Consider the following 57,671-nt stretch of genomic DNA (forward strand, 5'->3'; position numbering starts at 1 on the left):
AGGGTTTCCCGAACCTGCTTAAGCTGGTCACTTATTTCTGCCAATATGGTCTAGTGCAGTGTGGCGGAAATAACTTTCCAGTTGAAAAAGCTTAAAAAGCTTACCTTACAAGCAATATTCCTTCTGCCCTCTGCCTTCTTGCACTAGTCCCAAGAATCTGACTCGTCTATTTCCTGTTGCTTATCGTTATCGAGATGAATCAAAGAAGACTTCTTAAGTCTCTTCACTCCACTGAGAACGACTAGCGCCATTAGGGTGCCAATTAGACTCATTTGCCATAAACCACAGCCTGCTGCTGCTCCCAAGCCACCAGCTAACCAAATTGTTGCGGCAGAAGTTAGCCCTTTCACTTCTACCCTACCAAGTCCCTGACGAGATTCTTGCAGAATCATTCCAGCTCCCAGGAAGCCAACACCTGTTGCAACGCCTTGAGCAATTCGAGCCATCGCATTAAGAGCTGTCGAACGAGCCATAACCTCAGCATCATTTGCAGAGGTAGATGAGAGAGTATCACCAATCTCAGTCTGTAAGGGAAGCATCACGAATAGAGCTGCCCCTAAGCTCACAATCATAAACGTTCTCATGCCAGCGGGTCTCCCCGTCCGCTCGCGGTTGATACCAAGCGTGCAACCAACGAGTAGTGCCAAAGTAAGCCTGAAGGTCATACTTTGCCAATCACTGGGGCTAAAAAACATCGAACTCATTACTGCACTCCCTGTAGAACATACCAATTTGTCAATCAGTCAGTTAGAAACAGGGTAGGGTAGCCTTAGAGCGGGTTGCTAGCTATTCCAAGAATTTAACCTCAGATTATCTAAAGATTAACCTGAAATTAATCACAGTAACTTGAGGCGTTTATCGTAGATTCAACGAGCCGACTAGACAGGGATCAACCTTGGTTTTAGGGAAGAAACAGGCTTAGTTATCTACGGTTCATTCCGCATTCAAAAACTCCAAATAGGAATTACTCAAGTCCTTCACTGCCAACTCGTAAAATTGCTTTCCATGTTCAGGAGTAGCTAGCGCTGGATTAGAACCCATTCGCCCATCAGGATACCGTCGCCGAAAGTCTGCTGCTCCATAAATCGGGTGTCCAGAGGCAACGTCTGGTGATAAAGGGGCTTGCTTAATCGCCTCAGGATAGACGTATTGAGTAAGAGCAACTTCACTTGGTGTCGCGTGGGAACCTTCTTGATTCCCATACAGCTCTTTCGCTAGTTTATAAACAGAACCGCACATGAACCAGTTACCAAGGCGGCATTGTACGCGATCAGCATTAGGAATATTCAAATCACTGAGGTGAGCGTAACTTTCGGAAAACGCTGCTTTGAGCGTAGCGATATTACCCCCATGACCATTGATAAAGAAAAACTTCGTGAATCCTGATCTCGTTAAGCTAGTAATATAGTCTTGGATTAGCTGAATCAAGGTACTTGGTTTCAAGCTAATCGAGCCAGGGAATCCGGTGTGATGCAGTGCCATTCCAACATTGATTGTTGGACCGACAAAGGCACTCGCTGCCTCGCCCACTCCCTTTGCGATCGCTTCTGCACAAATAGCATCGGTACCAATCAATCCTGTCGGCCCATGTTGCTCTGTTGAACCAATCGGCAGAATAATTCCTTGGGATTGCTTCAGGTAAGATTCAACTTCTGTCCAGGTACTTAAATGTAGCAGCATTATCATTAGTCCCTTGTCGATATGTGTATGCTTTGGAGGTAAGTACTAAGGTTGCACAAGTTTATGTTGATCACCATGGAGAACCTCATCCACTGTTAGGCGGCTGATATTAGTTCTTCAAATGTTGCTTGGTACAGACTTGTGCAAAGCTGTAGTAGGGTGTGTCCTGCTTAAGCATTCTTGATCTTTCTCCATCCAAGGGAATAATTTTTGTGTATACCTTGGCTTAGAACTGCAAAACTCCTCTCTTTAAATTTTTTATGCTGTCTCTCGACCTCCCGCCGAGTCCGTCCAGCCCAGAACTAGCGCAAGCCAATCGCATCTTGGTTGTGGAAGACGAAGATTTAATTCGGGAAATGCTTGTCTTGGCTCTAGAAGAAGAAGGTTATGAAGTGGTTACTGCCATAGACGGGCGTACAGCCTTATCACTTCTTCAAGATGCCGAACCTAACGACGGGGAGTTCCCTTTTAACTTACTCATCCTTGACTTAATGTTGCCTCAGATCAACGGTTTAGATCTGTGTCGTCTGCTACGATATCGAGGGAATCCTGTCCCCATATTGATTCTCAGTGCCAAAGCCAGTGAAACAGACCGAGTTCTGGGGCTAGAAGTTGGTGCAGATGACTACCTCACCAAGCCTTTCAGTATGCGGGAGTTAGTTGCTCGTTGCCGTGCGCTTTTGCGTCGTCAACGCTTTAGTTGCTTGCCCCCAACACCTACACCTGTGTTGCAACTACGGGATATTATTCTCTATCCCCAAGAGTGCCGTGTAACTGTGCGTGGGGAAGAAGTTAATTTTTCGCCCAAGGAATTCCGGCTTTTAGAGCTATTTATGAGTCATCCTCGCCGCGTTTGGTCGCGTGATCAGTTGATTGATCAAGTCTGGGGAGCCGATTTTCTGGGAGATACGAAAACAGTTGATGTTCACATTCGTTGGTTGCGAGAAAAATTAGAGCGAGACCCTAGTCAGCCAGACTACCTGATTACAGTTCGCGGTTTTGGCTACCGCTTTGGGTAAACAAGGTGGCAGGTTTTAGGGATTAGGCGGTAGGTTTAATGGCAATGCACAAGGAACCCAAAACCCTAATTTTTCTAATTCTTAATCTAAGTTGTGCGCCACAACCTACGACCTAACACCTTGAGAGCCAGTAGGTTAGAATCCCCAACGGAATTGCCTCCTGAACTCCTTTCAAGGTAGAACATCTCGTCATTCACACCCTTGGATGAGGCTTAAGGCGCTATTTTTGTGTAACCTTAAGCCTCAGTTGTCCTACAATTTTTGAGAAGGTTCATACAAGCGAAGGCGAAAGCCAGGAAGTTAAAGCGTTTAAACTTTTAACTAACAGTCTTTCCTTTAACAGGCAAAGTTCTTTTGAAGGAACAACTGATAAATCTTCTGAGTGCGAGAATGAATGACCCTTCTAGCATTTTTACTCGGTTTGGCTCTGGGTATTGGGGTTTGGTTTTGGCAAAAGCGCCGACTCCAAAGGCAATTAGGGCAAATGTTGGGAACATTGCAGCGAGATGCAACTAGTCCTGCCTTGCCTGTAGTTTCTCGCTTGCGGCGAGAGATAGCCATAGCCAATCAACAGCGGGAAATGCTAGAGGCAGAACTGCAAATCAAGCAGTGGTTGCTTCAGATAGCACCGTTAGGCTATTTGCAAGTCGATGAAGAGAACCAACTGGTTTGGTGCAACGAACAAGCCCGTCAGTTGTTGCAGATTGACCGCTGGGAACCTGGACAACTACGTTTATTGCTGGAACTGGTACGTTCCTATGAACTCGATCAGCTTATTGAAAAAACCCGTCACCAGCAACAACCCAACATCCGAGAGTGGGTATTTCACCCATCCTGCTTGGATGGTTCAGCAATGGGTGATGTGCAAGCATTAACATTGCGAGCCTCTAGTTGGCCTCTCCCTGAAGGAGAAATTGGTGTATTTCTAGAAAATCGTCAACCATTAGTTGAACTTTCCCAATCTCGCAACCAGTGGTTTTCCGACTTAGCTCACGAACTTAGAACCCCTCTCACCTCAATTCGCTTGGTTGCAGAAGCGTTGCAAGGTCGTCTAGAACCTCCCGCAAGTCGCTGGGTGGAAAAACTGCTGCACGAAACGAATAGGTTGATTAATCTCGTACAAGATTGGCTAGAACTGAGCAATCTGGAAAAAAATCCCAGCAAAAGTCTCAGCTATCAACCTGTAGAACTGCGGGCTTTAATTCACTCAGCTTGGCAAACCTTTGAACTGTTGGCACAGACCCATCAGCTCACACTTACCTACAAGGGACTGGATACAATTTGGATTAGAGCCGATCAAGCACGCCTTACCCAAGTCTTTCTCAATTTATTCGATAACGCTATTAAACATAGCCACCCTCAGCAAGCGATTCAAGTTGAGGTAACTCGGCTAGCAGAAGACATCAATACTCTGACAACGAGCAATCTTGCTACACCCACACTAGATGATCGATCTTCTTTTATACAAATCGATATCATTGACTCAGGGACTGGCTTCTCAGAAACAGACATGCCTCATGTATTCGAGCGCCTCTATCGCGGAGATGCCTCGCGTCATAAGGAACAAGCAACTTCTGAGCATCCAGAGAGGTCAAGCGTAACCAAGGGGAGTGGCTTAGGGCTTGCGATCGTACAGCAAATTATTCAAGCTCACGGTGGCAGCATCAAAGCGACAAATCATCCAAAAACAGGAGGGGCATGGTTGCAAATTAAACTACCTCAGGGCAAAGCTTCACTGTAATTTAATGTTGTTTTGCTATTACTATAGTTGTTCTTGTTCTCACTAAAGTTAAGGCATTTGAGGTGAGCGTATCTTCTTCAAACAGTAATTCTGAGCGTACCCATTTTGAACGATCCCTTAGGCGCTTAGAGCAAGATGTATTGCGAATGGGAGCTTTGGTAGAAAATTCCTTTCGCCTGAGTCACCAAGCGATGTTTTCCCAGAACCTAGAGGCAGCTAGAACAATTCCCTTACTTGATAAGAAAATTGATCGCTACTATCGCCACATAGAGTTGGAGTGTGCCACACTGATGACGCTGCAAGCGCCTGTAGCCCAGGACTTGCGCTGCCTTAGTGCTTTTATGCAGTTAGTGCGAGATTTGGAGCGAATTGGAGATTACGCTGAAGATTTAGCCGAGATTGCCGTTAAACTTATTCCTTACCCGCCTCATGCTTGTATGCCACAGATTGAGGTGATGGCTCATCATGCCCAGGCAATGCTGGCGGCAAGTTTAGAGGCACTAGCAGATTTAGATGCAACGGCTGGGCAGGCGGTGAAAGTACTGGATGATCAAGTAGACACGGCTTACGATACGCTTTACGAAATCCTTGCCTATCAACGGGATATTAAAGGAGTTGTTGAGCCAATTCTTTTACTGGTGTTGGCGATTCGCCATATAGAGCGGATGGCAGACCATGCGACTAATATTGGTCAACGAGTGACCTATATCGTTACGGGTCACCGCTCTTAGCTATAAGCTGAAACATTCTTTAGCCGATGTGCATTTTAAGTTTCATCTTGAATCTTTTGGGTTGATGGTTGCCATTAAACAGTAAACAGTCAACAAAGAAATAATTGCCTAAAACAACTTAAATGCCGCTGCCGCCTAGTAAATATTAACTTTTTAAAACCCTTTAACATTTCAACCCTAAGCTAGATGGCAGCTTAACCTTATGATTACCTAGCAATTACTAATCCCTAAACTAAAAGCCGTAGTATCAGTACAAAAGTTCTAGGGTTTTTCTAACCTAGTGAAGCCGATCCTATAGCAAATAAGACTAAACATGGCTCTCAAACGTCGAGACTTCCTACTATTTCTGGGAGCTAGTGCTGGTACCGTTGCGCTGGGTTCTTTGCCCTCTTCTGAGAAAAAGTTCTCAATGCCGTTTAGCAACTCGGTTTCGGCTTCTAGCCCAGCAGGACGTGGTCTCAGTTTTAAACCCTTAAAAAGTCCAATGCCTTTGCCAACTGAAGGCATGGAATTGACTAAACAAACACAAGATTACAGCACCTATGAAGTAGTAGATGACTTGGTGCTGCCTGAGGGCTTTACCTATGATGTCATTGCAGCTTGGGGTGACAAGGTAGGCGATTCCCGCTTCGGGTATAACAATGACTACCTTTCCTTTGTCGAAACGGGCAACGAGGAGGGATTGTTGACGGTTAACCACGAGTACATCAGTTCTGTCACTTGGACTCAGACATTTGACAAGGTAATCGGAAAATCTCTACCTTTTGCCGACCTCAAAGAACCGCTCGACGCTGCGGCTAAGGACGGCATTAATGCCTATGCTCTACCAGACAATGACCCCCTCAAGGCAAAAATCCGAGAAATTTCCAAAGAAGCCTTGATTGACCAAGGATTGTCCGTTATCTCAATTCGTAAAGATTCCAACGGACAATGGGTGCGGACAAATTCTCAAGTAGATCGCCGAATTACCGGGGCTTCCGGTTTAGATGATGGGCGGTATCTCAAATCAACGGGGCCTGCGATAGCAGTATTTCGCAAAAAGCAGGGTCAAGGCTATGTCGATACAATTGGCGATCGCATTATTGGGAGCTTTGGCAACTGTGCAGGTGGCACGACCCCTTGGGGAACCGTCCTATCAGCAGAAGAAAACTTCCAAGTGCAAGTACCGGAACCTGTTTATGCAGACGGTACATCGTTTAGCCCGGAAGAACGCACCTTTATCATTGACAAAGAAGAAGTCGGTGGTCAAGGTAACGTAATTGGACTAGCAGGCAACAAATACGGCTGGATTGTTGAAGTTGACCCTGCTAATCCTAGTGACTACGGCACAAAGCACACTTGGTTGGGGCGCTACCGCCACGAAGCGGTTGGGGTTCGTGCCGAAGCGGATAAGAAACTTGCCTTCTACTCAGGAGACGATCGCCGTGGGGGTCACTTGTATAAATTTGTCAGCAATGATAGTGTTCGTAACCCTAAAGACAAAGCCAATTCTAAGCTTCTATCACAGGGTATGCTCTACACTGCCAAATTTAACCCCGATGGCACAGGTAGCTGGATTGCCCTACAACCCAGTACACCTGTCAATCCAGATATGCCTAGTGTGGTGGCAGGCGGGATGATTCCCCTACCCAAGCGTCCCGAAGGCGGCATTGTTAAAGTCGAGAAAGACGAAGACATGACAGCCTTCAAGCAGCAGTTCAAAACCTTGGGCGACCTCTACACTGGCAATGCTCAGGAGAAGCAAGGCGCAATCTTGATTGATGCTCATTTTGCTGCTAATGCGGCTGGCGCAACCGCTACCGCTCGTCCAGAAGACACAGATGTTGCTCCAGACGGCTCTTTGTACATTACCTTCACCTCCGGTTCTTCCGGTAGTGATGGTGGTCTAGATAACCGCATCTTCCAAGGACCAAAAGGAGAGACACCCTATGAATATGGTTGGATTACCCACCTGATTGAAGATGGTAATGATCCTGCTGCCATGACATTCCGTTGGAAGATGCTGTCTTTAGGTGGAGAACCTGCCGATGGAGGATTGGGTTTTGCTAATCCTGACAACCTCCTACTCGACAAAAACGGTAACGTCTGGATGGTGACGGATATGTCTAGCGACAAACACAACAAAGCCGTGCCTAAAGGCCGACTTGACAAGGAAGGGAAACCCATTAGCCAGTCTGACTTACGGGGCTTATTTGGTAACAACTCCATGTGGTTTATCCCTACATCTGGGTCAGATGCTGGCAAAGCGTATCTCTTTGCTATGGGACCAATGGATTGTGAAACAACGGGACCCTTCTTCACGAGTGATGAGCAAACTCTATTCCTCGCGGTGCAACATCCAGGAGAAGTCAATGGGATTCGCCTGGATAATAAGGCAGAAACTCGTGAGTACTCCATGAGAACCACAGATGGACAAGAGTTTATTCAAACTCGTCAAGTCCCAATTGGTTCCAACTGGCCTGACAAAACCGTTAACGCCCCACCAAAACCAGCGGTTGTAGCGATTCGGCGGTTAGATGCTAAGCCAATTTCTACAGCTCAACTGAGCTAACAACTTTTACTTAGTTGACGCACTCCGGGCGCGTGAACGCACGAGAATTCTGGCTTCAAACAATAATTGCAGGCATAACCCGTCTTACATTATCTCGTCCAATGGACAGCGCCCTGCCCTTGTCTCTACTGTACAATCCTTACGCCCTTAAGGGCGGGGCTTTAGACCCGTGATTTTTTGGTAACCGATATTCCAGGGGTAGAATGGGTTACCGAAGTGATTGGGGAAAAGGAACTCTCATATTGAGAGTTTATACGGCAGTTCATGAAGTCTCTTGCATAAGTACCAAAGCTCTAGGAGATAAGCACTACTGCAATGTCATAAGAATTGACTGCTGCAACAGGTCTATTCTCCTTCTGACAAGTTTAAATTTTTCTCAAAGTCCTAAATCTAGCTACAGAAAGATGATAAAAGTTAACAGTAGTGCTTTCGATAGCGTTTAGTGAAATCGAGAACACTGTTGCTGATTAGATCAAGTTCCCTGTTTTTACATAGTCCATCGGTGTGAGGATTATTATCATGTCAACAATGTTCTGGAATGCTTTAAAACTGAGTCCCGCTCTGCTAGGTGCTTCCCTACTGTTTGTCAGCAGCACTCAGGCGCAAGGAAGTGTTCCCTCCCAAGCCGCAGCGCTCAACAATAGCCAAGTGGCAGTAACTGTAGAACCGATAGCTGAAGCCTTAACTCAGTTGCCTCAGTCTACAGTCGCTCTTTCCAATAGTGATCAGGTAACAACGACGACTAGCCAAACCGTAACAACAGAGGAAACCACTTCCGCACTGACAGCCACAGAGACTAGCTCAAGCTTGAACCCAACTAACAATCTTTTGGCTCAACAGGTTCCAGCAGCTAACACGACCGAAGTTCTAGAGCAAATCAACCAATATAACAACCCAGGTGGTGAATCCCTAGATCAAGTCACCAACGTTTCGCAGTTAAGCGATGTCTCACCCGGAGACTGGGCTTATGAAGCGCTGCGCTCTCTGGTCGAACGCTATGGTTGTATCGCGGGTTATCCCGATGGCACCTTCCGAGGCAACCGCGCCACGACTCGTTATGAATTTGCCGCTGGTTTGAATGCTTGTTTACAGCAGGTAGAACGCTTGATAGCGGCTTCGGTTGAGGGTTTTGTTACCCGTGAAGACCTAGAAACGCTGCAACGGCTGGTACAAGAGTTTGAAGTGGAACTGGCGACGTTGGGAACGCGGGTGGATGATTTGGAAGGACGTGTGGCGTTCTTGGAAGATCATCAGTTCTCTACTACTACTAAGCTCAATGGGGAAGTTATCTTCGCCATTAGTGATCTGTTTGGTGAAGAAGACAATGTTCTGAATGCTGATTTTGATGACAACACCGTCTTCCAAGACCGAGTGCGCTTGAATTTCGATACCAGCTTCACAGGGAAAGACCGCTTGCGTACTCGTCTTCAGGCAAGGAACGTCGCGACATTCGAGGCTCTATCGGGTAATGGACTCACAAGAGAGGGCAGATTAGGATTTGAGGGTGATGAGGGCAATGATGTCCAACTTGATATCTTGGGTTATCGCTTCCCTGTCGGTCCAGCCGTAGTCCAGATATATGCTAATGGTGCAGGTCTGGATGACTTGGCGACCACCGTTAACCCGCTTGACTCCAGTGGTAGTGGTTCCATCTCCCGCTTTGGGCAACGAAATCCTATTTATCGCATTGGCGGTAATGGTGCAGGAGCAGGAATTACATTTACTCCAAGCGGTCCCTTCCGAGTGGACTTGGGTTACTTAAGTAATGAAGCGCCAAACCCTTCTGATGCTCAAGGTGGTGGAGGTTCTGGGATTTTCAATGGCAATTACAGCGCTATTGCTCAGGTAACGTTCCAACCATTTAAGGCACTTCGCCTTGCTGCTACCTATGTCCATTCCTACGATGAAACCAGTTTGGGTCATGGTACTGGTAGTCTGGCTTCTCAGATCAATCCAGATGGTGATATTGGTGTTGTGGGTAACTCCTACGGCGTTGAAGCCTCCATTGCCTTCAGCCCCCAGTTGGTTCTCAGTGGTTGGGCTGGCTACACTGATGCCATTGTCCTGGGAACAGGTGGGGCTGATGTCTGGAATTATGGTGCAACCCTTGCCATCAACGATTTTGGTACGGAAGGCAGCACACTTGGTTTCGTAGTAGGTATGGAACCTAAGCTGACGGGTTCTAGTGTAGCTGTGGGTAATCTCCTTCCTGGTGATCGTAGAAGAGATCCAGACACAGGCTTGCACGTTGAAGGCTTCTACAAGCTAAAAGTTTCGGATAATATTGCCATCACTCCTGGCGTTATCTGGTTGACTGCACCAGGTCATGATGAAGATAACGACGATATCTTTGTCGGGACAATCCGAACAACGTTCACGTTCTAGTCAATCGTTCTCTGAAACTAGTGGTTAGGAATGCCTTCAAATGAGTGGAGGCATTTTCTTTAACTATTGTCGTTCTATCCGCTTAGTGTGGGAGGCAGGCAAGTTAAACAACCATCAAAAGAACAGAGAAATCTCTCACCTGACGTAAAGTTGTTGCATTTGACAAATTAGTTACTGTGTTGTCGTAGAGCGATCGCATATTATCCCAGAGTATTCAAGAAAAAGCGATCGCTCCCTCAACTCTTGCTAGCTCAACATAAATTGAGTAGCAATTTTGTCAAAGTGAAAACTTTACTGAATTTTGATGTAGGGTATGATACTGAAATTCCTTTGGAATCCTTAGCCGACAAGACTTATGTTTTCTCGGAATCATTCCACTAGAATTATCGATTCAGGTGTGAGGATTATTAAACGATGTTCAAACTGCTTGGTAACGCTCTCAAAGTAAGCCCAGTTCTTCTCGGTCTATCTCTACTCGTTGCTAGCGGTGCCTACGCGGCACAAGCTACTGCAACTCAAAGCACCTCTGAGCAAACAAAAACAGCAGCTACGACTCCCGACATAGATACTGTCAGTAACGAGTCTCCTGTTGAATCCTCTACCTCTGTCTCTCAGGCAGTACCTTCAGGCGCTAGTACTCCCTTAAATCTTGCTGCAAATACATTGCCTGAAGCTAGCCAGACTCCTGTAGAACAACTTTCTGTTTCTCAACCAACAGGTTCTGAGATCAGTCCAATTGCTAATCCCGCAGACACTACCTTAGCGCAATCAACCCCAGCGACTGGAGTGGCAACCCCTAGCTCAACCAGTGAAGTTTTAGAACAAATTAACCAATACAGCCACGAAGGAATAAATAGCTCCCAAGGCCAAGTGACCAACGTTTCGCAGTTAAGCGATGTCTCACCCGGAGACTGGGCTTATGAAGCGCTGCGCTCTCTGGTCGAACGCTATGGTTGTATCGCGGGTTATCCCGATGGCACCTTCCGAGGCAACCGCGCCACGACTCGTTATGAATTTGCCGCTGGTTTGAATGCTTGTTTACAGCAGGTAGAACGCTTGATAGCGGCTTCGGTTGAGGGTTTTGTTACCCGTGAAGACCTAGAAACGCTGCAACGGCTGGTACAAGAGTTTGAAGTGGAACTGGCGACGTTGGGAACGCGGGTGGATGATTTGGAAGGACGTGTGGCGTTCTTGGAAGATCATCAGTTCTCCACGACTACCAAGCTTAATGCGGAAGTTGTCTTTTTACTTTCCGATGCCTTTGGAGATGAAGTAGCTGTTCCTTCGGGCTTTGCTCCTTCTACTGACGACTTAGATGTCAATACAACTTTCGCTGACAGAGTGCGTCTGAATTTTGATACGAGTTTCACTGGACGAGACCGTTTACGCACCCGTTTGCAGGCTCGAAACATCCAACCACTAACTGAGCGAACGGGTACTGTCATGACCGAGTTTTATACTCAAGGGGGTGACAACGACGTAATTTTAGATGAATTGAGCTACCGAGGTACGCTAACCGATGCTTTCACGTTCTGGTTAGGAACCACAGGGCTTGACCTTGATGATGTTGCTCTTGCTGTGATCGGAACACCAAGTGCCCCCTCAGACTTTGGCTCACTACAGCCAATCTACAAGCTGGCTTCTGGTGCAGGTGCAGGACTCACCTTTGGTGGTGATGGTCCCTTCCGTATTGATGCTGCCTATATTGCAAATGAGGCGGCAGATCCAAGTGAGGGTAGTGGCTTATTTGCTGGTTCTTACGCCGCCCTCGGTCAGATAACCTTCCAAGCAACTGACTTTCTGCAAATCTCTGGTACCTACGTCCATGGTTACGATGTCAGCCCTGGAGGAGGTGATGGTAGTCGTTATGCCAATGCTCCCTTTGGCGGTAATCCTTTTTCGACTAACGCTGACGGAGACCCCAACGTTTTCGACCCTGACTTGCCTGATTTCCTTAGCTCCAGAACCTCAGTTAATGCCTATCAAATAGCCGCAAACTTCCAGCTTGGTGCTATTAATATTGGGGGTTGGGTAGGTTATAGCAACGCGATCGATGAACTCAACCGTGGCGCTGGAAGAGTAGATGTGTGGAACTATGCAGCGACTCTAGCCTTCAACGATTTCGGCGGTGAAGGGAACCAGTTAGGCTTTATCTTTGGAATGCCACCCCGTAATCGGACTAACAACCTCACGGGTCGTCGTGATTTGGACACCTCTTACCACATAGAGGCGTACTACAGATACCAACTCAATGACAACATTGCAATTATTCCTGGTGCTTTTGTCCTTCTTAACCCCGAACATAATGATGCCAACGAAGACATCTATGTGGGGACGCTCCAGACTGTCTTTACCTTCTAGACGATTTAGAGAGCAAAGGTGGGGATTGAACATCCCTTAACTTGCCCAAAAGACGCTTCTCGTTGCTGCTTTTCTCAGCTTGAAACCGCTGATGTGTACCAGTGGATGCCCTTAGTCCGGTGTCGCTCAAGTATTCATCAGTGGTTTTTTAGTAAGTCTGAATAAAATGTGAAGAGGTTTGCCAGCCTAATGATGGATGTATAGCTTTGTTTTCTTTAGATAAGAAGCGGATTAGAGAGTTTTTGAGCAATTGCTCAGTATCTTAACAGTTTTATACTTCACAAATTCTTCACATTGATCTATTAACTTCAAGCTAAGCCAGACAAATTAGCAGTTAAACCGCAGTTATAGGTTTAGCTTTCGCTTTTCAAGGGCAATAGTCAAAGCACTTTGTTGCCGCGACTCGCTCTCGCCATCCTCGAAGGTAGCGTCGCTCACTCGCGAAGGTTAATCATACTTGTAGTCCACATCACGTATCGGTTTAAACGTCAAAACTGGTTGTATTGTCTGTCAAGAGTTTCCTTGGCATAAGGAAGAAACAGTGAGCATGTGTTTACCTAACACCCGTGAGCCACATATTGAATTAGCGATCGATGTTTTCAAATCGCAAAATCCGATACTGCTAATCTCTCTTAAAGACTTTCTCACGGTTTTGCCGAATCCGAAATGTGTTGAGGAAGTCTTAACAGCAGCGCTGTATCAACTAGCAGAGACTGATTCTGACGCTTGCCGTTGGATCTTGCGTAATTCTCATTATTTAGAGCCTGAACTTGATATCGCTGCTGTGGCAATCCAGTTGGCATCTACAAAGCTTCAAAAACAGGGATTTGTGCTAGGTATAGATTTTCAGGTTGAACTGAACCATCGGCTACAGGTTACTGAGCAGGCAAAGGCAAGGTTGATGATTGAAAACTCACCTGGCGATCGCCTCCTGATTGAAAAGATTTTACAGGCTAGTGATTAAGCTCAATGGTTATGTGCCGCTAGGTATTGGGTTTAATTGATAATCTAATTTAAGTCTGTTTTGTTGCCGGCTTCAGGCTTGTAAGCTTATTGTCATTGCTGCCATGAATTGTAAAATCGTCAGCACTGCCATCCTCCTCGTTCCTCTCTGGCTACAATCGCCAGCCAAAGCTTGGAATCCAGAGCATTTAGAGCAATTGCGCCAAACTGGTAGTTGTGTGGGATGTGATCTTAGTAGTGCTCAATTACCAGATGCACTTCTGAGTAATACTGACTTGAGAGAAGCAAATCTCACCGGAGCAAATCTCCTCCGTGCTGATTTAAGGCGTGCTAATCTCACTGGGGCAAATCTTGCAGGGGCGAGTTTGATTAATGCTAATTTATCAGAGGCAAACTTGGCTGGCTCAAATCTCAGTGTTGCAAGTCTTATTAGAGCAAATCTCACGGGGGCTAACCTTGCGGGTGCAGGATTAAGTTTGGCAAAGCTACCGAGGGCTAATCTCAGCGCTGCCAACTTAAGACAAGCTGATTTCCGAGCCGCTGATTTAAGGAATGCGAACCTGAACTCAGCAGATTTGACGGGGGCTGACTTACGACAGGCTGACTTGGAAAATACGCTTCTACAGAATGCTAATCTAACGGGTGTGTTTATGCCTGATAGTAGTTTCCATCCCTAGGCTGATAAGAACTGAGGAACATTCATCAATAAGGAAACGTAATTATAATTGTCCCTCAGCACCTTAGACGGTGAAATTAATTAAATGAGAAAGATGTCTCGCTATACACTACTTTCGCGCCGCTTTATCTTAAGTTTGGTGGCGTTTATTGGTATGCTTTCCTATACCGCTCGTGCAGAGGCGGCTGACTCGGTAGTACTGAAGTATAGTTTTCTCCGAGAGACGATATCAGTTCCTGAACTCTCCACTTTTGCCGAAACCGGTGAGCTTTCAACCAAGCTACGAGTTTATCTCAAGCTAGCTGGACGAGAGCCAGAGCAACTGCGGAGTCTTCTGACTCAAGAGGTCAAAGTTAATGGAGTGATTCTGTCTCGGATGTTGAACAATCCTGTTGGCGAAACGATGCTTGACCAAGTCAGTCAGGTGATTCATACTCCCACAAATCGAGCTAGCCGAGAGTCTTTACGTGCTGCCCTTGTCAGTTCTGCGCTTCCTGACGGTCAAGTCACGCTAATTGAAACGTTAGAAAACTATCCAACGTCAGAAGTGCATGTAGAAGGCGATCGCCTTGCTGAGGTAGCTCAGAAAATCACACGAGTGCTTGGGCGTCTGCCAAGTATCCCTGGACTTCCAAGAATTGGACTATGAACTAATGCGTTCGAGGTGTACCTGCTAGTAAGCAAGAGTCTCTAGGGTTTCGCGGAGATACCGACGCACCCGGCTATCAAGGCTGTGATCTTGAAGAGATTCACCCACTGAATGTTCCAGTTGCCAGCGCTGGAATCCGGAACTGGATGCGATCGCTTGTTTGAGATTATCCCAGATTTGGCTATCTTGGGAAAATTGACTAGATTCAGAAGTAGCTGAAATTGCCATAATATATACCTTAAAAAGTTGGTGGGAAACTATTTGAATAGCACTGCTTACTTGTAAAGTAACTCAGCTACTGGCTTTATACTGTGCCCTCAACAACATCTAGAGAGCAAACTCTCGCTTAAGTAGTGTTTCGACACTTCAAACCTGAGAGAATCATCATTTTTGCTCAGAAGACAACGTTGGAGATGGTGTTGTTGAAGTAGCTGACTCACTGATCGAAAAAGGCAAAATTTGATTGACCCGGACACCTGGTAGGGTAAAGTCCTGCGGCACTTTTTCGACCCGATAGGGTTCAGCCGCACTAAACTCTGACTCACTCGTGAGGAGAACTTGTGCAACACTCAAGGGGACTTGCAAGAACAAATTACTGATGAGAAAGGCAACTCCTGCCCATAACAGCCCAGCAATACGCCATCCGGAACCAAAGGGAGCAACGGCTGCCGCCACAGGCGCATCACGGTAAATCGTCCACAGTACCCAGACCATAAAAAACGCCGCGCCAACAGCTACCACTTGATTCGTCTTCGTTTTGAACAAGCTTAAGAGGCGTAGCTGCTGTGTTGTGAGTTGCTCTGGCTTTACTGCCAACACCAAAATACTGAAAATGTCGAAGGGGCGGGTCAACTGCATCCAAAGCACAGGCACAGTCCCAATGGCAATCACCAACACTAGCTCTAACCAGACAGGGAGTATCGGGTCACCGACTGCCAGTCCCAGCCAAACCAGTTCTAACGCCAGGGGTAAGGCAGCGATACCAGCGAGATGAATCCACAAAAAAGGTTCAGTCCAGAAGGAGCGCATAGATTTGTCCCTTGTTCGTAGTCCGTTGTAGCTTTTTTTGTATTATCTACGCCTGCTACTTTTCTCTGTAGCGTGTTGTCTCTTGTTGCAGCTACAGGGACGCAAAGAGTTGCGTCCCTGTAGCTAACAACTAACAACTGACTAATTGGCTGACAAAGTGCGTCGCTTCGTCACCATCTTGAAGGTTTCGATGATGTCGCCTTCAACCCAGTCATTGAACTTATCGACTCGGATGCCGCACTCAAAGCCAGCATTGACTTCCTTGACATCTTCCTTCATCCGCTTGAGGGAATCCAGAACGCCTTCGTGGACTACTTTGCTACCACGGCGTACTCGGATATTGCAGTTACGAATCGCTTTGCCTGTGAGCACGTAGCAACCAGCAACCGCACCACGCCCAACGGGGAAGACGGCTCGAACTTCGACTTGACCCAAGGCTTCTTCGACCTGTTCTGGTTCCAAGAGACCTTCCATCGCGCCTTGAATCTCATCCAAGAGCTTGTAGATGATGTTGTATTCGCGCACATCAACACCCTCTTGGTCAGCCGATTGGCGAGCACTAGGAGTGAGTGCGGTATTGAATCCAATAATCACGGCTCCACTAGCGGCAGCTAAGTCAACATCCGTCTCTGTGATTTCACCAGCCGCCGTCAACAAGACTCGGACTTGGACTTCATTTTGTGGCAATTGTCTGAGAGCACCGAGAATCGCTTCTACGGAACCTTGAACATCTGCCTTCAAAATCAAGTTGAGTTCTTTGAGTTCACCTTCTTGAGCCTGAGCAGAGAGGCTATTGAGGGTGACTCGGCGAGATGCCATCACCTGCTGTAGACGAGACTGTCGTTGTTCATCAGTTCTGGTATTTGCGATCGCACGAGCTTCTTTTTCGCTGGCGAAGACTTCAAATTCATCTCCAGCCTCTGGAACATCACTCAAGCCGAGAAGCTCTACCGCAAAGGATGGACCTGCTGCGTCAACTCGCTTGCCCCGGTCATCGATCATCGCCCGCACCTTACCAAAGACCGAGCCAGCGACAAGGCTATCACCAACCCGCAGAGTGCCATTTTGTACCAGGAGTGAAGCAATTGGACCTCTGGCTTTATCCAGGTTGGCTTCAATAACTGTACCTCTGGCGAGTCGCTCTGGGTTGGCAGAGAGTTCTTCAATATCTGCCACCAACAGAATCATCTCTAGGAGCGTATCCAGATTTTCTCCTTGAATGGCGCTAACAGGCACCATAATCGTGTCGCCACCCCACTCTTCTGGTTGCAGACCTTGATCGGTCAACTCTTGCTTCACGCGGTCGGGTTGTGCGCCCTGTTTATCGATTTTGTTAATCGCAACAACAATTGGCACTTCAGCCGCTTTAGCGTGGCTAATTGCTTCAATGGTCTGAGGTCGAACCCCATCATCAGCCGCAACGACAAGAACAGCAATATCAGTAACCCGCGTTCCCCGTGCCCGCATAGCGGTAAAGGCTTCGTGACCGGGAGTGTCGAGGAAGACAACTTGCTGGATTTCGCCTTCATGCTCTACATCGACATGGTAAGCACCAATGTGTTGAGTAATCCCACCTGCTTCACCTTGTGCCACTTTCGTTTCACGGATGGCATCAAGTAGAGTTGTTTTCCCGTGGTCAACGTGACCCATAATTGTGACCACTGGCGGACGCCGCTGGAGGTTTTCCAGGTCATTAGCATCCACCATTTCTGTAACTTTAGTCGCAGCGGCTGTTTCTTCTGCTATCTCAACTTCTACATCCAGTTCCGCTGCTACCTTCTGGGCAGTGGGAATATCTAGAGTTTGAGTGATACTAACCGCTAATCCTTGAGCGAACAGCTTCCTGATAATGTCAGTTTCAGCAATGCCCATAGTCGCAGCTAGCTCTCTGACGGTCAAAGAACCACTCAAGACGATTTTTTCTATCCGTTCGGGAGTAGTCTTCTTATCACGGCGTCGTTCACGACTCTCTGCCCTGCTGCTACCGCTACCTTTTGCTGTCGGTTTTTTCCTCTGGGTGACATTCGGCGGCGCTGTAGGCGTCTGCCCTGCAAGCGCTTTCGGTTTGGGAGGACGAGCCACAGAAAGACTAACTGCAACTGGGACATCAATTCCACTCAGCTCAGTTTCAAAGTCTTCGTCATCATCGAGAAATAGATCAGCTCGACGTTTGAGTTTTCCGCCAGCTTTTCCAGCTTTATCTTTACCTTCTTCTTCTCCGTTTTCTTCTTCCCACTCTTTCTTCTTAACCAGTCGTGGTGGAGCCGAGGGTCGTCTCAACTTCAGATCCAGCATTTCTGGTGTTTCCATGATGCCGTCTTCCCCATCAGCAGAATCATCTGCACCTCGACGACCCGTTCTACCAGCTGTTGCTGCTACATCAGGACTTTGTCCGTCACGCACAGGTCGAGTTGGGAATTTCTGGGGTCGATTGAGTTCAGGAACCGCAGGTTTGACCGGAGCACGACGGGCAGGAGGTGGGGCATCCGTGGTTGTTGATGGCTGATTGGCACTAGCTGTTCTTACTGGAGCTGGAGTGCTACTTGATTCTGAGCTTGGAGCCTCTTTGCGATCGCGTTTCAGGAGGGGTCGCTCAGCCTGATTTATCTGTGGTTTCGGTCGTGATGGTCTGACCGGTGGTTCGACAAGCTGTGCTTGAGTCGGTGATGGTCTTTCTTCAACCACAGGGATGTTTAAATTCTCCTGGGCAATCTCCTGCTCAACTGGCGGTGTTAGCTCAGCTTGTGGTTCAGGTTTGGTATCCTGTTGACCAACACGGGTTGGTCGATTGATATTGGGTTGACGCGGTTGGGGAACCGGGGGTCTAACGGGGGGTTGAGGAGGCGTCGCCATTTGAGGACCTGCCTGTTGACTAGAACTAGGACGAGATTTATACTGGCGAATTTCTAGGATTTGCTGCTTGCGCTGAGCGTTGGGGCGTCCAATCAATTTAGTCGGTGGCGCTCCAGAGCTGCCTTCTGTGGATGCCGTATGTTCGCGAGTTTTGACCGCTGTTGGGCGGTCTGAATATTTTTCTGAGGCGGCACGAATGCGTTCTGCCTCCGTTTCTGTAATCGTGCTACTGTGACTTTTGACAGAGATATTAAGCCCTTCGCAAATGCTCAAAATGTCCTTATTGTCCAAGTTTAATTCCCGTGATAATTCGTAAATTCTGACTTTACCGTTGTTCATCCAGTATTTCCCCGTCGTACCTTGCAGTTGTTACACCATAACTAAACGCTCGAATGACCGTTTGCTCATTTGTTTTGTGCCTAAGAGAGTGAATTTTGAACCGTGATGAATGTGCTTCTAAATAAATAACCAACAATCAATTTATCCTGGAGAGGAGCCTGTATGACAGTAAGCCAGTTAGTTAGTCTTCACTCGGAGCATACCCTTCTTTTCTAATCTTGCACAAATCTTTAAAAACCTGGGACGATTTTTGCGTCCATGAGTTTCAGTATTGCTTTTCAGGTTAGCTTGCTGGCTTTAGGGTGAAAACGCACCTCCAAGGAAAAAACTACTTATAACTAACTAGCCGCTCTCTTCTATCCTAGCGATTGCTTGGGTTCACCGAAAGGTTAAATTTTCCTGTTTTATAGATTTTCTTTCCCCTTTAGGTGCTTCTGGTGTTGGCTACTGCGGCTAAGCGCTGCTCCAATGTTTTGTACAGATTGTCTGGGACTGAAGCCCGAAGCGATCTGCCTAATCGGTTTTTCTTCTGAGCTGCTGCTAGACAACTTGTTTGAGGGCAAAGGTATGCCGAACGACCCATCCCCTCATCTAATTGTACCTGCCGTGATGGATAGACTCGGACAATACGCCAGAATGTCTCTTTATGAGCAACTTTGCGACAGCTTAGACAACGGCGGTAGTTTGGTTCCATCGATCAGCGACAGGTGTAAACATCTACGAGAAGAACAGATGGGATAGCGATTATCTAATTTCAGTTTATTAGTGCTACACACGAGAGGCAGGGAGAAAAGACTGTTTTCTTTGTATCCTTCATGTCCAACGTTTAGTCTCCTATTCTTCTTCTTGGCTGGTTGTTTCGGCTTGAGCCTCAGAATCCGCTAGATTCAGAGTATCTACCACTTCATCCTCATAATCATCCTCTTCAACGTCAGCTGCTGCTTGCATCGCCGCCTGAATTTTACGCTGTTCGGCTTCCTGGTCGTACTTAGCCACATCTTTAATGTCAATTTTCCATCCGGTGAGGCGGGCGGCAAGGCGAACATTCTGCCCTTCTTTGCCAATCGCCAAACTCAATTGGTCTTCTGGTACTAAAATATGAGCCTGACGTCCCTCTGGATTCACTAGTAGCACCTGCTCGACTCGCGCAGGACTCAGAGCATTGGAAATATAGGTAGATGGGTCAGGTGACCAACGAATCACGTCAATTTTTTCGCCTCGTAATTCATTGACTACTACTTGAATGCGTGACCCTCTAGCACCAATACAAGCCCCCACTGGGTCTACATCACGCTCTAAGGTATCTACTGCAATTTTAGTCCGGGGTCCAACATGACGTGAGGGCGGATTTGCCTCCCTTGCTACGGCAACAATCCGAACCACTTCATCTTCAATTTCTGGTACTTCGTTCGCAAATAGATAAACGACTAAACCAGCTGAAGCTCTAGAAACGACTAGCTGAGGACCACGGTGCGGACCTTCGCGAACTTTTTTGAGAAAAACTTTGAATGTGGTGTTGATACGGTAGTTATCGTTAGGTAGCTGTTCCCGCTTGGGTAGTTCCGCCTCGACTTCCGGGTGACCAAAGCCACTACTGAGCGCCATAATTACGGATTGCCGTTCAAAGCGTAAGGCTCTCGCTTGGAGAACAGTACCTTCTAACTCTTCAAATTCTTCCTGTACCAGCTTACGCTGTTGATCTCGGAGTTTTTGGGATAGTACCTGCTTGGTCTGAATTGCTGCCATCCGACCAAATTCGCCTTGATCGGGTGTGACATCTAAAACGACTGAATCGCCCAGTTGTGCTTCCGAAGCCACTTCCTGGACTTCTTTGAGGGAAATGTGATGATCGGTATTACCGACTTCTTCAACAATGGTTTTGGTCGATAGGACTCGAAAGCCTTCTTCTTCAACATCAAGATCGACTTCAAAATTATCGAAATAGTCTTCTTCAAAATGAAATCGGTCAAGGCGTTGAGCGCGGCGATAACGCTCATATCCTTTGAGAAGCGCTTCTCGTAGCGCTTGTTGAACCGCCGACTTGGGAAGGTTGTGGGTTTGACTGATTTCTTCGATCATCTTTTTCAGTCCGGGTAAAGCAACTATCGACATAAGCAAGTCTCCGTAATGATGAATTTATGAACTTGAAAGGCTTGTCTACAGGTTGAAAGCAAGGTTTGAGCTGACGCTATTTGCACTGCCAACTTCTCATCTCTTTTGAGCTAGATAACTAGCAAGAGTGCCAATCGCGGCTTAAACTTTATCGTCCAGCTGTACGTGGGTTACCAACTGGCGGGGAATTGCGATCGCACGCCCTTTTTGGTTTAGGTAAACCTCTGTGTCATCTCGACGAATTAACCGCCCTCGCCACTCTTTTTGACCCTCGAAAGGTTCGGACGTTTTGACGATAACGGCATACCCTTTGAACGAGATGAACTCTCGATCTGTGCTTAGCTGGCGCGAGATGCCGGGACTAGAAATTTCCAAAACATAGGTGTCTGGGATAATATCCGTCGCATCTAATCTTTCTTCCAATGCCCGACTCATCCGTTCACAGTCATCCAATCCGGTATCTCCGGTAGAGTTGCGAATATCAACACGCAGCACAGGTGGGCGTCTGTTGGTGTAAAAGACAGCCCCGACAACCTCCAATCCCAGATCTTCAGCTACTGGTGTTGCTAAATCGATTAGTTGTGGAATCAGGGGATGAGTCATGGAAGTACTCCAACAAAACAAAAAAAAGTGGGTCTAACCCACTTCCAGGTAAAATTCTTTCCAAGAAGCCTAGCGACGAATAGAGTTCCGTCCGTTGCTATGTTCGAGTTTAGCGCAATCAGCTCAGCATTGTGAGGCGATCGCTCTGAAGCTTGTTAGACAAATCACCAACAGATGGCAGGTGGGATTTATCGGGTGGTCGATAGCCCAAGCTTTGGAACGAACCTTTCAGGAGGGAGGATGTCAATGATGAGCAATTTTCCGAATTGCCCTTGTTTGTTCCAAAACTTCCTCTAAGTCTTCCTCAGACAATCGCTCGACATAATTGATTTTGACTTCCTCTAATAAATCCGTCAGTAATGATTGAATTTGCTGTAAGGTATGCTTTGCCTGGATTTCTGAGCCTAACGCTTCACTGAGGTGTTTAATCAGACGTTGAAACAGTTGATCCCCAGCCGGATCAGGTTCCATAGCACTATTAAGACCATCGTATAGAGTTTGAGAGATTTCTTTGACCAATCGTTCAGCTAATTGATTTTGTAATTGTTCCATTCCCGGCACATTCTGAAGTCCCTGGTAGGCTGGCAACTGGCTAAGAATTTTAGTAAGGTTGTGTTGCAGCAAAGCTTCTATATCAGGTCGAATTTTTGGGAGAACCTGATAAACCGTTAGCTGAATCATTAAGGTAGAGAGTGCTGCTACTTCATCCGTGTTGTTGAGGTCAATATAGGGACGAACTTCGCGTTTTGACAGCCAATTAGCGATATCTCCTTCACGAATTGAGCTTTGAACCTGGTTGATGACTCGAACTACAACTACTTCAGTTAAGTCTTCAGCAATGCTGGCAACAAACCCCTGACTGATTTGCTTCTGGATGCGATCGAGGTCGATTAACTCAGCTTGGTTTAATCGAATCGTTACAGGGATGATACGCAGCCAGCGCCAAAATGGTAGCAGCAGAAAGATGTCATACCAACGCCACAGCATGGCATCTAGCCAACTAACACCAGTGCGACGACGGCTAATAAACCAGGTACGCGCCAGAAATTCTAGACCAAATACGACAAAAAATGGAAAGTCAATTACAGCAAAACGATCTACAAATTCGCCATTTTCCCCAATTGGACGGTAGTAGTTGGTTTCGATTAATGGTCGAATTTCTCGGTTGAAAAAATCTAGCTCTCGTTTTGGACTATTTGTTGCTAAGTATTGTTGGCTCCAGAATTGGTTAAAAGCAGCTTTAGAAGAATCCTGTTCATTTTGAACATGCTCACGCATCCGATTTTTAATTCTTTCCAGAGTGCCTGTTTTATTAGCAATCTGAAACGGATTGGCATCAATCATATCAACGCTACGACGGCGCAAATCGGCAAGGATGACTTCTACTTGTTGCGATCGCAATCCTGTCTGTCCAATTTGGGTTTCTAAATCCTCCACCCTTTCTAAATATTGTTGGGTATCTCGATAAGGCTCAATACTCTTAAATTGGTCATACCATGCAGTAATTCGAGGGAGGGGAACCTCCAGCGTTAAACCACGAATCTTGATTTTGCCCTGGAGCCAGAAATCCCGTAATGGAATGTAGGTCAAGTCAAACAAAACCAAGAGCAAGTTCACCAACGCCAAAACCGCCATTATTCGTTCAAACCACAGGCTTTGGCGGACTTTACTTCTGCGTTTGGTTAGTTTTTGCAAGGATGACATGGTTGAAAGGAGGAAAACGTTTTACCCTGCCATAGCAGTTTAGACGACGAGGGAAAACCTTGTAGGTTTTATGTAAAAAAAGATGTTCTTTCTGCTGCGTTCGTCGCCTATCGCCAACTCAGTTTATAGTAACCTCCCTAAAGAGTTGCTGATTTGAATTGAGCCGCCCAAAAGCCATAGCTAAGAGTATTTTCCTACTTTGTTCACTGCCTAGATTGCTCTGGAAGTGGTCTTCCTGTTGACTCAGGTAAAGCCGGACGTGGTTGGTACGGCATCGGAATATATTGCACAGAAGGTCGTCCTCCTTGCGGTTGTGGGTATAACTCCATGAGATTGTAGATTGCAGGTGGTAGACCAACAGTGATAGGTAACCCTAGCTCTGTTGCTTCCTCAACCGTGATTGGGTAATCGTGGGTGACTTGTCCCGTAGTTAGGAAATGTACAATCTTTTCGACATTTTCCGGGGCAATCTTTGGGTTGGGGAAGTCATCTTTAAGAAGTGTCCGAACAAACTGCTGTACCTGCTGAATCGCTTTGCGAGAAAGGTCTGCCATGATCAGGGTCTGATCATCAATCTTCTCAATTGGCTTCTGTTCAACCACCTTGAGGACACTTGCTGCTGCCGTTTGACCGAGTTGCGGATCGACAGGCCCAAGGACGGCGTTGGCATCCATCACAATTTCATCGGCTGCCATTGCAAGCATTGTGCCACCGCTCATGGCATAGTGCGGAACGAAGACACTTACTTTGGCGCGGTGACGAATCAGCGCTCTTGCAATCTGCTCGGTCGCCAGCACCAGACCGCCTGGTGTATGCAAAATTAAATCAATAGGTGTCTCAGGAGGCGTCAAGCGAATCGCTCGCAACACCTGTTCAGAGTCTTCAATAGAGATATAGCGTGATAGGGGAATGCCCAGCAAGCTAATCGACTCTTGGCGGTGAATTAGTAAAATTACTCGGCTCCGGCGCTGCTGCTCAAATGAGCGCAGAGTCTGAAGTCGTCGGGATTCTATCTGACGTTTTTGCCACCCTGGCAAAAAGGATAAGACAGCTAAGAATATCCAGAATAGGTTAGAAAAGTCAAAATTCATCGCTTAAGATGCCCAAAACACAATGACTTTTATTGTTTCAAGTTCTGGCAACTTGAAGCTCTATCTCTGGGGTTAACCGCAAAGCGGGACAAAGACGCAGGGGAGTTTGACGCGGGGAGAACGTCAAAAATCTCCCCGTTTGCTAATTTTTAGCTTTAATGTTCGTTCACAGTATTATCAGCAACGAAGTTAGATTCTGGTTCATAGTATTGCTCGTAAGACCCAACGAGCGAGGACTGATGGTCGCATTTCAGGAAGCGAATACGGTAATACCATTGAGCTGGCTGATCGCGATCGCTAACATATTCCATCCCAATAATCACACCGATGTCACAGTAATGATTGCCTAGATCATCTTCCCAATGTATCGCGACGCGATCGCCAAATTGAAATTTGGGTTTGAGGAAATGTGCGATCGGTAGTTGGATTTGCCAGTATTGCTGCGGGTTTAATGCTTGAGCTGTCATGATTAATACAGTCTCCAATGAGTAATTGTTGAGGCTAGAGCCAGCGCCGGGACGTGCAAATCGAAGCGCTGGCTCTTTGGTTCTTGTGATAATAGCACCACAAAGCAATGTGTTTCAATATAGCCCAATAAACGATAAATATCTTAATAAAAGTTGGTCGTGGCAGCTTATCCGGAACAAGCCGCGATCGCTTAAATCCCTAAGTTAGGATGGCGTTAACTTGTCGCAGTGCTAGGCAGAGCGGATATGGCGAGAAATTGCTTGCGGATTAATCACGAGGGAGATTCGATACAACTTTCCTGGCAACGCGGACAATCTAATCCTCGCCCTGCACCATCGGTAACGTTTACACATCCTTTTGATGAACAAGCTTTAGCTGACTTGCGCTGGTATTTAGAAGAGTATTTGCGCTTTCCCTATAGCATTGCTATGCCCCTACCAGATTTTTATTGAATCAGTGAGTAAATCTAACGCTTCTGCTACTAAAGAAGGAAAGGCGGAATGAGGAGGGAAATCAGCGCGATCGCTTTCTCATCCTGGGAACATCTACAATAGCAAGTAAGCGATTGAATGGAGGCCTACCATGCCATCACTCTTTCCCGGCATGAATCCCTATTTAGAAAACTCGGAATTATGGTCAGATTTCCATCATCGACTCATTACAGCGATCGCTGACTTATTAGCGCCTCAATTGGAACCTAAGTATATTGTCGCTATTGAACGGCGAATTTACGAAGTCATTGGGGAAAATCCTCTGCTAGTTGGGATTCCCGATGTGATGATACAGCGTCCCATGAACGCCATCGATTCGACAACTAATGTCGCTACTTTGTCACCCCCCGCCCAACCGATAACGGTGACAGTTCCTATCCCTGAAACGATTAGACAGAGTTATTTAGAAGTGCGAAAGGTGGGAACCAATCAAGTCGTAACCTCTATAGAAATTCTCTCACCTGTCAACAAACGACCTGGTAAAGGGCGCGAAACTTATGAAGCGAAACGCCAAAATGTATTGGGCAGTTTTACTCATTTAGTGGAAATCGATTTACTCCGGCAGTGGGAGCCATTGCCAATTTTAGAAACGAATATTCAGAGTCATTATCGTATTTTAGTAAGTCGCAGCGATCGCCGGCCCTTAGCCGATCTGTATGCGTTTAATTTACCCGATGGAATTCCCTCATTTCCCCTACCTTTGTTATCAGGTGATGTCGAGCCGATTGTAGATTTAAAAGCCTTATTGGATTTAGTGTACGAGCGCGCTGTATATCGTCTACAAATCAACTACAACTCTGAACCTATGTCAGCACTGACAGAATCTGAGGCAACTTGGGCAGATGCGCTCCTTAAAGAGCAAGCCTTACGAGCAACATAAGATTTTTTGTTCTTTCACTGCAACAAGAACACCACACTCGAAATTGAACTGAAGATTTTTGCGAACACACAGAGTAAGGGCGAACAGCCGTTCGCCCCTACAAAGCGATTTGATAGGAAAAAGCGATCGCTCTCTCCTTTAAGTCTTACCGACGCGCTACGCCATCTTGCCGTGCAGCACGTTGCACAGCACCAGCAACGGCTGTCACTACTCGCTCATCAAAAACTGAAGGAATAATGTGTTCCCGATCTAAGTCTGTGGGATTTACTAAAGAAGCGATCGCACTCGCGGCTTCCAGGTACATATTCGCAGTGATTGTCGAGGCGCGACAATCTAATGCACCCCGAAAAACACCAGGAAAGGCAAGGACGTTATTAATTTGATTTGGATAATCGCTACGCCCCGTTGCCATAACAGCGACATCATCCATCACTAATTCTGGCTGAATTTCAGGGATCGGATTTGCCATCGCCATGACAATCGGGTTTGCAGCCATCGAGCGTACCATATCAGGGGTAACAACTCCGGGGGCGCTGACACCTAAGAACACATCCGAACCAGACATCGCCCCAGCAAGTGTACCAGCCGCTTCAACAGCAAATTCTCGCTTTTGTTCAGTTAAGTCAGAGCGTGTTGTGGAGAGGATGCCTTTGGAGTCACACATCAAAATTGTCTTGGCACCTGCCTTACGCAGTAATCGGGCGATCGCAACTCCCGCTGCACCTGCACCATTAATCACAATGCGGACATCTTCTATTGATTTATTCACCAACTTCAGGGCATTAATTAACGCCGCAAGGCTGACAATTGCTGTCCCATGTTGGTCATCGTGAAAGACTGGAATGTCCATCTCTTGCCGCAATCGCGCTTCAATTTCAAAGCAACGAGGTGCGCTGATGTCTTCAAGGTTAACCCCACCGAAGACAGGAGCGATATTTTTGACAGTTTCGATAATCGTGTCTGTATCTTGGGTGGCTAGGCAGATTGGGAAAGCATCGATCCCGGCAAATTCCTTGAAGAGCATCGCTTTGCCTTCCATGACTGGCAGCGCCGCCTCTGGCCCCAAGTTACCCAATCCCAATACGGCACTACCATCAGTAACAATGGCAACTGTGTTGCTTTTGATCGTGAGGGAGTAAACCTGTTCTGGATCTTGCGCGATCGCATTGCAAATCCGAGCGACTCCAGGGGTGTATGCCATTGCCAAATCTCCCTGATTATGCAGTGGCAGTTTGCTTTGCATATGAATTTTGCCACCGCGATGCAGGTTAAATGTGCGATCGTAGACATCGATAGTTTGGATGTCTGGCAGTGCCCTGACAGCTTGCACAATCTGCTCAGCGTGTTCAGTACTGGCGGCATCAATGCTAATGTCACGAGTGGAAATCTTACGAGTCTGCTCAACGAGCGTAATCTCTCCTAAATTACCGCCGACAGAAGCGATCGCCTGAGTGACGCTTGCCAACATTCCGGCGCGGTTGGGAACTTCTAAACGAATCGTTAAACTAAAACTAGGGTTGGGTGTTAAATGTATCATTCTTTATTGAGGCAAGGAGTTGAAATTTGAGATTTTAGATTGAGTCAAAAATCTCAAACCTCAATCTAAAATAACCCCTAGCCTATAAGAGAGAACCGAAGAGCAATTGTACCTAGTTACACCAGTTGGAGGTGACGTGCCACATTTATGGCAAGTCTCTATATAGAAATCGACATCAATGCGCCAAAGCAACGGGTTTGGCAGATTTTATTCCAAAAAGACAAGTGGAAGTACTGGAACACATTTTTATTCGACTGTGACTCAGATGTGCCGTTTCAGCAGGGACAAGAGGTATACCTCTCGTTGCGACGACTTCCTGATGAGGAGGAGACAGAGTTTGAGCCGTTGATTACACGAGTGCAGCCCAATGTCTGCCTCAGTTGGGTTTCCTCGATTCCTGGCTTTCGCAATGAGTATGTCTTTGAGCTGCAAGAAATTGGTGTTGGTCGTACTAAATACGTTCACAAGACCAGTTATTCAGGAATTTTAACTCGTGTGTTTTTGCCGTTCATTCGGGAAGACGAACAACGCGGTATTAAACGGATGGCACGGGAGTTGAAGCGGTACGTTGAACGTTTTTAATTCAAGTAGTAGGGTGCGTCGTGACGCACCCTACAAGTAGAGTTGTTGCGTAAGCCCCTACCCTATTGCATCCATAAAAGCCCTCTGCCTCCTGCCGTCTGCCTTCTTCACTCGCTAATCACTCCTACCCAGAATCAGATCGACCAAGCTATTAATAAGGCGATCGCGTTCCAATGGCAGAATGTCCTCACCATGCAGCATCTCCTGAAGGATGATGTAATGCACAAGCGCTCCAATGAAAGTACGTGAAGCAACTTCTGGATCGGGAAGCCGGAGTTTAGGATGAGAGGCAAGGTATTGACTGAGAGCCTCAATCGTCGGTTTTTCAATGTTACGCACGAAAGATTGAGCTAATTCGGGGAAACGTCCAGACTCACCAATGATCAGTCGAATAAGGGTGAGAATCTGCGGATCGGTCATAACGTTCTCTAACATTCCTGTTGCAAAACGTCGCAGGACAATGCTTGGTTCTCCCTCAAGAGATTGGATGTTTTGGAGGTTGAATACTGACTTTTTCTGTGCTAATTGCTGGATGAGTGCCGTGAACAATCCTTCTTTGTCTTGGAAGTGGCTGTAGACTGTTGCTTTAGAAACCCCTGCTGCTGCCGCAACTTTGTCCATACTAGTCGCCGCATAACCGTGTGCCAAAAATTCTCGCATGGCACCGTCCAAGATGGCTTTGGCTTTTTCTGCTGACAATTCACGGTCTGGGCTTTTGGTCTTTTTCATTTTCTACTTGAGAAGACACGCAAAAGGATTAGTGCTAACTGAGAATTCAATTAGCTACTTTTGCCTGTTTATAGGATACCTCTTGACTTTATTGTACTAAACCGACTAGTCTAGTTGTATTAAAAACTGAACTGTATAGTTTAGTTGCGTTGAGATTAAACCAGGAGTTAGCCAATGCTGAATCATTCAACAGCGAGTGGTTCCCCTTCCTCCCAAACGCAAACGCACAATCCTCGCTGGATCATCCTGGCAGTCGCAACAACGCTTTTAGTCGGTGGGGTTGGGGCTTACACCATCCGGCAGTTTCAGTCCTCCCAAGCTGAGACAACCCAAACAGAAGTCAGTGTGCCGGAAGTCAAGACGGTGACAGCACTTGGACGATTGGAGCCAAAGGGAGAAGTGATTAAACTCTCCGCTCCAACCTCTAGTCAAGAAAATCGGGTTGAGCAACTGTTGGTGAAGGAAGGCGATCGCATTAAGGCAGGGCAGGTGATTGCGATTTTGGACAGTCGTGCTCGCCTTCAAGCGGCTTTAGAAGAGGCACAAGAACAGGTGAGAGTCGCCCAGGCAAAACTTGCGATCACTCAAGCTGGAGCAAAACGGGGTGAAGTTGAAGCGCAACGAGCGGAGATTGCAAGGCTTGAAGCCGAACGTCAAGGTGATGTTGATGCCCAAGCTGCAACGGTTTCTCGCTTAGAATCTGAACGCCGCAATGCCCAAATCGAATACAACCGCTATCAATCGCTGTATCAGCAAGGAGCCATCTCAGCCTCCGAACGTGACAGCAAACGCTTAACCCTAGATACCGCCGAGCAAAGGCTGCAAGAAGCACAAGCCGAGTTGAATCGCACCCGCTCAACCAGTCCGCAAGAACTGAATAAAGCGAGGGCAACCCTGAATCAGATTGCTGAGGTGCGTCCTGTGGATGTGGAAGCTGACAGAGTAGAAGTCCGTCGTGCGATCGCGTCTTTGAAGCAGGCAAAGGCAAATCTGGATGACGCTTATGTGCGATCGCCTCAAGACGGAACGGTGATGGATATTCATACCCGTGCAGGTGAAGTGGTGTCCGATGACGGCATCGTTGAGATTGGACAAACCAAACAAATGGTTGCCGTTGCAGAGGTTTATCAAAGCGATATTAGTAAAGTTCGTCCAGGGCAGCAAGTGCGAGTAACAAGTGATTCCATTCCTGGGGAATTGCAAGGCACAGTTGAGCGGGTTGGTTCACAGGTACGACGACAGGAGATTGTCAACACCGACCCCAGTACCAACATTGACTCCAGAGTTGTTGAAGCCCATGTCGCACTTGATGATACCTCTAGCCAGAAAGCAGCTCAATTCACAAATCTGCAAGTCAAGGTGGAGATCGAACTGTGATTGGATTCATTCAACAACTTCAGCGACGAACGCCCCTCGGCTGGCTGCAACTGAGTCGGGAAAGAAGCCGTCTTTTGGTTGCCTTATCAGGTATTGCCTTTGCCGATGTACTCATGTTCATGCAGATGGGCTTTCAGGCAGCGCTGTACGACAGCAACACCCGCCTCAGTCGTTCGTTGAACACGGACATTGTTTTGCTCAGTCCCCAAGCCCGTAATATGCAAAACTTGTCAACGTTTTCGCGGCGACGGCTATATCAAGCAATGGATATTCCCGGAGTCAAGTCGGCAGAAGTCTTGCAATCGAATACGATTAACTGGAAGAACCCCCAAACCCGCAAAGAAACCTCGATTCAAATTGTTGGGTTTAACCCTGACCAGCCAGCGTTTAATCTACCAGAAGTTAATCAACAGTTGGACAAAATTAAGCTGCCAGATAGTGTCCTATTTGACCGGGCGAGTCGAGGCGATTATAAAGAAGCGATCGCGCAAGTTGAACAAGGTAAAACCGTAACTACCGAAGTCGAACGGCGCACAATTGCGATTTCTGGTCTTTTTAAATTAGGCGCTTCCTTTGGGGCGGATGGGGTTCTGATGACCAGCGATCAGAACTTTTTGTTGCTATTTCCCAGGCGTGAGGCAGCGAGTATCAATCTTGGTTTGATTTACATTGAACCGGGATATGAGCCGGAACAGGTAGCAACAGCCTTAAAATCCCATCTCCCTGATGATGTCAGAGTGCTGACTCATGAGGAATTAATCGAGTTTGAGGAGAGTTACTGGAAAACAGGAAGCCCAATCGGTTTCATTTTCAGCTTGGGTGCAGCGATGGCATTTGTCGTCGGTGTGGTGATTGTCTATCAAGTTCTTTCTACCGATGTGAATAGTCACATGAAGGAATATGCCACGTTTAAGGCAATGGGATATCACAATTCATATTTACTCGGTGTTGTGTTTGAAGAAGCGATAATCCTTGCTTTCTTGGGCTTTATCCCAGGAACAATCTTGCCCTTGGGACTGTACAAATTGGCGGCATCGGCTACAGCCTTACCCATTGCCATGACCTTATCACGCGCCGTGCTGGTACTGGTGCTAACGATTATCATGTGTGCCTTGTCTGGTGCGATCGCGACCCGAAAACTCCAATCTGCTGACCCTGCCGATATGTTCTAAAGCCAGCCATGACAACTAATTCCGTCATTTCCATCCAAAATCTCGACCACTACTTCGGTCATAGTCAACTCCGCAAGCAAGTTCTCTTTGACATCAATTTAGAAATTAATGCGGGTGAAATTATCATCATGACGGGTCCCTCTGGCTCTGGCAAAACTACGCTTTTGACCTTGCTAGGGGGTTTACGTTCTGCTCAATCGGGCAGTTTAAAAGTATTGGGAAAAGAACTCTGTGGGGCAAGTCAAAATCAACTGACAGAGGCACGACGCCAACACGGTTATATTTTTCAAGCGCATAATCTACACGGCAGCCTAACCGCCCTCCAGAACGTCAAGATGGGCTTGGAACTGCATAAGGATATCAGCTTAGAAGAGATGCAAACTCGCTCAGCCCAAATGCTGGAGCAAGTAGGATTAGGAAATCGCTTGAATTACTATCCAGATGACTTGTCCGGTGGACAAAAACAACGAGTAGCGATCGCACGCGCCCTCGTCAGCCATCCTAAGATTGTCCTAGCCGATGAACCGACTGCTGCCCTTGACAAAAAATCGGGACGAGATGTGGTAGAGATGATGCAAAAACTCGCCAAAGAACAGGGCTGCACAATTTTGCTAGTGACTCACGACAACCGCATCCTCGACATCGCCGATCGCATTGTCTACATGGAAGATGGTCGTCTAGCCAATAATCCTAAGGCGGCGGCATTAGTGGAATAACCTTAACTTACGTCCAGAATTCAGGATTCTCCTGAACACAGCCACTTCTGTATTCTTCTTGTTCAAATTGTAATTGCTGAAGTTGCTCAAGCGATTGAGTAAAACTGTATTGGCTTCAAAAAAAGCTTGTACTATTCATGCTTAGTGCCGTCAGGCATGATTGTCCCCTTTAAGTCAGCATCCCGTAGAGTTGCCTGCTTGAGATTAGCATCCAGCAAAACGGCATCAACTAAGATTGCTTCAGTTAGGTTAGACCAGCAAAGTTTAGCGCGGTAGAAATTTGTTCTCGACAGATCGGTACCTCGCAGGGTTGTCCAACTCAGATTTGCTCCGCGTAAATTAGCCCCAATGAGGATAGCATCTGTCATGTTGGTGCCATTTGCTTTTGCCCGACTCAGGTCTACCTGACTCAGATTAGCTCCAGTAAAGTTTGCACCATGCAATAAGGCTTTGACGAGATTTGCTCCTTTTAGGTTTGTCCCAACTGCGATCGCATTGGTTAAATTCGCCCCTTCCAGACTGGCACCCACTAAAAGAGCATGAGAAAGATTCGTTCGGCTGAGGGTGGCTTCAAATAGTTTTGCCTGACTCAAATCCGCTTCCCGGAGAACCGCTTCACTAAGAATCGCTTCCGTCAGATTCGCTTTAGTGAGATTGGTGCCACTCAAGTTGGAGGATCGCAGACTAGCATCACTCAAGTTCACCTCACTGAGATTTGCTTCGCTCAGGTTACTGCCAATCAAGTTCGCTTCCTGTAAGTTAGCGCCTTGTAAATTAGCGTGAGAAAGGTTCGCTTCCCGTAAATTAGCCCTTTGGAGGGATGCCCCAGCTAGATTAGTCTGAGTGAAGTTCGCTCCTCGCAAATTAGCCTCACTCAGGTCAACTCCAGCGAAAGACAGTCCCTGGAAGTTAGAATTGCGAAAATCTCGTTCTCCTGCTGCGTATTGCTTCAGCAGTGTGCCAACATCCATGATTATCTCTGCCTCGCGTGTCGTTTTCAAAAAATGTCAGAAAGATTAATTTTCACCCACTGACAAATCAACAGAAGAATTACTGACAAAATTCGCGAGAATCTACATAACGAGCCAAATAGTCATGTAGTCTGAGACAATCAAAAAATAGCTGACGAGTTGTGGTTACGGTTAGCTGTTTGCTCAACGACTGAATCGGTAAGTCCCTGTTATTGAGCATTGATGTCGCTAACCTCAATACTCACACCGCTGATAGCTGATAGCTAAGGGAAGAACACACCAATGTCGGACAACTTTAGAAGCCGAGTCGTTACTCAGGGCGTCCAGCGATCGCCTAATCGAGCAATGTTACGGGCAGTTGGTTTCCAAGACCAAGACTTTACCAAGCCAATTGTCGGTATTGCCAACGGGTACAGTACAATTACGCCCTGCAATATGGGGTTGAATGGGTTGGCACTCCGGGCAGAAGCAGGAATGAGAAGCGCGGGGGCGATGCCCCAGATGTTCGGTACGATTACGATCAGTGACGGGATTTCGATGGGCACGGAAGGGATGAAGTATTCCCTGGTGTCGCGAGAAGTAATTGCCGATTCAATTGAGACAGCCTGCAATGGGCAGAGCATGGATGGTGTTTTGGCAATTGGTGGCTGTGATAAAAATATGCCAGGGGCGATGATTGCGATCGCACGGATGAATATCCCGGCAATTTTTGTCTATGGCGGTACGATTAAACCCGGTCACCACAACGGCAAGGACTTAACAGTTGTGAGTTCGTTTGAAGCCGTAGGACAATTCAGTGCTGGCAAGATTGACGAAACCGAACTGACAGCGGTAGAGAACAAGGCTTGCCCTGGTGCGGGTTCCTGTGGTGGGATGTTTACGGCAAATACAATGTCTTCGGCGTTTGAAGCGATGGGGATGAGCTTGGCTTATTCTTCGACTATGGCGAACGAAGATGCCGAAAAAGCCGATAGTGCTGAAAAATCTGCCTTTGTTTTGGTAGAAGCGATTCGTAAGCAATTAACGCCGAAACAGATTCTTACCCGCAAAGCGTTTGAAAATGCGATCGCAGTAATTATGGCAGTTGGTGGCTCGACCAATGCTGTGTTACATCTACTTGCGATCGCTCATGCGATTGGTGTTGAGTTATCCCTGGATGACTTTGAAATCATTCGCGCCAAAGTCCCTGTACTATGTGACCTAAAACCTTCTGGGAAGTATGTCGCAACCGACTTACACAAAGTTGGCGGTATCCCACAGGTGATGAAAATGCTCTTGGCGCATGATCTGCTTCATGGTGATGCCCTCACAATCACAGGTCAAACCCTTGCTGAAGTCTTAGCCGATGTTCCAGAGGAACCACCAGCCAATCAAGATGTGATTCATCCTTGGGATAATCCAATCTATGCTCAAGGACACTTAGCCATTTTGCGAGGTAATCTGGCAACAGAAGGTGCGGTGGCAAAAATCACAGGCATCAAAAAGCCGCAAATTACTGGTCCTGCACGGGTATTTGAATCAGAGGAAGCCTGTCTGGATGCGATTCTCGCAGGACAGATTAAGGCAGGTGATGTAATTATTGTCCGCTACGAGGGACCAAAGGGTGGGCCAGGAATGCGGGAAATGCTAGCACCCACTTCTGCGCTTATTGGTGCAGGTTTGGGTGATGCAGTCGGTTTAATTACCGATGGACGCTTTTCCGGTGGTACTTACGGGATGGTAGTTGGTCATGTTGCACCAGAGGCAGCGGTTGGAGGGACAATTGCCTTAGTCCAAGAAGGTGACACCATTACAATTGATTCGCCAGCGCGGTTGTTACAGCTTCATGTTTCAGATGAGGAATTAGAGCAACGTCGCGCTAACTGGAAACCCCGAAAACCTCGTTATACAACGGGTGTGCTGGCAAAATATGCCAAGCTTGTTTCTTCTAGCAGTGTCGGTGCAGTGACGGATTTGGGGTTGGATTAAGCCTAATACTACTCGGAAATTAACTGTAGCTGAGATGGTGGAGGGAGGCGATCGCAATAGCTATTTTAGGTTGTGGTGAACCATCCTGAGTAATGCGATCGCAAATAACAAGAGTATGGGTTGACGGACTTATGGCTAAGGACGTTGACCCATTTTTATTTGGATAGGATGTTTGATAAGGATTACGCAGATTTTAGCGAGTTAAATCAATGCTATCTCCCTTCCCCGGTATGAACCCCTGTTTAGAACATCATGCCTTGTGGTCAGAAGTGCATAAGCGGTTGATTGTTGCGATCGCGGATGCACTATTTCCTAAGTTATCCCTCTTCTGTCACTCTCCGAGAATTAGAATGAAGAAATAAATATTGTAAACCTCGTGCATTGTAGACAGGGTAATGGATGTAGAGTTACAAATCCTGAAACATTTGGCAAGAGATGCACAGCCGACGGTATCCTTCATCGATAAATATTGTGTGGGGTACAAAGACAGACTTATTTCCGGAAGTGAGAAGTTATGAATGTTTTAAATATTTACATCTAGGAATAATCTCAGGAATCAAGAGAAAATCGCTACCGGAAATCGCGAAAGTAGTAGGATTAAAATCTGCCCAAGCACTGCATCACTTCCTAGCGAAATCACCTTGGTCAGTAACCCAATTAAGAGAGCGAAGATTATCGCAAACATTAGCCGTATTAAAGGGCAATGCGCTCACAGTAGTAATCGATGAAACTGGAGATTTTGTCTTTAAATCAATCTGGTTCAACTGAAGCTGAGATTCAACCGACTCCTGTTGATTTCTCTAGCCATCAACAATGGAATCTTCAAACGGGCTGGAAAAATGTTTTAAATAATCTGCGTTTAATTATCCAGCCGACTCTTGCCTTGTCGCTCATTTTTCCTTGGCTAGACCTTTTCCCTAATCCTTCTTTATTGCTCAGTTTTCACGAGTTAATTCATGCCATGAATCAATTTCAACCTTTTTTTCCTGATGGATAGTTTGGCTTTCTTGTTGCTTCGTATTTCGGAGAGTGACAGAAGAGGGATACTACTCGATCGCACTAAGATAGGTTTGAGTTACCTAGAGGTGGCAAATGATTCAGGAATATCTCCAAAAGGCGATGGAAGCAGCACACTATGAGCTGCTTGAGAATAATGAAGGCTTTTACGGGGAAATCCGTAGCGTATCTGGAGTATGGGCAACAGGCATTACCCTAGAAGCCTGCCGTAAGGAACTATTAGAAGTACTAGAAGAGTGGGTAGTCGTTGGTATTGCGATGGGTCACGACCTACCGGAATTTAACGGCGTGACTATTCAAGTCAAATCTGTTGCTTAAATCGAATCTTCTTCAAAACAACCCCTTAAAAAGCGATCGCATCCTCACCACAATACGCGGTTCCTTCTTATGGTGAATGCTGAACGAAATCGCTACTTCTGTTCTGGATGACTTGCTTCTGGTGCGGCTGCGCCCATCTCGCTAATTGTATTGATCATTTGGTAGAGACGTCCGGTATCTCGTCGATTGAAGTAAAGAAGAAGGCGGGGGAGTTCAGCCGTTTCGTCTGGTGTTTCTTGAGGTAAAGCCGAACTTTTCTCAATTCGTCCTTTCACCAAGATGTCGCTGAAATCTTCATTCAGCGTCTCAACATCAGCATCTGATAACTCTAATTTGAGACGCATCACTAACTGATCGCCAACGTAGCGGATGGAATGATAAACGCGGTAAAAGTTGTTAATCGCCTCATAAGCGACATCTAAGTTATCGGTAACGGTATAAAGGCAAGAATCCTCTGGACTAACCAAGCCACGTTGAACTAAATGCTTGCGAACATAAGCATCCCATTCTTGCCAGTAGGTGCCACCAGCCTTATCAACTAACACCACGGGTACTGGACCCGATCGCCCAGTTTGGCAAAGAGTTAGGCACTCAAACGCTTCATCCTGGGTACCAAAGCCACCGGGAAAAAGTGCGATCGCATCACTTTCTCTCAAGAAAAATAGCTTACGTGTGAAGAAATACTTAAAATTAATCAGCTTCGGGTCACCTGCAATAAATGGATTCGCACCTTGCTCAAAAGGCAACTCAATATTTAGACCAAAGGACTTTTCCGCACCAGCACCGACGTTCCCCGCCTCCATAATGCCGCCACCAGCACCCGTCATCACCATAAATCCCTGTTGCGTCAAATAACGCGCAAACTCAGTCGCAAGCTTATATTCCGGAGTCTCTGGCGCGAGCCGTGCTGAACCGAAGATTGTTACTTTCCGAACATGTCGATACGGATAAAATACTTGAAACGCCCGCTCCATATCCTCTATGGAGGCAGTTAAAATTTTCCAGTCCAAACGGTCAATCTCCTCCTCCGTTAGCCGCATGATGACAGCTAAGGCACGCTGAATCCATTTCCCATGTTCCAGAGTGGGTAACTGCTCAATCAGTGCCGCTAAATCTGTTTGAAGTGACTTGAGGGCATGGTCAGAAGGAGATAGAGTCATGACTTCACTACAATAGGGGCATTCTATTCTATCGAGATTCGCTAAAGTCTGTGAAACCATTGTATTACCAGACACCCACGCTCAAAAATTTCAGTGGTGGATTGTGACCAAAAGCTCCTCAGTTAGATCGCTCATAGAATTTAGTTCGTCCAAAGCTCAGAATTCTCCTGAACTCCTGAACACAGCCACTTCTGTGTTCTTCTTGTTCATATTTCATTAAAAAGCGCCTTAATTTTGATGCTTAAGGCGCTTTTGATGGTATTAAAAATTGTTAAGTTAACCCTGATGAAGGATCGACTGAACAGTTACTCAAGAAACAGAGCTTATTATCTCAAGGTAGGCTCAATAATATTGTCCTAGCCTTACTTCATGGCTATAGATGTTCCTCTCGTACACCCGCTTAACTTTGTAGGTAATTAGAGGTATTTTTCTAAGGTGTTCGCCAACGTTGTTTTGGGAACTGCACCTACTACCATATCTACCCGCTGACCACCTTTAAAAATCATTAAAGTTGGGATACTGCGGATACCATACTGACTTGCGACGTTAGGATTTTCGTCAGTGTTGAGTTTAACGACTTTGATCTGACCATCGTATTGCTGCGCGATTTCATCCACAACAGGCGCAACCATCCGACAGGGACCACACCAGGGCGCCCAAAAATCAACTAAAACGGGAACTTCACTTTCAAGTACGTCTTGCTTGAAACTGGCATCTGTAACTTGTACGGCTGCTGACATGCCTGGAAATCCTTGCGTGTACTGTTTCTATGTATCTAAGGAATTCTACCATAGTAAAAACCCTGGACATATACCCTAAAACGTATACATTTAGACATAAACTTGAGTCTACTCGACCTAATATTTCCAGGCACTATTACAATCCTAAAAATAAAAGGAACCGCCCGAACGCAGTCCGGGCGGAGTGTGGTGTGAGGAGTGAACGGAAACATTCGTCTCCGCTATCTACTATTGTAAGCGACAGCTTTAGTTTTTCTAGTGATTGACAAGCGAGTCCGGAGATTTTTTCTCGTTGTCTTCCGTGCCTATTTCTCCTTCAATAGGTAGCTAGGGCAGCGCGGCAGAAATAAGTAGTCAGTTAACAACGGAGCCAAAAGTAGAAAGTATAAGCCTTTGTTCCTTCTGCCCTCTGCCCTCTACCTTCTGCCTTTTTGTACTAGCTTATTTACCCATCCCTAACTGCTGCGCTTTCTGGTAAACCTTTCCTTCCGTTAGCAGAGAAGGGGCAATGATCACTTCGACTTGCTGCATCTCTTTGAGATTTTTGGCTCCCAAGGTTCCCATGCTGGTTTTCAAGGCTCCTAAAAGGTTGTGGGTGCCATCATCGAGTTGTGCAGGGCCAATGAGAATCTGCTCTAGAGTGCCAGTGCTACCGACCTGGATGCGCGTACCGCGAGGAAGGACCGGACTCGGCGTTGCCATGCCCCAATGAAATCCTTGCCCTGGTGCTTCTTTTGCTCTTGCAAATGGAGAACCTATCATAACACCATCTGCACCACAGGCAATGCATTTGCAGATGTCGCCACCTGTAATTAAGCCGCCATCAGCAATTACAGGCACGTAGTTACCCGTTTCATTGTAGTAGTCGTCACGAGCAGCAGCACAGTCAGCAACGGCTGTTGCTTGGGGTACACCCACACCTAAGACACCACGAGACGTACACGCTGCACCGGGACCAATACCAACCAAAACGCCAGAAGCTCCAGCCTTCATCAAGTTGAGGGCAACGTCGTAAGTGACACAATTACCCAGAACAACTGGAATTGGCATATCTTGACAAAATTCCGCCAAATCTAGGGGAGTGATTGACTCCGGGGAGAGGTGAGCGGTGGTAACGACTGTTGCTTGCACAAAAAATAAATCAGCACCAGCAGAAGCAACAACTTCGCCGTATTTCATTGCACCTGCTGGTGTTGCACTCACAGCAGCAATTCCGCCTTGGTTCTTTATTTCCTGAACCCGTTGTGTGATGAGTTCTGGCTTAATTGGCTCAGCATAGAGTTCCTGCATGAGGGCAACGAACTCAGTCTTCCCGACTGATGCAATGCGGTTAAGTACTGGTGAAGGGTCAGCATAGCGGGTTTGAATGCCTTCTAGATTCAGAACCCCCAGCGCCCCTAGCTGAGACAGAAGCACTGCCATCTGCACATCGACCACTCCATCCATCGCACTCGCAATAATCGGAATTTCTCGCTCAAGGCCACCAATTCGCCAGCGAGTGTCTGCCAAACTAGGGTCTAGCGTCCTATTCCCCGGAGAGAGAGCAATTTCATCGATTCCGTAAGCTCTTCGAGCTGTCTTGTTGCGCCCAATTTGAATATCCACAGCGTCTACCCGTTCCCATAACTATTAGGTGCTAGCGTATCAAATTGCAGGGGTGATTTGTCTTAAGCTGCCAAAGCTTCAAGCCTTGTTGAGCAGTTCCCCTGGTATCTACAACAAATTCGGCTGGAATGTCTAGCGCCGACTTCCAGCACCAAGACTTCTCTTGACACCAATGACGATTGGGCACCGTTATCGCGAACTGTCTTGAACCAAGTGGAAAACGCTATAGTTCCACTCTCCTTGAACTCAACAAAAACATCAATTCGCTCACAATGAGAAACCAAATTCTAGAAACCCTCATTACTACCCTAGAGCCAATAGATTTTGTTTTAGCGTTTTGGCAGGGAGGTTCAGCCGCACATGGATTCACCGATGAGTGGTCAGACCTTGATATTGTGGTCATTGTGGAGGATGGTCACGTTGAAGAAACATTTTCGATAGTTGAACAAGGTCTTTCCACACTCTTTGAAATTCGCTTCAATCTCAGAATACCTGAACCAACATGGCATGGTCATTCTCAATGCTTCTATCAGTTAGAAGGAGTCAGTCCTTTCTTAATGATTGATTTTGTGGTGATGCAGCGGAGTAACCCTAACCACTTTTTAGAGGTGGAACGACATGGAAGGAGTGTGATTGGTTTTGATAAAGCGGCTCTTCTTGTTCCAACGGCTTTGAATAAACGTGAGCATTTCTCGAAGATGAAGGAAAGATTCACTTACCTGAAAATGGATTTTCATTTGACCCAAACCTTGCTCAAAAAAGAGATGAATCGTGGACGTTGGATAGAGTCCGTCTCTAACTACCACGCTTGGACTCTTCAACCTCTAATTGAGCTGCTTAATATGGTATATAGACCTTATCGATACGATTTTAGGGTGAAGTATTTTAGTCGAGATTTGCCGCCTGAAGTCGTAGTGCAAGTAGAGCCACTTTATTCTGTAGTAGACTTAGCCGATCTTGCAAAAAAACAGCAACTCGCAGAAGCTCTTTTTGTAGAAACCTTACCTCGTGTAGAAGAGGCGCTTCAGAAATTTAGCAATATTGATTAACAAATAGCCTCGCTCAAGACTTTTGAAGAAATAGGAAGAAGTGATATAATTTTAAGCCTGCTGGAAAAGCTAGTACTACGGTGTTCAGCAAGGATGCGATGTTGTAACAACACGCTGGTGAAGCGATCGCAAAAAAGTTTAGACAAGTTTAAAGGCTGTAAAAAACGAATCATCACAAGCCAAGTATTTCAGGAACCCGCCAAGTACCTGGATTTGTGAAGTGTAATTTTTTCTCTTAAGTCCCATCGTAATGAAAACACCAGCACTAGTTTGCCGGGAGCAACTTACGATTGGACTGCTGCCTACCTCTAGAGTCAGAGCCATTTAATTATAAATCTCAGCAACCAGATGGAGGCAAGCAATGTTAAGATTTGTAATGATTGTTTGACAATCGACGAATAATCTCAATTAAGTGTTGGCTGATGAGGGAAAGAATTAGCGATCGACCACAATCCGGTATTCCACTGAGTGACCAAGACAGGGAAGCGCTAGATGAGATATTTGCAAAAGTAGAGCTTGAGGAGATGAGACACATTGAGGCGACTGTTGCTCGCTACTCAGTAGCTCCTCTTGAACCTTGGGAAGAGACAGGCTGGGTCATCAATAGCTCTCTTCCTATTGGTCCGGAACCTATAGGCTAAAGATGGGTTGGCTTTACGCTGAAACTAATCGTCCTGCCTCCTGCTTGAGATCTTTATAGACGTGATTGAAAACTATAAAGGCAGATTACGGTTAATCCTACTCGTCCTCTACCCAGAAATTGCTTGATAATTAGCTTAGGGTAGGTTTTTATATTTAAGCTTTGATTCAATCTGAAACTTTAGAATTACTAGAATGGTCACGCCTGTGCCAGCACCTGGCTACATTTGCCGCTACAAAGCTGGGAGTTGTTGCTGCGCGTAATCTCCGAATCCCCGCAACTCAACCGGAGAGTCTGCGCCTACTGGACGAGACAAAAGAAGTCTACCAGTTAGAAAATCAGTTGACTGCGGGACTGACTTTTGAAGGCATTCAGGATATTGGGGAGTCTTTGGAACGGGCAGAACTTCAAGGGCTTCTGACAGGAGAGGAATTACTCGCGATCGCAACAACACTTTCTGGTATGCGTCGCTTACGTCGTGTGATTGATGACCAAGAAGATGTGCCAGTTCTTGCCCAACTGGTTGCTGATATGCGGACGTATCCAGAACTAGAGCAAGAAATTCACCGCTGTATTGATGATCGGGGTGATGTCGCTGATCGTGCAACACCAAAACTGGCAGGTATTCGCAGTCAACTCAAGTCAGTCCGAGACAGGATTTACCAAGTTCTCCAAGGAATTTTGCAGCGTCAAGGCAATGCAGTCCAGCAACAGGTGATTACTCAGCGAGGCGATCGCTTTGTGATTCCTGTCAAAGCCCCACAGAAAGACGCGATTCCTGGAATCGTTCACGATACCTCTAGTACGGGTGCAACATTATATATAGAACCCAACGCAATTATCGGACTGGGAAATCAACTCAGAACGTATCGCCGTCAAGAACAAACCGAAGAAGAAGCTGTACTTCGCGCTCTTACAGAGCAAGTAGCAGCAGTTAAACCAGATTTAGAGCAGTTACTCGCTATAGCCACCACCTTAGATTTAGCAACAGCAAGAGCACGCTATAGCTTGTGGTTGGAAGCGAATCCACCGAGATTTGTTGAGCGGAATGTAGGAGAAACCATTACTCTGCGCCAACTGCGACATCCATTATTAGTGTGGCAACAGCAGCATGAACAGGGACACCCAGTTGTTCCAATCAACGTACAAGTTCAACCGGAAATTCGGGTAGTAGCAATTACGGGACCGAACACAGGTGGTAAAACGGTTACGTTGAAAACATTGGGTTTGGCGGCTCTAATGGCGAAGGTGGGGCTATTTATCCCCGCTAGAGAACCCGTGGAACTTCCGTGGTTTGAGCAGGTACTTGCTGATATTGGTGACGAGCAGTCCCTAGAACAGAGTTTATCTACGTTTTCAGGCCATATCCGCCGGATTAGTCGGATTCTTGAGGCATTAGGAAATGGGAAAGAGGACGTAGAAGACAAGGAAGTTATGGAAGACAACGAGGAAAATTCTCCCTTGTCCTCCTTGTCCCTCCCCAGTCCCGACACCCGACACCAGACTCCCTCCCTAGTCTTACTTGATGAAGTAGGAGCAGGAACTGACCCCGCTGAAGGTAGTGCTTTGGCGATCGCCTTACTGAAATATTTGGCAGAGACAGCGCAGTTAACCGTTGCCACGACTCACTATGGCGAACTCAAAGCGCTGAAATATCAAGATGAGCGATTTGAGAATGCCTCGGTTGAGTTTGATGATGTCAGCCTTTCCCCAACTTATCGACTCCTATGGGGAATTCCTGGTCGTTCTAATGCTCTGACAATTGCCCGACGCTTAGGTTTAAAGCCAGAAGTGGTTGACCAAGCGCAGAAGCGTGTCGGTAGTGCTTCTGAAGATATCAATCAGGTGATTGCTGGCTTAGAAGCACAACGCCGTCGCCAGGAAACAAAGGCAACAGAGGCAACCCAACTGTTGCAACAAGCCGAACGCCTGCATGATGAAGTGTCCCGTAAAGCAACGCTTTTGCAGGAACGAGAACGTGAGTTGAAACGTTCGCAGGAACGGGAGGTGCAAGACGCGATCGCTCAAGCGAAAGAAGAAATCGCCCAAGTAATTCGCAAGTTGCAACACGGTCCAACCATTGCACAAAACGCCCAACGAGCCACGAATGCGATTAATGACATTGCCCAGCGCCGTCTTCCAGTAAAATTACCAGTCAAACCAAAGCCAGGATTTCGACCGAAAGAAGGCGATCGCATTCGTATCCCTCGCTTCAATCAAACGGCGGAAGTGTTAAGTGCGCCTGATGAAGATGGAGAGCTGACGGTACGATTTGGTCTAATGAAAATGACCGTATCATTAGCTGATGTGGAGTCACTGGATGGTCAAAAACCTGACATACCTGTCAAACAAAAACCAGCACCCACTCCTCCACCTGCACCGACTTCACCTCCTACGCCTCCTGTCCGAACCTCGAAAAATACAATTGATATTCGAGGAAGTCGTGTAGCCGATGCGGAGTTTGCCATAGACCGAGCAATGAATGACGCGGTGACATCCGGCGCACTCTGGATTGTTCACGGCAAGGGAACCGGACGGCTACGTCAGGGTGTCCATGAATTTCTAGAACGGCACCCTCTTGTTGACCGTTTTGAATTAGCGGAACAAGCAGAGGGAGGTGCTGGTGTGACAGTTGCTTATTTGAAGTGAAGGGGGCTGGGGACTGGTGATTAGGGATTAGGGATTGAGTTTACAATCGAAAATCCTGGGTTTTGTTAAGAATCTATAACAAAATCTGTAAAACTTACCAAACTATCACGACCCAGTAGGAAACTTGCCGTAAACTCTGGTAGTCGTGTTTCAAGATTGGTAACTGCAAAAGCCAACACTAATTTGGTTTTCTATTCTAAAGCTATGCGCTCTACCGTGAAGACGCCATCATCGGCTCCCCCGTGGGAGGACTTGCCTCTGGGTCAAACGCCAGACCCAATGCAGCTGGATAACATCAAAGCCCAGCTAGACTTGGTTCTGCTGGCGCTAGAAGCCTTAGCGGACATCGGCTCTGAGGCAATGCTTCAGGCTGCTGCTGACTTAAATTTAGAGTCAATGGTGTCCGACCGAGTGGGCTTGTGGCGTCTGCGTCAATCCAACCCGATGCGTAAAAGTTCGGGAGGGCGGAAAAAGCTAGATGTGGAAGAGGCGCGATCGCTTGTTCTGATCATTTGTCACCTTGCCAAACAGCATCAGGAACTCATCCGTCGTGCTGTGGCACTCCTAGAACAAATGGCAGAACAAAACAGCGAACCACATCGGGCGGCGCTGTTGGGAGACTATCTTGATAAGTTCAGCAACACTTATCAAGAGCGCATGGAGCAAGGAGAGAACGTATCGCCTGAGTTGCTCACGCAACTAGCGCTCAAATTGCTCATTGATTTGCTGTTCTATAGCGGTCCCAATGGTCATCGGCGTCTGTGGCTCGCCTTGCTAGAGCGAACAAGAGACTAAAGCACCCGATTTTCTTGGAGTGAGGAGTGAAGCTGAAACGTATTGGGGCGAGCCTATTTCAAATCCTCCGCAGTTAGTCCTTAGTCCTTAGTCCTTAGTCCCAAGCTAAAGACCAATGTGACCAATGTGACCAATGACCTACGACCATTTTGTAAATCTCATGCCCTTATCAAATTCAGTCCTACGACGCTATACCCCTCCTACCTGCACACTAGAGATTGTGGCAAAAAGCTCACCCTTATCTCGTTGGGTAGGGCAATCGGTGCTAAAGGATTTACGCTTTGAGCTACGTTTTGATGACCCACGCAAGCCAGAAGAAGAACGAGTAACAATTCGAGGCGATCGCACAGAGCTAGAAATGTTGTACGACGCTGTTAATAGCTATGTACAGGAATTCCTCGACCCCTCGCCAACACAGTTACCACTCGCGCTTCGTACTTCCCCGACTACTGACGGTTCAATGCCTAGGGCTGACCCGCATCAGGAATCTAATCCATATCCTGTCTCCGGTGTCAAGCCCTTTAATTCAGTAGCCGCTCAAGCGTTTGAGGAAGAACCAAACACTTCACCCTCAGCCCCTCGCTTGGAGTCCAAGTCGAAAGTGCGATCGCTAACCCCCCGCACTCCATCCAATATTTACCTACAACCCAACGGCTTACTCACCCACAACCTCTTTTTAGGTCATCTGGCAACTCAGGAGTCGGGACAAGTTGTTGACCTGAGTGTGCTGCAACTATTCGATTTAGCAACCGCTCTCGATGAATACGCCGCTGAAGTCGTTGCCTTACCAAACCTGAGTAGCCCCCTCAGCTGGAAAAAAGCCCCACCCCCTTGGGCGAGTGCCGCAGCCGTTGTGCTGTTAGCAGTAGGCGTCACAACGGCTGGCGTGCGATACCTGAATCAACCAAGCACTGTGCAGGAAGCGGCTGCCCCTCCAGAAGATCAACAAGCTAGCGCTACGCCGCAACTGCCAGTCACATCTCAAGTACCTGTAGCGCCTACGACACCCTTACCGTCGCCCTCAGCTTCTCCTCTACAAACGCCAGTACTACCACCCGGTCTGTCCTCTGCACCCACGTTGGCACCCCCGTCTCCAGTTATTACCCCACCTCCGGCAACGGGTAATTTGCCCTCAACTGCTCAACGTCAGACTTTGCCAATTCTCCCAGCGCCCCAGAGGATACCAATTTCACCAAACCGTCCTGCTCCTCAGATTCTGGCGGGTGCAGGAGCCTCTCGCTCAACACCTTCAGCTTCTAGTAGCAGTGGTTCTCCTCCCTCATCTGGAAGTACTACAGCTCAAAAAACGACACCAAGTACACCAACAACTCCTCCAGCGCTACCAGATTTGCCTACGCTCAGACCAACTCCCGCTACTGGTCAGGCTGCGGATACAGTTAATCCGTCATCTGCTGCTCGCAGTGCTAGTGAAGCGGCGGGAAACTCGCAGTCAGCAACAAGTGGAAATGGCAGTAACAATACCTTGTTTGACAATATCCCTCAGATTGCAGAAGCGAGAAGTTACTTCCAGCAGCGCTGGCAACCGCCTGCGGATTTAAGGCAAACCCTGGAATACAGCTTGTTGCTGAATCCAGATGGTTCAATTCAACGAATCATTCCCCTAGGACAGGCAGCAGGACAATATATAGACCGCACAGATATGCCTTTACCTGGTGAACCATTTGTCTCAGCACTACCAGGAGGAGGTAATCCAACAATTCGTGTGGTTCTTACTCCAGATGGCAAGGTCAATACGTTTTTAGAGAAATGATCTGTAGTTCTAGTCGTAGAGACGTTCCGCCGGAACGTCTCTACAAAGTTTTATGGGTTGCCCAAAAAGGGGTAGGTGACCCGGATTTGGTATGAGGAGTGAATACAGACTGACGTGCAATATCAGTCAAAATAAACGCGATCGCATTTTCCCACACAAAACGCTTTCGTCTCAGCCTAGATACTTTCAAGTGGATGACAACACTCTTGAAAGCGTAAAATATTTTGCTTAAGAGGCTTTGGAGTAGCTGAACTCTTCAAAGAAGAAGCTACTTTATATCGTTGCCAAAGCAGTTGCCAAGCCGCTGGTGATAAGCTTGCAGGAAAAGATAGTTTTGCCGCGCTAAGTAACTTTCCTTGTTTGAGAGCTACTAGACTCCAATGAAGTTTGAGATAGGCTTGGATATCTTGAAGTTTTGGAATGTAATCTTGATGTTTTTGATTGATTTTTGGGTAAATCTTTTCTTTGATTAAAATATTAGTATCTAGACGCTTTTGTAGAGAAAACTTTTGATTATAGGCACCCGCCCAAATTGTTCGATAGCCTAGACATTCGTTAATAAAAATAGCATCGCCAAACTGTGCAATCTTAATCCAAGAATCAATATCATCAAAGTTTGCATCTAAGCTAGAGTCCCAGCCACCAGTTTGAATAAAGGCGTTTCGCTGGAAGGCAACTTGAATTGGAGTACCAAACGGAACCATTTCCAAAAGCATTCCGTAATGAATGTCTTCCTGGGGAATATAAAATGCTTTTGCAGAACCGACTTGGCGACTCCTGCTCAGTTCAACTCCGTCAGCATCAACTTGAGCCGCCTGACAAGAGCAAATCACGGCTTGGGGACGTTGTGCGATCGCTTTTGCCATTACTTCAATACAATTAGGGGCAAGATAGTCATCATCATCCACTGGCTTAATCCAATCTCCAGTTGCTTTTTCCACACCAGCATTCACGGATTTTGAGTGACCAAGATTCTCGGAATTACGATGATAAACCAGACGTTGGTCACCAGCATCGGCTAACGCTTCACATCGCTCTTGGACATAAGCTTGCGTACCGTCTGATGAACAATCATCAACAACGACAACTTCACAAGGCATTGTTTGAGCAAGAGCGCTGTCAATCGCTCGTTGTAACAAGGTTAGGCGATTATAAGTTGTGATGACAATGCTAAATTTCATCGCGTTTTCCTACAAAATACATCTGTCAAATGCACCCCTTCAGGAGCTTCTCTATTACTTCATCTCATAGGTGCTTTCTCTTCACTATGCGCGAAGCGTAGCTATTCCCTAGGAAATCCTTCCTCAACCTAATAATTCATCGACGGCTACACTGAACTCTTCTAGGATAGTTTGAGTGCTGACTACTTCCCCTTTAGAGAATAAAAGTCGTTGCTGCCCTGTGATGACAACAATCCATTGACTATCAGGTAAGACTAACCAAATTTCCTGGCAACCGGATTCTAGGTATTCATTAGCTTTAGCAAATACATCTTCGGCTGTATCTGTAGGAGAGATAATCTCAGCAATTAGTGGAAAACTCTGGGGTAGCACATTAGAGTCGCCAAATTGGGCAAGTAATTCTGGTGTGAGATAGGCAACATCTGGACGACGTATTTGATTATTGGTGCGACAGGGTGCTTCTGTGTAAACTTCTCCCCCCAAATTGTGGTTGTCCTTATAATTTCTCCAATAGGTTGCCACTTTGGCTTGAATTCGACCATGCTTTAGTGTCATTCCAGTTTTCTCCACCAGTTGCCCATCTACCCACTCCATGTGTTCAGGAGGATTTTGCAGATAGTCTTCTAGCGAAAAGGCTTCTATCTGATTTGGGACAACTATAGAGGCTACCATTTCTTCTGTTCCTCGTTGCGACTCTTTCTTCTTATGATGCCTTAGCGATCGCTTTCCTTAGAATCTCGGTATTCAGATGAGCGTATCCACTTCCCGAAATGTGATCGCAGAGTCATCGCATCCTATTGCTAGGAGTAGTCCCTGTTCTAAGCTTCCTCCTTCAGCAGTTCCTCCTTCAACTCCTGACACTCTTTTGCCAGTGGTATGCCTAAGTCTGTGGCAAGCGCTAAAGCTTTGCTGCAAAACTCAAGCCCTAGGGCGCAATCACCTAATTTCTGAGCGAGTGTTGCCAAGTTATAGAGAATTACAGCCCCATTAGAGTGAACGCCAATATCCTTTGTAATCTCTAAACACTGCTGATAGTAATCAATGGCATAGGCGTAGTCTCCTTGGGAATAGTAGACATTGCCCATATTGCCCAGCACCATTGCTTCCCCAGCTTTGTCACCGATTTTCCTGGCAATCGCTAAACGCTGCTGGTGATACTCAAGCGCACGGGTATATTCTCCTAAGGCACGGTATACATTACCAAGATTGCCCAGCGCCGTTGCTTCCCCAAGCTTGTCGCCCATTTCCTTAGCAATTGCTAAACACTGTTGGTGATACTCAAACGCAATGGCATAGTATCCTAAGCAAGAGCAGACATTGCCCAAATTACCCAGCGTCCTTCCTTGTTCAGCCTTGTCACCGATTACTAAGGAAATTGCTAAATGTTGCCGATAATACTCAAACGCAATGGCATAGTATCCTAAGCAAGAGCAGACATTGCCTAAATTGCCTAGTGCCTTTGCTTCCGCAACTATGTCACCGATTTCCTTGGCAATCGCTAACTGCTGCCGATAGTATTCAATCGCATAAATATAATCTCCTACGGCACGGTAAACAATACCCAGATTGCCTAGCGCCCCTGCTTCCCCAACCTTGTCGCCGATCTCCTTGGCAGTCGCTAAACGCTGCTGATGGTACTTTAGCGCAGGAGCATAGTCTCCTTGGGAACGGTAGGCATTGCCCAGACCAGTCAAACAAATAGAGTCCCAGCTTGGATTTAACTTGTATAAGAGTTTGCTGTACAGTTCAAGCTGTTCTCGATAGTAGCCCCAAACGCCTAGCTGAATATGTAATTCGTCATTGGTAGGCGTATCAAGGCTAACAGAAATGATTTTGCTGGCGCTTTCCCAGTCTTCTAGCTCACAAAGATGGTGAAAGGCTTCCAGGTAACCCCGTACTTGCTCTAGGTTGAGTGCCTCTGGCTCTGGTTCAGGCGCTGTGAGCCACATCTTGGCTGCGGTGTAGTGAGCATCTCGCCACTCTAAGCCTTGATTAGAGATCTTTCTCAAAAGTTCACGGGATACACTCCGAATCAAGTTATGCTGGCGGAGCAGGGATTGACCAGTGTGAGTGACTCCCTCAGTCAAAACGAGATAGCGAGATTCTAACGTTCTCAGTGCTGCTGCCTTCTCCTCTTCGGTGAGATTCCACAACATCTCCAACCAAAAGGCTTCTGGCACTGGATGCCGATAAACCGAACTGCGAAGCAGGAGCGCATAAGCATAAGGTACATCCTGCTCCAATCGTTCCAAAGACTTCTTCACCCTGTCTTTGACTTGCAGTTGCAGCTCCTGATGACCAACCACTGCTTCAATCGCTTCAAATTCTTGACGGTATTTGTGCCAGTACGCGACCACGTTGCCATTGAACGGGCGATCGAGGATTTCCCCAGCAATCACCTCGATAACCAGTGGATGTCCTTCATAAGCGTTGCCCATTCGCTTTAGATAATCGGCTGCTTCTGATTCTGGCTCAACTTCCTTCCCCTTTTGCTGGAATAACTTCTGAAATAACTCGAACTGCTCTGCCTGAGCCAGTCCGCCCAATCGTTCCTCACTCCATAGCGATCGCGATTTGCTCCCTCGAAACTGCGTCGGCAAATCCTGTGAGGTGAGAATCAGCCGACTTTGGCAATTTTGACCTGCCAGCAACCGATTAAAAAATTCCCACCAGCGCTCATCCTGAAACTCATTCCTGGCAGTATCGTTATCCCCTTGACCCTTCAGCAACACCTCCAAAGAATCCATTTGCACCAAGTAACGGTTGTTTCGCAGCTTTTGCACCAAGCGATTCAGCAACCGCTCTATATCCTTGCGCTCATCTGCCGTCACCTCTTCTCCTAGCTGAGTCAGCAGCTCATCTGCGGCACTGGCAAAGTCTCGTACAGGGGTATCGTCAAAATTTATACGCTTATACTGCTGCCAGTATCCCCGTAACTCCACACTTGCTAAGCGTTCAGCTAAGGCAGTTTTACCCTGACCCGTCATGCCAGTGATGATTAATATTCGGCATTTCCCCCGCAACTTTTGGTTTAGCTGGCGAAGCAGTTCCTCCCGACCTACCCAAGTCTCCTCGTCATAGGCAGAACAACTGATTGACGAAGCCGTTTGCTCAGTTGCGCTGAGTTTTTCTTGAGGAGGGTTGAGGACTGATTTATCGGGGTTTCCTTGTTCGTCGAAGTGGGCGATCGCTTCCCATTCCAGCTCTAAGTGATCACAGAGCTTCCGAAAATTCTCACGAGAAACTTTCTTGCCATTGAGGAATTTGGAAACCGTATCTAGGCAAACTTCTACGTCTTTTGCTAAGTCTTCTTGGCGTCCATAGCGCCGCTCATAGGCAGATTTGACTTGTGGGACGCACTCTTGGCGTACCCAATACGAGCGTTTAGACATAGCTCAGGCTGGGGAAGCTACTCAGCATATAAGGAATTTCCCTCAGTCTAAGTCAGGGATAAATTAGTGCCAACTCAGGAATTGCATCGCCTTAATCTCAGTGGAAGTTAGGACTATCCTAGGAAACCGCTTGTTGTCATGGATTTATCGGAGCAATTAATCAAATTCCCTTCAAGCTCCAGGAGTAAACATGAAACGCTTACCACTGAACCTGAGGCACTTACGCCAAATGTTGCCGATGTTGACGCTCATCTCCGTCACAAACACGGCGAACTTCATGATTCATACAAACTTGTATGTAAATCTACCTCAGCAGCCACCTGTACCAACACAAAGTTGTCCGGTCAAAGCTGAACCCAAATAAGGCAAAAGCGATCGCGTGCATCTCACTTTTACAGAAATAATACTCTTGTGGGGTGGGCATCTTGCCCGCCCTCCCCTAACCTCATAAGTAGTTGCACAGAATTAATTACACAAAATCTAGGGTGAAATTCTTACCTGGCAAAGAATCAGTATGTAATTAATTCTGTTTGATTACTTAATAAGAATTTCAGCGCCTGTTCTTTAGTCAGCTTATGGTGCTATGTCGTTTGAGGCTTCGGGACTAGGTGGTTCCGCCAGTGGTGGGGGTTCTATAAGTCCTTGTTCTTCAGACTGCACAGACAACTCCAAGTTGGGCGAACCTGCTTCAATAATTTTTGTCAGTGTCAGCAAGTCAAGATTATTGAGCAATGCAACCAACTGGTTGAGTAAGCGCCATTTTTCCTCGGCATACTTATCGGCTTTCACGTCTAAGAGTTGGCAAAACTCCTCAAAGTTACTACGCGAAGACACTGTGCTGACTGAGTTGATAAAAATCTCGGTCACTATTCTTGCTGGAGATCTTTCTATATGGCAGGGTGGGCTGTTATGTTTTTGCTCAGTCATAGTTAAACTCAACTCCTCTGCTGACATCTTGAACCACTACTCTATAAGCGATATAACCTGCCCAGAAATAAATTTTGAGCTAATCGCTTAAGTCCATTAAAAAGATTACAGCCTTATCAGCGCGATCGCACTTCCAGAACGTCTGCAATATATTAAAATGCGATCGCAAAATAAATGTACAGAACGTGAAGCTCAATAGTCACCAAGCTACCTCTTCAAATATGCAGAAACGCCGCTGAAACAACTATCAGCGGCGTTACACAGTTGAATATAGCAGTGACCAAGGCAGACTCTTGACTCTCGCTTTCATACTGAAACCAAGACCCATCAATATGCATCCCTTCTGTCTTTTGCTATATGTCAAGGACAGGATTGCGCCATCCTATCTTCTTATTGATTGGGCAGAAGTTGGCTGGAGTAGGCATCTATCTGATAAGCCGGAGTGCGCTGAGTGTAGTCTATTTCAGTACCAGTAATTGATTCAGCTAGCTTTTCAAAGGACTCAGAGCGCCAGTTCCGCTCATGGATTGGCTTAGACTGCTCACCCCGGAAGTAGGCTTGGGTACCTAAGAGGACTGCTGCAACGAAACCAACAACAAATAAGGCAATCACAATAATCATGGAGACGTTCCTCTAAGAATTCTTTAGTTTTGTAACTTTATCTGTAAATAAATGTAACAAATACTTGTTAAAGGTGTCAACTTTTTGGTACATAAGAGTGAAAAGGTTTAGTGTAAGGGATTGAAGCCTTCCCTACTACATCCTTGAAAGGATATGGCTTACAGCAACTTGTTGATGTAAATCAACGACAGGAACATCACCGAGAAAAATAGACATCATTAGTAGCGTGGACAGCAGCCGGGAGCGCAGTGTTATGCTGTGGCATTGCATTGCAGAGGCGGAAATGAAAGTCCATAGTAATCACACTTATCCCAGTTTGGATTTTTGCGGCTTTGCCAGTCGTCAATTACAGAAATTTAAACACGGCAAGATTACAGGAAAACCCCATCAACCAATTGCTCACATGGCGCTTGTCCTAGTAACTTGCTTAAGCACTGGACTAACACTCAGCGCCTGCCAAACGTCAGCGAGTAACAGCAACCCAAACTCGCCAGCTACGTCCCAAACTGATGCCGCACCTCAAGAGAATCCAGCAGAAGCAGGGGCTAGAGAATTTATTGGTACTATCTCCAAGGGACAACAAGCTTATCAACTAGAGAATCGAATATTTACATCTAAAATCGATGACTTGGGAATTGGGGAAACGAAGTCAAATGATTCCTACGAGTACCAAATTTCCCTGAGTGACGAAACGAAAGCGCAAGTAACAGCAACAGCAAAGAAGCCAGGTTTAAAGAGCTATACTGCTGGGATATTTGTCGTTGGACAGAAAGGCAATGAGCTGACAATCCGGATTCTATGTAGGACGGATAAGCCTTCTCAAACACCTCCTAAGATGCCAATTCTATCTGAAGGGCAGGCAAAGAATCCTCAATGTCCGACTGGCTCTTCTGAAGTGATTTAAGCCTATTCTGAAGATGATAGCCCTAGACCTTTTGGGGCAAAAGTTTCTCACCAGTTCTGAAAACAGGGGAAGCAGGGGGAGAGTTTATGCTAATGGTTATGTGTGTCAAGTTGGTCTAGTAGCGCTCTCTTGGAATTGTTACATCCAAAATCCGGTCGAGGTACTGCAAAATTACAATGCCAACAACAATACTGACAGCGGCAGCAAGCCAAAAACTATGAGCAGTTGCTTGCGACTGATCTAATACCCAACCCCCAAGGGGAGGCCCAATAAAGTAACCAATTGCCCAACATTGGGAGTTAATTGATAGATAAACCCCGCGCAGAGATTCAGGGGCTAAATCTACCACAAGGGCAGAAGCAGAAGGGGTGTAAGCTACAGTAGCGATCGCTAAAATTCCCAGTGCAAAAACTGCCCAAATGATTGAGTGAGTTGAGGCAACTCCTGTAGCCCAGATCAGGATAAATCCGACTCCCCACAGTACCATCGAAATAGTTAGGGCACGCGGACGGCTAAAACGATTCAGGGTGCGGGCAATTGGTAATTGACACAGTGCGGCACAGACAATATGCCAGGTAAACAACCCACTGATAACTTTTGGTGAAAATCCCCCCTTTGCCGTTTCTCCTGATATGAAGTTAGCGAAATAGAGCGGCATCGTGCTATTCACCTGAGCCAGGTAGGTTGTAAAGATGATATTAACCAGAACATAAACCATAAGCTGGCGATCGCGTAGAGCAATAATCCAGCCCTTACTCACTTGTTTAGAATGATGCTCATCAAACTTGCCAGTTTCTGCAATTACGGCATACACAATGGCAAAGAAAACAACAAACGAGATGCTATCAATCACAAATAGCGAACGATAGCTACCCGTTGCCGCAATTAATGCGCCTCCGAGTACTACCCCCATCCCTAAGCCAAGACTATCGGCTAAGCGCGTAATTGCAAAGGCTTCATTGCGCTGTTCAATTGTGGTCAAATCGGCTACAGCAGCTTCTGTTGCTGGCCAATAGAGACCAATTCCCAAACCCATGAGCAAGTTACCGATAATAAAAACAGGGAAGTTAAAAGTTAACGCCAAAATCACAGAAGAGATCGCAGAAATCGCCGCTGAGAGTAGCAACGTCGGTCTGCGTCCCCACGATTTAGAATCAGCAAACGACCCTCCTAAAAAGCGACCAATTACCCCAGTAATTGAACCACTACCTAAGCCAACCCCAACCGCCGTTGCTGATAAACCAACTTGATTGACAAAAAATATCGGCGCATAGAACAGCGTAAAACCTGAGCCAATTTGGGATAGCAATCGACCTGCCGCAAGAATCCAAACCTGATAGCTAAGTTGCGGCAACCAGGATAATAGCTTTTGTCTTAAATAAAAGTTCATTCAAGTTCGGGAGAAAGTAAGGAGTAGGAGTGACAAAAGCGATTTGCCGGGAACGCTCGTATTAGAAAGACAGAGGCTGAGATGGCTGTAGTCCTGTTTATGTTCAACTGCGGGTCTTAGCTAATCATCCCAAACTTCGACGAAGCTTATAACGGTCAAGGTCTTGTTTTCGTCTCTCTTAGGGATAAGCAAGAGGCATTGAAAGCTCAGAAGGGATAAAACTTAGCTGTGCATAGTGCTGAGGTTGAGGAAAATTTTGCTACAACAGAGTTTTCAAAATACAGAGCACGAGAGATATGGATGCTGATGAAATTCGGTCGCGCTATGCAGCCGGGGAAAGAGATTTTCGTGATGCTGACCTAAGTGGGGCTAACCTGAGCGGAGTGAACCTGAGTGAAGCTAATTTGAATGAAGCCAATCTGAGTGAAGCCAATCTGAGTGGAGCCGACCTGATTGTGTCTAGCCTGAGTGATGCCAACTTGAGTGAAGCGGATTTAAGTGAGGCAAATCTGATTGGGGCAAAATTGGGTATTGCCAATCTGGTTAATGCCAACCTAGTCGGTGCAAACTTGAGTGGGGCTGAACTGAGTGGGGCAAACCTGCAAAACTCTAGCTTGAGTGGGGCAAATCTAATCGGTGCCAGCATGATCAGGATTAACCTACGCGATGCCAATTTGAGTGGCGCAAACCTAAGTATCGCCAATATGATTGGGGCTGACTTGAGAGGCGCAAATCTGATTGGAGCTGACTTGAGTGGGGCAAACCTGATTGAAGCTAACTTGACTGGAGCAAACTTAAGTGGCGCGAAGTTGTATCGCTCTAACTTAGCGAATGTCAAGTTTAATCAAGCTGATTTGTCTAATGCGGACTTAACTGATGCAAACTTAGCCAAAACCGACTTGAGTGATGCCAATCTGGATAACACTAACCTAGAAGGAACAATCCTCACTTTGGGTAAAAGTGTGAATCCTAGTCCAGTAAGCTAACTACTGCGCTACAAAGAGCGATCGCACTTCAATCGAATCTAGTAAGCTAACAGATTTGAGATTACTAACTTTTTGGTCAAAGATGCGATCGCCCCTGATCAGGCAAAAATAAAATAAAGTAAATAATTTTAAAAAATTTAAGAAAGCCACCTTCGGCAGTTCAAGCTTTTATTAATCTGACCAATAATAGAACCATGACTAATCCAACTCCCACACCCAATCCAGATACCCAACCCACAAAGAAGGCTCAAACACTACCGGGGCCACTGCAATGCTTGGCTAGTGCTTTGATTTCTAGTGGATTTGCGATCGCATTGTACTTCCTCACATCCTCCATTGCTCAAACCTTTGCGAGAAAGCCTCTTACCTCGACTAATCCAATCGCCCAGAATATCTCAGCGGCTGTTCGTACTTTAGTTGTCGGTGTCAGCACCCTTGCCACGGCTATCTTTGGGATTGTGGCTGTTGGTTTAGTCGCTCTTGCAATCCAAATCACAATTCAACAACTGAGAAATCGTCCATCTCAACCCTAAATCAAGTGCAATAATCTCCACATCTGAGCAAGCTTTAACAAGTGTCAAGGGAGCGAGGGGAGAGTAATGCAAGAAAATCAACGTCAACGAGCCATTACAGCGTTTCAAGATTTCTTGAACACACCCTTAGAAACGCTACTGGAACAACATCAGCACGTTTCTTCCCCAGCATCGGCATTAGCCTTGTTCCACTCTGTTGCAACCACAGTTCCCGCTTACCAAGCCTTCCTGAGAGAACAGGGTATCGAACCAACGTCCATCCAAACTCTAGAGGATTTCCAAAAACTGCCACTAGTCACCAAGGAAAACTACCATAGGCGGCATCCACTAGCAGATTTGTGTCGCAATGGGGAATTAGAAAGCTGTGACATGATTGCCGTTTCCTCCGGTTCAACGGGGAAGCCGACATTTTGGCCACGTTTTTTGGCAGATGAACTCCAGATTGCTACCCGTTTTGAGCAGATATTCCACGATAGTTTTCAGGCTGACACTCGCCGCACGTTAGCGGTAATTTGCTTTACCTTGGGAACCTGGGTAGGTGGGATGTACACGGCGAACTGTTGCCGTTACCTTGCTAGCAAAGGTTATCCAATTAGTGTCATCACGCCAGGTAAT

53 protein-coding genes and 1 pseudogene (1 of these 54 running past the window's edge) are annotated in these 57,671 nt (G+C 46.6%); 29 read left to right on the forward strand and 25 right to left on the reverse strand.

What is annotated here, in order from left to right; genetic code table 11:
- Positions 1-143: 143 nt before the first annotated feature.
- On the reverse strand, positions 144-704 hold the full coding sequence (locus tag AC5JL3_RS34540) for an MgtC/SapB family protein (RefSeq protein WP_496078760.1): 561 nt from the start codon (positions 702-704) through the stop codon (positions 144-146).
- A gap of 229 nt (positions 705-933) precedes the next feature.
- The gene (locus AC5JL3_RS34545; RefSeq protein ID WP_496078761.1) at positions 934-1,680 is read right to left on the reverse strand and encodes a creatininase family protein; all 747 of its coding nucleotides are present in this window, start codon (positions 1,678-1,680) and stop codon (positions 934-936) included.
- 260 nt (positions 1,681-1,940) lie between these two features.
- Between AC5JL3_RS34545 and AC5JL3_RS34550 the strand changes: the two genes are divergently transcribed.
- From AC5JL3_RS34550 to AC5JL3_RS34590, 9 genes are all read left to right on the forward strand, one after another.
- Complete coding sequence (locus AC5JL3_RS34550; protein WP_192221734.1) at positions 1,941-2,699, forward strand: winged helix-turn-helix domain-containing protein; 759 nt, start codon at positions 1,941-1,943, stop codon at positions 2,697-2,699.
- A gap of 394 nt (positions 2,700-3,093) precedes the next feature.
- Positions 3,094-4,440 carry a sensor histidine kinase gene (locus AC5JL3_RS34555; RefSeq protein ID WP_496078762.1) on the forward strand — a complete coding sequence of 449 codons (1,347 nt, stop codon included), beginning with the start codon at positions 3,094-3,096 and terminating at the stop codon, positions 4,438-4,440.
- 62 nt (positions 4,441-4,502) lie between these two features.
- On the forward strand, positions 4,503-5,171 hold the full coding sequence (gene phoU, locus AC5JL3_RS34560) for a phosphate signaling complex protein PhoU (protein ID WP_496078763.1): 669 nt from the start codon (positions 4,503-4,505) through the stop codon (positions 5,169-5,171).
- A gap of 313 nt (positions 5,172-5,484) precedes the next feature.
- A complete protein-coding gene (locus AC5JL3_RS34565; RefSeq protein ID WP_496078764.1) occupies positions 5,485-7,722 on the forward strand; it encodes a PhoX family protein in 2,238 nt (745 codons plus the stop codon).
- A gap of 519 nt (positions 7,723-8,241) precedes the next feature.
- Entirely contained in the window at positions 8,242-10,107 is a 1,866-nt protein-coding gene (locus AC5JL3_RS34570; protein WP_496078765.1) for an iron uptake porin, read from the forward strand.
- 414 nt (positions 10,108-10,521) lie between these two features.
- Entirely contained in the window at positions 10,522-12,468 is a 1,947-nt protein-coding gene (locus tag AC5JL3_RS34575; protein WP_496078766.1) for an iron uptake porin, read from the forward strand.
- A 541-nt stretch (positions 12,469-13,009) separates the two neighbouring features.
- Positions 13,010-13,432, forward strand: a complete 423-nt coding sequence (locus AC5JL3_RS34580) for a hypothetical protein (RefSeq protein WP_496078767.1) — start codon at positions 13,010-13,012, stop codon at positions 13,430-13,432.
- Between the two features lie 103 nt (positions 13,433-13,535).
- On the forward strand, positions 13,536-14,108 hold the full coding sequence (locus AC5JL3_RS34585; protein WP_496078768.1) for a pentapeptide repeat-containing protein: 573 nt from the start codon (positions 13,536-13,538) through the stop codon (positions 14,106-14,108).
- A 93-nt stretch (positions 14,109-14,201) separates the two neighbouring features.
- Entirely contained in the window at positions 14,202-14,756 is a 555-nt protein-coding gene (locus AC5JL3_RS34590; RefSeq protein WP_496078769.1) for an alpha/beta hydrolase, read from the forward strand.
- Between the two features lie 24 nt (positions 14,757-14,780).
- Here AC5JL3_RS34590 and AC5JL3_RS34595 read toward each other — a convergent pair whose 3' ends face one another.
- The 10 genes from AC5JL3_RS34595 to AC5JL3_RS34640 form a co-directional block, all read right to left on the reverse strand.
- Positions 14,781-14,984: a hypothetical protein gene (locus AC5JL3_RS34595; protein ID WP_496078770.1), complete on the reverse strand. Its 204-nt coding sequence runs from the start codon at positions 14,982-14,984 to the stop codon at positions 14,781-14,783.
- Positions 14,985-15,140: 156 nt separating this feature from the next.
- Positions 15,141-15,785 (reverse strand): low-complexity tail membrane protein, encoded by a 645-nt coding sequence (locus AC5JL3_RS34600; protein ID WP_496078771.1) that lies wholly within the window; start codon positions 15,783-15,785, stop codon positions 15,141-15,143.
- A gap of 141 nt (positions 15,786-15,926) precedes the next feature.
- Positions 15,927-18,977, reverse strand: a complete 3,051-nt coding sequence (gene infB / locus AC5JL3_RS34605; protein WP_496078772.1) for a translation initiation factor IF-2 — start codon at positions 18,975-18,977, stop codon at positions 15,927-15,929.
- A gap of 424 nt (positions 18,978-19,401) precedes the next feature.
- The gene (locus tag AC5JL3_RS34610) at positions 19,402-19,671 is read right to left on the reverse strand and encodes a YlxR family protein (RefSeq protein ID WP_496078773.1); all 270 of its coding nucleotides are present in this window, start codon (positions 19,669-19,671) and stop codon (positions 19,402-19,404) included.
- Positions 19,672-19,811: 140 nt separating this feature from the next.
- Positions 19,812-21,089, reverse strand: a complete 1,278-nt coding sequence (gene nusA, locus AC5JL3_RS34615; protein WP_496078774.1) for a transcription termination factor NusA — start codon at positions 21,087-21,089, stop codon at positions 19,812-19,814.
- A gap of 141 nt (positions 21,090-21,230) precedes the next feature.
- On the reverse strand, positions 21,231-21,692 hold the full coding sequence (gene rimP / locus AC5JL3_RS34620; RefSeq protein ID WP_496078775.1) for a ribosome maturation factor RimP: 462 nt from the start codon (positions 21,690-21,692) through the stop codon (positions 21,231-21,233).
- A 118-nt stretch (positions 21,693-21,810) separates the two neighbouring features.
- Positions 21,811-21,939, reverse strand: a complete 129-nt coding sequence (locus tag AC5JL3_RS34625) for a hypothetical protein (protein ID WP_277927615.1) — start codon at positions 21,937-21,939, stop codon at positions 21,811-21,813.
- Positions 21,936-23,396, reverse strand: coding sequence for a hypothetical protein (locus AC5JL3_RS34630; RefSeq protein ID WP_496078776.1), 1,461 nt, complete (start codon positions 23,394-23,396; stop codon positions 21,936-21,938). Before AC5JL3_RS34630 ends, AC5JL3_RS34625 begins: the two co-directional genes overlap by 4 nt.
- Before the next feature lie 203 nt (positions 23,397-23,599).
- A complete protein-coding gene (locus AC5JL3_RS34635; RefSeq protein WP_496078777.1) occupies positions 23,600-24,487 on the reverse strand; it encodes an SDH family Clp fold serine proteinase in 888 nt (295 codons plus the stop codon).
- A 155-nt stretch (positions 24,488-24,642) separates the two neighbouring features.
- Positions 24,643-24,954, reverse strand: coding sequence for a hypothetical protein (locus AC5JL3_RS34640; protein WP_496078778.1), 312 nt, complete (start codon positions 24,952-24,954; stop codon positions 24,643-24,645).
- Positions 24,955-25,200: 246 nt separating this feature from the next.
- Here AC5JL3_RS34640 and AC5JL3_RS34645 point away from each other — a divergent pair, with 246 nt between their 5' ends.
- Together AC5JL3_RS34645 and AC5JL3_RS34650 are read left to right on the forward strand one after the other, a co-directional pair.
- On the forward strand, positions 25,201-25,407 hold the full coding sequence (locus AC5JL3_RS34645) for a hypothetical protein (protein ID WP_496078779.1): 207 nt from the start codon (positions 25,201-25,203) through the stop codon (positions 25,405-25,407).
- Between the two features lie 130 nt (positions 25,408-25,537).
- Positions 25,538-26,326 carry a DUF4058 family protein gene (locus AC5JL3_RS34650; protein ID WP_496078780.1) on the forward strand — a complete coding sequence of 263 codons (789 nt, stop codon included), beginning with the start codon at positions 25,538-25,540 and terminating at the stop codon, positions 26,324-26,326.
- Between the two features lie 145 nt (positions 26,327-26,471).
- Here AC5JL3_RS34650 and AC5JL3_RS34655 read toward each other — a convergent pair whose 3' ends face one another.
- Positions 26,472-27,863, reverse strand: a complete 1,392-nt coding sequence (locus AC5JL3_RS34655; protein WP_496078781.1) for a malic enzyme-like NAD(P)-binding protein — start codon at positions 27,861-27,863, stop codon at positions 26,472-26,474.
- A 147-nt stretch (positions 27,864-28,010) separates the two neighbouring features.
- Here AC5JL3_RS34655 and AC5JL3_RS34660 point away from each other — a divergent pair, with 147 nt between their 5' ends.
- Entirely contained in the window at positions 28,011-28,445 is a 435-nt protein-coding gene (locus AC5JL3_RS34660) for an SRPBCC domain-containing protein (RefSeq protein WP_496078782.1), read from the forward strand.
- A gap of 114 nt (positions 28,446-28,559) precedes the next feature.
- Here AC5JL3_RS34660 and AC5JL3_RS34665 read toward each other — a convergent pair whose 3' ends face one another.
- The gene (locus tag AC5JL3_RS34665; RefSeq protein WP_496078783.1) at positions 28,560-29,174 is read right to left on the reverse strand and encodes a TetR/AcrR family transcriptional regulator; all 615 of its coding nucleotides are present in this window, start codon (positions 29,172-29,174) and stop codon (positions 28,560-28,562) included.
- Between the two features lie 174 nt (positions 29,175-29,348).
- On the opposite strand from AC5JL3_RS34665, the gene AC5JL3_RS34670 reads away from it, so the two are divergent.
- The 3 genes from AC5JL3_RS34670 to AC5JL3_RS34680 are packed head-to-tail and all read left to right on the forward strand — an operon-like array spanning position 29,349 to position 32,439.
- Entirely contained in the window at positions 29,349-30,551 is a 1,203-nt protein-coding gene (locus AC5JL3_RS34670) for an ABC exporter membrane fusion protein (protein ID WP_496078784.1), read from the forward strand.
- Positions 30,548-31,723, forward strand: a complete 1,176-nt coding sequence (devC, locus tag AC5JL3_RS34675) for an ABC transporter permease DevC (protein ID WP_496078785.1) — start codon at positions 30,548-30,550, stop codon at positions 31,721-31,723. Before AC5JL3_RS34670 ends, devC begins: the two co-directional genes overlap by 4 nt.
- Positions 31,724-31,731: 8 nt before the next feature.
- A complete protein-coding gene (locus tag AC5JL3_RS34680) occupies positions 31,732-32,439 on the forward strand; it encodes a DevA family ABC transporter ATP-binding protein (RefSeq protein ID WP_496078786.1) in 708 nt (235 codons plus the stop codon).
- A gap of 131 nt (positions 32,440-32,570) precedes the next feature.
- On the opposite strand, the gene AC5JL3_RS34685 is transcribed toward AC5JL3_RS34680, so the two are convergent.
- Complete coding sequence (locus tag AC5JL3_RS34685) at positions 32,571-33,440, reverse strand: pentapeptide repeat-containing protein (RefSeq protein WP_496078787.1); 870 nt, start codon at positions 33,438-33,440, stop codon at positions 32,571-32,573.
- Between the two features lie 49 nt (positions 33,441-33,489).
- Positions 33,490-33,630: a hypothetical protein gene (locus tag AC5JL3_RS34690; RefSeq protein ID WP_192221704.1), complete on the reverse strand. Its 141-nt coding sequence runs from the start codon at positions 33,628-33,630 to the stop codon at positions 33,490-33,492.
- A gap of 62 nt (positions 33,631-33,692) precedes the next feature.
- Here AC5JL3_RS34690 and ilvD point away from each other — a divergent pair, with 62 nt between their 5' ends.
- The 4 genes and pseudogenes from ilvD (at position 33,693) to AC5JL3_RS34710 (ending at position 36,713) form a co-directional block, all read left to right on the forward strand.
- Positions 33,693-35,378, forward strand: a complete 1,686-nt coding sequence (gene ilvD / locus AC5JL3_RS34695; protein WP_496078788.1) for a dihydroxy-acid dehydratase — start codon at positions 33,693-33,695, stop codon at positions 35,376-35,378.
- A gap of 209 nt (positions 35,379-35,587) precedes the next feature.
- Positions 35,588-35,740 carry a DUF4058 family protein gene (locus AC5JL3_RS34700; protein WP_496078789.1) on the forward strand — a complete coding sequence of 51 codons (153 nt, stop codon included), beginning with the start codon at positions 35,588-35,590 and terminating at the stop codon, positions 35,738-35,740.
- A 33-nt stretch (positions 35,741-35,773) separates the two neighbouring features.
- Positions 35,774-36,375, forward strand: a pseudogene (locus AC5JL3_RS34705) (transposase).
- Between the two features lie 95 nt (positions 36,376-36,470).
- A complete protein-coding gene (locus AC5JL3_RS34710) occupies positions 36,471-36,713 on the forward strand; it encodes a type II toxin-antitoxin system HicB family antitoxin (protein ID WP_496078790.1) in 243 nt (80 codons plus the stop codon).
- Positions 36,714-36,805: 92 nt separating this feature from the next.
- Here the strand turns inward: AC5JL3_RS34710 and AC5JL3_RS34715 are convergent, their stop codons facing one another.
- From AC5JL3_RS34715 to AC5JL3_RS34725, 3 genes are all read right to left on the reverse strand, one after another.
- Entirely contained in the window at positions 36,806-37,873 is a 1,068-nt protein-coding gene (locus AC5JL3_RS34715; RefSeq protein WP_496078791.1) for an LOG family protein, read from the reverse strand.
- A gap of 416 nt (positions 37,874-38,289) precedes the next feature.
- Positions 38,290-38,613: a thioredoxin gene (gene trxA, locus AC5JL3_RS34720; RefSeq protein WP_192221695.1), complete on the reverse strand. Its 324-nt coding sequence runs from the start codon at positions 38,611-38,613 to the stop codon at positions 38,290-38,292.
- A 441-nt stretch (positions 38,614-39,054) separates the two neighbouring features.
- Positions 39,055-40,218 (reverse strand): GuaB3 family IMP dehydrogenase-related protein, encoded by a 1,164-nt coding sequence (locus AC5JL3_RS34725; RefSeq protein WP_496078792.1) that lies wholly within the window; start codon positions 40,216-40,218, stop codon positions 39,055-39,057.
- 272 nt (positions 40,219-40,490) lie between these two features.
- On the opposite strand from AC5JL3_RS34725, the gene AC5JL3_RS34730 reads away from it, so the two are divergent.
- From AC5JL3_RS34730 to AC5JL3_RS34750, 5 genes are all read left to right on the forward strand, one after another.
- Complete coding sequence (locus AC5JL3_RS34730; protein WP_496078793.1) at positions 40,491-41,267, forward strand: nucleotidyltransferase domain-containing protein; 777 nt, start codon at positions 40,491-40,493, stop codon at positions 41,265-41,267.
- Positions 41,268-41,689: 422 nt separating this feature from the next.
- Entirely contained in the window at positions 41,690-41,908 is a 219-nt protein-coding gene (locus tag AC5JL3_RS34735; protein WP_496078794.1) for a hypothetical protein, read from the forward strand.
- Positions 41,909-42,069: 161 nt separating this feature from the next.
- Positions 42,070-44,556 carry an endonuclease MutS2 gene (locus AC5JL3_RS34740; protein WP_496078795.1) on the forward strand — a complete coding sequence of 829 codons (2,487 nt, stop codon included), beginning with the start codon at positions 42,070-42,072 and terminating at the stop codon, positions 44,554-44,556.
- Positions 44,557-44,772: 216 nt separating this feature from the next.
- On the forward strand, positions 44,773-45,351 hold the full coding sequence (locus AC5JL3_RS34745; protein WP_496078796.1) for a DUF3038 domain-containing protein: 579 nt from the start codon (positions 44,773-44,775) through the stop codon (positions 45,349-45,351).
- A 160-nt stretch (positions 45,352-45,511) separates the two neighbouring features.
- On the forward strand, positions 45,512-47,122 hold the full coding sequence (locus AC5JL3_RS34750) for a DUF4335 domain-containing protein (RefSeq protein WP_496078797.1): 1,611 nt from the start codon (positions 45,512-45,514) through the stop codon (positions 47,120-47,122).
- Positions 47,123-47,298: 176 nt separating this feature from the next.
- On the opposite strand, the gene AC5JL3_RS34755 is transcribed toward AC5JL3_RS34750, so the two are convergent.
- From AC5JL3_RS34755 to AC5JL3_RS34765, 3 genes are all read right to left on the reverse strand, one after another.
- Positions 47,299-48,303, reverse strand: coding sequence for a glycosyltransferase family 2 protein (locus AC5JL3_RS34755; protein WP_496078798.1), 1,005 nt, complete (start codon positions 48,301-48,303; stop codon positions 47,299-47,301).
- A 123-nt stretch (positions 48,304-48,426) separates the two neighbouring features.
- Positions 48,427-48,975, reverse strand: a complete 549-nt coding sequence (locus AC5JL3_RS34760; protein WP_496078799.1) for a Uma2 family endonuclease — start codon at positions 48,973-48,975, stop codon at positions 48,427-48,429.
- Between the two features lie 146 nt (positions 48,976-49,121).
- Positions 49,122-51,695 (reverse strand): tetratricopeptide repeat protein, encoded by a 2,574-nt coding sequence (locus tag AC5JL3_RS34765; RefSeq protein WP_496078800.1) that lies wholly within the window; start codon positions 51,693-51,695, stop codon positions 49,122-49,124.
- A 190-nt stretch (positions 51,696-51,885) separates the two neighbouring features.
- On the opposite strand from AC5JL3_RS34765, the gene AC5JL3_RS34770 reads away from it, so the two are divergent.
- Entirely contained in the window at positions 51,886-52,059 is a 174-nt protein-coding gene (locus tag AC5JL3_RS34770) for a hypothetical protein (protein ID WP_496078801.1), read from the forward strand.
- A gap of 209 nt (positions 52,060-52,268) precedes the next feature.
- On the opposite strand, the gene AC5JL3_RS34775 is transcribed toward AC5JL3_RS34770, so the two are convergent.
- A complete protein-coding gene (locus tag AC5JL3_RS34775; protein ID WP_496078802.1) occupies positions 52,269-52,622 on the reverse strand; it encodes a hypothetical protein in 354 nt (117 codons plus the stop codon).
- Positions 52,623-53,012: 390 nt separating this feature from the next.
- Positions 53,013-53,243: a photosystem II protein, Psb35-related gene (locus AC5JL3_RS34780; RefSeq protein WP_496078803.1), complete on the reverse strand. Its 231-nt coding sequence runs from the start codon at positions 53,241-53,243 to the stop codon at positions 53,013-53,015.
- Positions 53,244-53,496: 253 nt separating this feature from the next.
- On the opposite strand from AC5JL3_RS34780, the gene AC5JL3_RS34785 reads away from it, so the two are divergent.
- Positions 53,497-54,147 (forward strand): type IV pilin-like G/H family protein, encoded by a 651-nt coding sequence (locus tag AC5JL3_RS34785; protein ID WP_496078804.1) that lies wholly within the window; start codon positions 53,497-53,499, stop codon positions 54,145-54,147.
- Positions 54,148-54,262: 115 nt separating this feature from the next.
- Here AC5JL3_RS34785 and AC5JL3_RS34790 read toward each other — a convergent pair whose 3' ends face one another.
- Positions 54,263-55,537 (reverse strand): MFS transporter, encoded by a 1,275-nt coding sequence (locus AC5JL3_RS34790; RefSeq protein WP_496078805.1) that lies wholly within the window; start codon positions 55,535-55,537, stop codon positions 54,263-54,265.
- 296 nt (positions 55,538-55,833) lie between these two features.
- Here AC5JL3_RS34790 and AC5JL3_RS34795 point away from each other — a divergent pair, with 296 nt between their 5' ends.
- The 3 genes from AC5JL3_RS34795 to AC5JL3_RS34805 all read left to right on the forward strand — a co-directional run.
- Positions 55,834-56,523 carry a pentapeptide repeat-containing protein gene (locus tag AC5JL3_RS34795; RefSeq protein ID WP_496078806.1) on the forward strand — a complete coding sequence of 230 codons (690 nt, stop codon included), beginning with the start codon at positions 55,834-55,836 and terminating at the stop codon, positions 56,521-56,523.
- A gap of 194 nt (positions 56,524-56,717) precedes the next feature.
- Positions 56,718-57,056, forward strand: a complete 339-nt coding sequence (locus AC5JL3_RS34800) for a DUF3082 domain-containing protein (RefSeq protein WP_496078807.1) — start codon at positions 56,718-56,720, stop codon at positions 57,054-57,056.
- A 66-nt stretch (positions 57,057-57,122) separates the two neighbouring features.
- Positions 57,123-57,671, forward strand: partial view of a phenylacetate--CoA ligase family protein gene (locus tag AC5JL3_RS34805; RefSeq protein ID WP_496078808.1) — the 5' portion only. 957 nt of this gene lie beyond the right edge of the window; the window shows 549 of its 1,506 coding nt (coding positions 1-549); the start codon lies at positions 57,123-57,125; the stop codon falls past the right edge of the window.

It is taken from the genome of Symplocastrum torsivum, assembly GCF_059505465.1.

What these genes read in the sequence shown, in the direction of transcription:
- AC5JL3_RS34765 (WP_496078800.1), bottom strand. Translation starts at nt 51,695, where the DNA reads ATGTCTAAACGCTCGTATTGGGTACGCCAAGAGTGCGTCCCACAAGTC.
- AC5JL3_RS34565 (WP_496078764.1), top strand. Translation starts at nt 5,485, where the DNA reads ATGGCTCTCAAACGTCGAGACTTCCTACTATTTCTGGGAGCTAGTGCT.
- AC5JL3_RS34665 (WP_496078783.1), bottom strand. Translation starts at nt 29,174, where the DNA reads ATGAAAAAGACCAAAAGCCCAGACCGTGAATTGTCAGCAGAAAAAGCC.
- AC5JL3_RS34650 (WP_496078780.1), top strand. Translation starts at nt 25,538, where the DNA reads ATGCCATCACTCTTTCCCGGCATGAATCCCTATTTAGAAAACTCGGAA.
- AC5JL3_RS34755 (WP_496078798.1), bottom strand. Translation starts at nt 48,303, where the DNA reads ATGAAATTTAGCATTGTCATCACAACTTATAATCGCCTAACCTTGTTA.
- AC5JL3_RS34595 (WP_496078770.1), bottom strand. Translation starts at nt 14,984, where the DNA reads ATGGCAATTTCAGCTACTTCTGAATCTAGTCAATTTTCCCAAGATAGC.
- AC5JL3_RS34760 (WP_496078799.1), bottom strand. Translation starts at nt 48,975, where the DNA reads ATGGTAGCCTCTATAGTTGTCCCAAATCAGATAGAAGCCTTTTCGCTA.
- rimP (WP_496078775.1), bottom strand. Translation starts at nt 21,692, where the DNA reads ATGACTCATCCCCTGATTCCACAACTAATCGATTTAGCAACACCAGTA.
- AC5JL3_RS34800 (WP_496078807.1), top strand. Translation starts at nt 56,718, where the DNA reads ATGACTAATCCAACTCCCACACCCAATCCAGATACCCAACCCACAAAG.
- AC5JL3_RS34655 (WP_496078781.1), bottom strand. Translation starts at nt 27,863, where the DNA reads ATGATACATTTAACACCCAACCCTAGTTTTAGTTTAACGATTCGTTTA.
- AC5JL3_RS34770 (WP_496078801.1), top strand. Translation starts at nt 51,886, where the DNA reads ATGAAACGCTTACCACTGAACCTGAGGCACTTACGCCAAATGTTGCCG.
- AC5JL3_RS34785 (WP_496078804.1), top strand. Translation starts at nt 53,497, where the DNA reads ATGCTGTGGCATTGCATTGCAGAGGCGGAAATGAAAGTCCATAGTAAT.
- AC5JL3_RS34635 (WP_496078777.1), bottom strand. Translation starts at nt 24,487, where the DNA reads ATGAATTTTGACTTTTCTAACCTATTCTGGATATTCTTAGCTGTCTTA.
- AC5JL3_RS34710 (WP_496078790.1), top strand. Translation starts at nt 36,471, where the DNA reads ATGATTCAGGAATATCTCCAAAAGGCGATGGAAGCAGCACACTATGAG.
- AC5JL3_RS34715 (WP_496078791.1), bottom strand. Translation starts at nt 37,873, where the DNA reads ATGACTCTATCTCCTTCTGACCATGCCCTCAAGTCACTTCAAACAGAT.
- AC5JL3_RS34660 (WP_496078782.1), top strand. Translation starts at nt 28,011, where the DNA reads ATGGCAAGTCTCTATATAGAAATCGACATCAATGCGCCAAAGCAACGG.
- AC5JL3_RS34640 (WP_496078778.1), bottom strand. Translation starts at nt 24,954, where the DNA reads ATGACAGCTCAAGCATTAAACCCGCAGCAATACTGGCAAATCCAACTA.
- AC5JL3_RS34680 (WP_496078786.1), top strand. Translation starts at nt 31,732, where the DNA reads ATGACAACTAATTCCGTCATTTCCATCCAAAATCTCGACCACTACTTC.
- AC5JL3_RS34630 (WP_496078776.1), bottom strand. Translation starts at nt 23,396, where the DNA reads ATGTCATCCTTGCAAAAACTAACCAAACGCAGAAGTAAAGTCCGCCAA.
- AC5JL3_RS34730 (WP_496078793.1), top strand. Translation starts at nt 40,491, where the DNA reads ATGAGAAACCAAATTCTAGAAACCCTCATTACTACCCTAGAGCCAATA.
- AC5JL3_RS34775 (WP_496078802.1), bottom strand. Translation starts at nt 52,622, where the DNA reads ATGACTGAGCAAAAACATAACAGCCCACCCTGCCATATAGAAAGATCT.
- AC5JL3_RS34575 (WP_496078766.1), top strand. Translation starts at nt 10,522, where the DNA reads ATGTTCAAACTGCTTGGTAACGCTCTCAAAGTAAGCCCAGTTCTTCTC.
- AC5JL3_RS34540 (WP_496078760.1), bottom strand. Translation starts at nt 704, where the DNA reads ATGAGTTCGATGTTTTTTAGCCCCAGTGATTGGCAAAGTATGACCTTC.
- AC5JL3_RS34795 (WP_496078806.1), top strand. Translation starts at nt 55,834, where the DNA reads ATGGATGCTGATGAAATTCGGTCGCGCTATGCAGCCGGGGAAAGAGAT.
- AC5JL3_RS34600 (WP_496078771.1), bottom strand. Translation starts at nt 15,785, where the DNA reads ATGCGCTCCTTCTGGACTGAACCTTTTTTGTGGATTCATCTCGCTGGT.
- AC5JL3_RS34780 (WP_496078803.1), bottom strand. Translation starts at nt 53,243, where the DNA reads ATGATTATTGTGATTGCCTTATTTGTTGTTGGTTTCGTTGCAGCAGTC.
- AC5JL3_RS34750 (WP_496078797.1), top strand. Translation starts at nt 45,512, where the DNA reads ATGCCCTTATCAAATTCAGTCCTACGACGCTATACCCCTCCTACCTGC.
- AC5JL3_RS34735 (WP_496078794.1), top strand. Translation starts at nt 41,690, where the DNA reads ATGAGGGAAAGAATTAGCGATCGACCACAATCCGGTATTCCACTGAGT.
- AC5JL3_RS34610 (WP_496078773.1), bottom strand. Translation starts at nt 19,671, where the DNA reads ATGGAACCAAACTACCGCCGTTGTCTAAGCTGTCGCAAAGTTGCTCAT.
- infB (WP_496078772.1), bottom strand. Translation starts at nt 18,977, where the DNA reads ATGAACAACGGTAAAGTCAGAATTTACGAATTATCACGGGAATTAAAC.
- AC5JL3_RS34585 (WP_496078768.1), top strand. Translation starts at nt 13,536, where the DNA reads ATGAATTGTAAAATCGTCAGCACTGCCATCCTCCTCGTTCCTCTCTGG.
- AC5JL3_RS34700 (WP_496078789.1), top strand. Translation starts at nt 35,588, where the DNA reads ATGCTATCTCCCTTCCCCGGTATGAACCCCTGTTTAGAACATCATGCC.
- AC5JL3_RS34645 (WP_496078779.1), top strand. Translation starts at nt 25,201, where the DNA reads ATGGCGAGAAATTGCTTGCGGATTAATCACGAGGGAGATTCGATACAA.
- AC5JL3_RS34790 (WP_496078805.1), bottom strand. Translation starts at nt 55,537, where the DNA reads ATGAACTTTTATTTAAGACAAAAGCTATTATCCTGGTTGCCGCAACTT.
- AC5JL3_RS34570 (WP_496078765.1), top strand. Translation starts at nt 8,242, where the DNA reads ATGTCAACAATGTTCTGGAATGCTTTAAAACTGAGTCCCGCTCTGCTA.
- AC5JL3_RS34690 (WP_192221704.1), bottom strand. Translation starts at nt 33,630, where the DNA reads ATGCTCAATAACAGGGACTTACCGATTCAGTCGTTGAGCAAACAGCTA.
- AC5JL3_RS34590 (WP_496078769.1), top strand. Translation starts at nt 14,202, where the DNA reads ATGTCTCGCTATACACTACTTTCGCGCCGCTTTATCTTAAGTTTGGTG.
- AC5JL3_RS34545 (WP_496078761.1), bottom strand. Translation starts at nt 1,680, where the DNA reads ATGCTGCTACATTTAAGTACCTGGACAGAAGTTGAATCTTACCTGAAG.
- AC5JL3_RS34550 (WP_192221734.1), top strand. Translation starts at nt 1,941, where the DNA reads ATGCTGTCTCTCGACCTCCCGCCGAGTCCGTCCAGCCCAGAACTAGCG.
- nusA (WP_496078774.1), bottom strand. Translation starts at nt 21,089, where the DNA reads ATGTCGATAGTTGCTTTACCCGGACTGAAAAAGATGATCGAAGAAATC.
- AC5JL3_RS34670 (WP_496078784.1), top strand. Translation starts at nt 29,349, where the DNA reads ATGCTGAATCATTCAACAGCGAGTGGTTCCCCTTCCTCCCAAACGCAA.
- ilvD (WP_496078788.1), top strand. Translation starts at nt 33,693, where the DNA reads ATGTCGGACAACTTTAGAAGCCGAGTCGTTACTCAGGGCGTCCAGCGA.
- trxA (WP_192221695.1), bottom strand. Translation starts at nt 38,613, where the DNA reads ATGTCAGCAGCCGTACAAGTTACAGATGCCAGTTTCAAGCAAGACGTA.
- AC5JL3_RS34555 (WP_496078762.1), top strand. Translation starts at nt 3,094, where the DNA reads ATGACCCTTCTAGCATTTTTACTCGGTTTGGCTCTGGGTATTGGGGTT.